Raw genomic sequence first — 57,671 nt, 5'->3', positions numbered from 1 at the left:
ATGGTGCCCGTCGTGCGTCATCGCGCCGCCGAGGATCCGCGCGTATGCCCGGTCGGTCTGCCGGGACAGCACCATCGCGGCCGACGCCTCACCCATGACGAAACCGCGGCTGCCCTCCTGGAACGGCCGGCAGCCGTCGAGCGGTTCCGTGTCGGCCACGGCGACGCCCAACCGGACGAACTGCTCGAGGTTGTCCGGCGTCAGCGACAGGTCGGTCGCGACGAACACGACGTCGTCCACGATCCCGGCGTCCAGCCACGCCTTCGCGGTCAGCATGCCGGCGTTGCCGGACGCGCACATCGCCGACACGTTCATCGCCGGCCCGTGGAAGCCGTACTCCTGCATGAGCGTGGACATCGGCGTCGACGGCATCTGCGCGAGGTAGTCGCGCATCTGCTTCGGCGGCCCGCTGCGGTAGAAGTTCCGCCACAGGTCCACCTCGCCGAGTACGACCGCGTGCAGCAGGCCGACCTGTCGGCCGGGGCGCCAGCCGCGCTCGCGCGCATCGGTGATGGCGGCGCGCGCGGCGGCCCGCATGGCTCGCGCGAAGCGGCTGCGGCCGTCGGCCCCTTCGCCGCCGTCCGGCACTCGCGCCACCCAGGCGAGCTCGTTTCCATCGAGGCCGTAACCCGGGGTCAGGGTGGCGGCCGGCTTCCCGGAGACCAGGCCGTCCCAGAACGGCCCGGTACCCCAGCCGTAGCCGGTCACCGTACCCACGCCGCAGATGTCGATTCCGCGCAAAACCATCGTCCGTCCTTTGCCTGTCGCGTCGCCCGCCGCATCCGAACGGGCCCGCGGCACTCATCGGGGTCAGGGCGGTCGAGCTGACAGCCGCATGTCGGCGGGGTGGCGCGGACTCGTGTTGCGCGCGGCCACAGGGGCCGGTTCCGCCCCGTGGTGGAGAGGGAGATAAGGGAGGGCGTGCACCCAGTCCCGCACGGTCGCCGCCGGCAGTCGCATTCGCCGGGCGATGCGCCGGTACCCGATGCCACGCGACCGGGCCGCGAGTACGTTCGCGACCACCCGGGCCGCGTACGCCCGGCGCGGCAGCATCCACTCGGGCAGCAGCACATGGGTGGTACCGCAGGAGCCGCACCGCGCCCGCCGCGGCTGTACCGTACGCTGCGCTGCCGTACCCATCCGGATGGTGCGCGGCCGGGCCCGCCCCCACGGCCGCAACGCCTCGCCGCAGCGCGGACATGCGAGGGTACCGGCGTGCAGTGCTCGGTCTACCGCCGCCCCGTTGCCGCTCACTGCCCGCATGGCGTCCCCGGTGTCCGGTTTCCCGCAGCACCCTTGCATCTCAGCATCGAGTCGGCCACGCCGATGATGTAACCGCAAGCGTGGGGACAAGGCGGGCGGATCGGACAGCATGAGAACGGACCTCGTGGACCTGGACTGGCTCACCCGTAGCGGTGGCCGGGAGGACGTCGTCGAGCTGGCTCTGTCGGCGAGCTCGATGGTGATGTGGCGGTTGGCGCTGTCCGACGGAACGCTGAGGTGGAGTCCGGGCTTCGCGGAGGTTCTGGGCATGCCCGGTGCCGACGACACCGCGCTCGGTGCGCGGCTGCGCGAACTGCTGGCGCCGATGATCACCGCGGCGAACACCGCGATCGTGTGGCAGGACCTCGAGTTGGAGCAGCCGTCGGTCGCGTCGGACGGCGCCCCCCGCTGGGTTTACTTCCGCGCCCGGGTCGTCGGCGAGGGCAGCCAGCGGGCGATGGTCGGCATCGCGACCGACGTTACCGACCGGCACGAGTCCCGGCAGGCGCTGGCCGACCTGGCGGAGCGGTACCGGGCACTGGTCGAGCTCGGCCCGGACGCGATCGCGGTACACCAGGACGGGCTCGTGGTGTACGCCAACCCGGCCACCCTGCGGTACATGGGTGCCACGTCGAGCACCGACCTGATCGGCCGGCGTATCTCCGACTTCGTGCATCCCGACTCGGTACCGGAAATGATGGGCCGACTTGCCACGCTCGACGCCCTCGGCGCGGCGTCCGAGCCGGCTGAGGCGAAGATGGTCCGGTTGGACGACAGCGTCTTTCCGGCCGAGTCGGTCTCGGTGCGGACCCTGTGGGAGGGCCGGCCGGCGTTCCAGGTGATCCTGCGCGACATCAGCGCGCAGAAGGCGAGCGAGGCGGCACTGCGCCAAGCCGAGCAGCACTACACGACTGTGGTGTCCGCGCTGGAGGAAGGCGTACTCGTGGTCGGCGCGACCGGGCTCGTCGAGTCGGTCAACCCCGCGGCGGAACAGATCCTCGGGGTAACTGCGGCGGACGTGGCCGGCTCGGAGCTATGCAACTCGGCGTTGATGGGACCGGTGGGTCAGACGCGCCGCACGGGGCGCTCCCAGAACGGTCGGGCGGTGCGAGTACGGCGCCCGGACGGGCGACAGGTCTGGATCTCGCTGAGCTGTCACCCGCTGAACGCGGAGACCGGCGCGCCCTACGCGACAGTGGCCTCGTTCACCGACATCACCGAGCAGCGCGCGATCGGGCAGCGGCTGGCCTACGAGGCCAGCCACGACCCGCTGACGGGTCTGGCGAACCGGGCGCTGGTCATGCAGCGGATCACCGCCGTTCGGGGTACCACGCGTACCGCAGTCCTCTTCGTGGACCTCGACAAGTTCAAGGTCATCAACGACTCGCTCGGCCACGCCATCGGCGACAAGGTTCTGCAGGTGGCCGGCGAGCGGCTGCGCCGGGCGGTGCGCGGTACCGACCTGGTTAGTCGGCTGGGCGGCGACGAATTCGCCATCATGGCCGCCGACGTGACCGGGCCGGACCAGGTGCGTAGCTTGGCCGAGCGAGTGGGGGCGGTGCTGCGCGAACCGGTCGTGATCGACGGCCGCCAGCTACACATCGACGCGAGCGTCGGCATCGTCCTCGCCGAACCGGCCGACTTGCGCACCGCCGAGCAACTACTGCGCGACGCTGACCTGGCGATGTACCAGGCGAAGACACGCGGGCGCGGTCGGCATGAGTTCTTCGACGTGGCGCTGCGGGAGCGGATGCAGCGCCGGCTCGGCCTTGAGCAGGACCTGCGGGCGGCGACCGACAACGGCGAGCTCTGGGTGGCGTACCAGCCGGTCGTTCAGCTGCCCACCGCCCGCATGGTGGGCGTCGAGGCGCTGCTGCGCTGGAACCACCCGGTGCACGGCCCGATCTCGCCCGTCGAGTTCATCCCGCTCGCCGAGGAGAGCGGCTTGATTCTCGAGATCGGCCCGCACACGCTGTGGGAGACCAGCCACGAGGTGGCCCGGCGCCGCGCGGTAACCCACCCGGACCTGCACGTGGCGGTCAACTTGTCCCCGGCGCAGCTGGACGACCCGGAGCTCACCTCGACGGTGCGGGCGGCGCTGGACAGCAGCGGGCTACCGGCGAGCGCGCTCTGCCTGGAGATCACCGAGAGCATGCTGATGCGCGATCAAGCCGCGGCCACCCAGCGGCTCAACGCCCTGCGCGAGCTCGGCGTCCGGCTAGCCATTGACGACTTCGGAACCGGGTACTCCTCGTTCGCCCAGCTTCGTCGGCTGCCGCTGGACACGCTGAAGATCGACCGGTCGTTCGTCAACGGCCTCGGCGAAAGCCGTGACGCCGACGCCATCGTGCGCAGCATCATCGCCATGGCGCACGCGGTCGATCTCACCGTCGTCGCCGAGGGCGTGGAGACCGAGCAGCAGCTCGAGGTACTCCAGCAGTTCGGCTGCGACCTGGCTCAGGGCTTCTATTTCGGCCGTCCCACGGTGCAGCCGGGTACCTTCCCGGCCTGAGATTTCGTGTCACGGCCACCAATCCGTCCAGCGCCATTGGTCGATGTTCTGTGACGTGCTCCCGGCAGGGGCACAAACTTGCGCCATAGGCGGCGGTCGCGTCCCGCGGCCACTTGAAGGGCGCCGAAAGCGTCCCCGTGGACAGCGTCAGAGGGCACACAGCAGCTCCCTGGCCGCGATCACCGTGTGCTTGTCTTGAGTGTTGGGCTCGGACACGTTAACCCCTACCAAAGTCATTCACGTTTCGTGAACGGCTTCGGTGGGGGTTTGTCGTTGGTCCCCTGGCGAGAGAACATCCGGAGCCGGCTCTGCAAGCTTGGGCGAATTCTCAGCGGCAGCGGTGCCAAGGCTGATGCTGACGGCGGCGCAAAGGACGTTCATCCCACGCTGGCGCAGCTGTTCAGCGAGGGTCTCAGAGTGAGTTCCCCCGGTTTGGCGGCTTCCCAAAGAACACCGTCGCCGTCGAGCACCCAGGCGGGCGCTGACAAATCCTGCGCCAAGGATGCAAGGAGCTCCGCAAAAAACGTCTCCCAACGACACTCGATCCAGCAAGCGACCGCCGTCTCCATGTCGGGCGGAGTTCCTCTCCCTTTCACCTCGTAAGGGCCTTGGCGCCACTTCCCATCGTAGGCTGGGTTCAAATTGTTGAAGGTGGAGAAAGACGTCCGTTTTCATCCTCTAGCTGAGTCACTCCGTCTTGAGTGGAAACCGCTCCTCTTCTCACCAGCGCAGTCCTTACGTCTTCGGCGAGGCGTGGACCACTCGAGATCAAAAATGCCCCTTTCATCCCATCTCCCCTACCATCGCCACGAGTTCATCGGGAGTTCGAGCGATTGCAATGCCCTGCCTGGCCGCGTTTCGCCAAGCGGCATCCGTCATGTCCGGTGCGTAGCCGATCACTCTTCTGCCGGTCGAGGCCGCAGTTGCCTCGATTTGGCCGGTGACACCCTTCGATTTGCCCTCTTTGATCTGAAATACCATGTTGCCGAGGTCAATGTCAGCCTCTCCGCTCCGTCCGTTGGCCATGCGTTTCACGTCGACAACGCGGCCCGGTATGGCTCGATCAATCGCGTTCGCAGCATCCGCGGGACTGGACGAACAACGGTGTAACCCTCTGATCGACACGCACCTCGGTCGCAGCGGGACCCATCGCCGGTGAACTGCACAGATACCTGCGCCGGCGCAACGCCAAGGGTCGCCACCCCCACGCCCTGCCCGCACCACGCCGCGAACGACCCCGCGTCCGCAGGCAACGCCAGTACCGCTGGACGGCCCGCGCCCAGGCTGCCTGACCAGTCAGACCCGGTGGACGGTCATGGCCGGTGAACGGTCATGGCCGACGCAGGCCGACGAGAAAATCTCAAGAAAAGCTCATGAAAGCCCTCATGACCCTGAGTTGCAGGACGACTACAAAGCGCAACACCGAAACAACCGAGGAGTTCTCATGGTCACTCGTGTCATCCAAAGCCTGGCCAACCCGGGCCCCCACGACGACGAGGGTGCCACTGCGGTGGAGTACGGCCTGATGGTGGCCCTCATCGCGGTCGTCATCATCGGCGCCGTGATCCTGCTCGGCGACAACCTCAGCGCCATGTTCGGCGGCGTGGCCGACCAGGTGCAGGCGCCGACGCCGTGAGCCGGGAGGGACGTGGCCGGCCCACCCTGCCGGCCACGCCCGCCCCCGGCGACCAGGGAGCGGCCGCGGTCGAGTTGGCCCTGGTGCTTCCCCTGCTGCTGCTCGTGCTCTTCGGCGTCATCGACTTCGGCCGCGCACTCAACGCCCAGATCACGCTGACCGAGGCGGCCCGCGAGGGCGCCCGGGCCACCGCCCTGGGACTCGACGGCCGCGCCCGGGTGCAGGCGGCGGCCGGCCCGGTCACGGTCGACTCCTTGCAGATCAGCGTGTGCGTCGACGACCTCGGCGCCGACGCCGTGGTCCGGGTGTCGCACGCCTTCCGCCCGGTGACCCCCGTGGGTTCCCTGATGAGCTTCTTCGGCGGCCGGTCCGACGGATCCTTCACCATCGTCGCGCGAGGAGTCATGCCATGCGTCGGATGACCGGGCACCCTCCGGGCCACGGCGACGACGGCGCGGTCGCCGCGATCGTCGCGGTGCTGCTCGGCGTCGGCGTCCTGCTGGGCGTGGGCGCGATCGTCGTCGACGTCGGCCGGCTCTACGCCGAACGCGAGCAGCTGCAGAGCGGCGCGGATGCGGCGGCGTGGGCGGTCGGCGAGGCCTGCGCCACTTCGCCCGCGCAGTGCGCCGCCCAGATGACCACCGCACGCCGGTACGCGGACGGCAACGCCGCCGATGCGGCGGCGACCGTGACCGCCATCTGCGGTACCGGCCCCGGCCTGCCCGGATGCCCCGCCCCGGCGGACAACCGGACCGGCTGCCTGGGAACTGTTCCGCAGGCGGTCCCGTACGCCGAGGTCCGGGTCGAGACCCGGCTGCCCGACGGTACGACCGCACTGCCGCCGGTGTTCGCCGGTGCGCTCAGCGGCGGGCACGACGGCACCACCGTCGGCGCCTGCGCGCGCGTCGCCTGGGGGCCGCCCCGGACGACGGAGGGCTTCGCCGTGACGTTCTCGCTCTGCGAGTGGCGCGAGCTCACCGACAACGGGACGACGTTCTGGCCGGCGCCGTCGATGGGCGTACCGCCGCAGACGGCCGAGCGGGTCGTCCGGCTCAAGGACGACCGCGGGCTCAGCACCTGCCCGGCCGGCCCGTCCGGCTGGGACCGGCCGGGCGGCTTCGGCTGGCTCGACGACCCGTCCGGCTCGTGCGCGGTCACCGTCGAGGCGGACGGCACGTTCAGCGGCGACACCGGCAACTCGGTGTCGCAGCCGTGCAAGGACGCGATGCGCGAAACCGTGCAGGCGCGCGACGTCATCCTGATACCCATCTACGACACCGTCCGGTCGCAAGGCTCCGGGACGACCTACCACCTGAGCGGCTTCGCCTCCTTCGTCCTCACCGGTTACGAGCTCTCGGGCTTCTCCGCGCCCTCCTGGCTCACCGGCCGCCGGCTGTGCGGCGGCCCCGAACGGTGCCTCTACGGCTATTTCGTTCGCGGCCTGGTCCCCACGACCGGCGCGGAGATCGGCGGCCCCGACCTGGGCACGGCGATCGTCAATCTCGTCGGCTGACACAGGGAGAACAGACATGAGACGGCGGCTTCTCGCGGTGCTGGTGGCGGCCGTCCTGGCGGGCGCCGGCTGCCTGGCGGTGGTCGCGTACGTGCGCGGCGCCGACCAGCGCGCCCTGGCCGGCCGGGAGGCGGTCTGGGTGCTCGTCACCAAACAGCTCATCCCGGCGGGCACCAGCGCGGCGGCCGTGCGCGACGGCGGGTACGTCGAACGCGTCGCCATGCCGGCCGCCACCGTGCCGGCCAACGCTCTCGGGGAGCTGGACGAGCAACTCGGCGGCCTCGTGCTGACCGCCGACGTGGCTGCGAGCCGGCTGCTGCTGCGCGGCATGTTCGCCGAGCCCAGCGAGGTGACCGGCGGCCTCGCCGTACCGGACGGCAAGCTCGCCGTCAGCGTGCAGGTGACCGCCGCCGCCCGGGTCGCCGGATACGTCCGTCCCGGCTCGCGGGTCGCCGTCTTCACCACCTTCACGATGCGCGAGGGCCGCGGCCGGGTGCCCGCAGGCGACGGGCTCAGCAGCGGTCACGACTACAACCAGGCCACCCGCCTGCTGTTGCCGCGCGTCGAGGTGATCGCGGTCGGCGAGCGAGGCGTGGCCGGTGCGGTGACCGCCCGCGACGGCGCCCCGGACGCGACGGCGACCACGGCCTCCTCCGGCGCCAAGGCGGCCGCCGTCATGCTCGTCACCGTCGCCGTGACCCAGGCCGAGGCGGAGAAGCTGCTGCACGTCTCGCTGACCGGTGTGCTGTCGCTCGCGCTGCTGGACGACACCGCCACCGTGGAGCCCGACGAGGGCGTCGACAACAACTCCCTCTTCCCCTGATCGGCGCGTGTGATGACGACGAGCATCTACTGTGAACCGGGCTCCTCCGACGGGTTCCCCGGTACGGCCGAGCCGGCGTACGCCGTACCGGAGACGGCGCTGCTGCCGGCGCTGCTGGCCGACCACCCGGAGGCACAGCTGGTGGTGCTGGGTCCCGGCGTCCCCCTCGCCGAGGCAGTCCTGTTCACCAACCGCCAGCGCGTGGAGCGGCCCGCGCTCGGTGTCGTGCTGCTGCGCGACACCGTCGAGGTGGACATGCTCGCCGAGGCGATGCGGGCGGGCATCCGCGAGGTCGTCGCGGCCGGGGACACCGCCGCCGTGGACGCCGCGTGCGCCCGGTCGCTGGAGCTCTCACGCCGGCTCAACCCGGCGCCGCCCGCCGCCGGCGCCCAGGTGATCACGGTGTTCGCCGGCAAGGGCGGCGTCGGCAAGAGCACGGTCGCCACCAACCTGGCCGTGACCCTGGCCGGCGGCGGGCGGCGCCGGGTCTGCCTCGTCGACCTCGACCTGCAGTTCGGCGACGTGGGCATCATGCTGCAGCTCCCACCGGACCGCGGCCTCGCGGACGCCGTCGCCATGGCCGGCCGGCTGGACGAGGACGGGGTCCGGTCGCTGATCACGCCGTACCGCTCGGGGATCGACGCGCTGCTGGCCCCGGCCGGGCCCGCCGAGGGCGACCAAGTGGGCCGCGAGCTGGTCACCGAGCTGCTCGGCGTGCTCCAGCCGATGTACGACTACATCGTCGTGGACACCCCGCCGTACGTCAGCGACCAGGTGCTGGCCGCGCTGGACCGCACCGACTGGTTCGCCCTCGTCGTGACGCCCGACCTGCCCGCCCTCAAGAGCGCCCGGCTGACCCTCACCACCTTCGAGATGCTGCAGTACCCGGCGGAACGCCGCCTCGTCGTGCTGAACCGGGCGGACTCCGAGGTCGGCCTCACCGCAGCGGATGTCGAGAAGGCGCTGGGGCAACCGGCCGCGGTGCTGATGCCGTCCTCACGGGACGTGCCGCTGTCCGTCAACCGGGGCGTCCCGCTCGCCGTCGAGCGGCCCGCACACCCGGTGGCCCGGGCGATGGCCGAGCTCGCGGCCCGCTGCGGCGCCCGCGACGACGACCCGGTGCGCCGCCCGCTGGCCCGGTTGTTCGGCCGGAGGCGCTGAGATGGGCCTCAGCGAACACCTCTCGCAGCGCCAGCGACCCGCCGAACCGGCCCGGTCCGAGCTCACCCCGGCACGGGCCGCCGCCGGCCGTCCGGCGCCCGATCCCCTCGCCGACGTGCGGCAGCGCATCCAGCGCCGGCTCGCCGAACTGCTCGGCCCCAAGCTGTACGACGACATGGGCGCCGCCGACGAGCTGGAACTGCAGGTACGCCGTACCGTCGCGGAACTCCTCGCCGCTGAGGAGACCCCGTTGACCAGCGCCGACCGGGCCCGGATCACCGGCGAGGTGACCGACGAGATTCTCGGGCACGGGCCGATCGAGCCGCTGCTGCGCGACCCGAGCGTCAACGAGGTGATGGTGAACGGCCCGCACCGGATCTACGTCGAGCGCGGCGGGCGCCTGGAGCCCACCGGCGCCGAGTTCGCCGACGAGGCCCACCTGCGCCGGGTCATCGACCGCATCGTCTCGCGGGTGGGTCGACGGGTCGACGAGGCCAGTCCGATGGTCGACGCGCGCCTGCCCGACGGCAGCCGGGTGAACGCGGTCGTGCCGCCGATCGCCCTCGACGGCTCCTCGCTGACGATCCGCAAGTTCTCCCGGGACCCGTTCTCCGTCGACGACCTCATCGCCTTCGGCACGCTCACCCGGCAGACGGCCGACCTGCTGCGGGCGTGCGTACGCGGGCATCTCAACGTCGTCGTCAGCGGAGGCACCGGCTCCGGCAAGACCACGACGCTCAACGTGCTGTCCGGGTTCGTGCCCGCCGAGGAGCGGATCGTCACCGTCGAGGACGCCGCGGAGCTGCAGCTGCACCAGGAACACGTCGTACGCCTCGAATCCCGGCCACCCAACGTGGAGGGCCGCGGCGCCGTGACGACCCGGGACCTGGTCCGCAACGCGCTGCGGATGCGGCCGGACCGCATCGTCGTCGGCGAGGTCCGCGACGGCGCCGCGCTGGACATGCTCCAGGCCATGAACACCGGTCACGACGGGTCGCTGACCACGCTGCACGCCAACACCCCCCGCGACGCACTGGCCCGGCTCGAGACGATGGTCCTGATGGCCGGCATGGACCTGCCGGTACGCGCGATCCGCGAGCAGGTCGCCTCGGCGGTGCACCTGATCATCCAGGTCAGCCGACTGCAGGACGGCAGCCGCCGGATCACCCATGTCACCGAGGTGGTCGGCATGGAGTCCGGCACCGTCACCCTGCAGGACCTGTTCCTGTTCGATATGAAGGCCGGCACCGACGCCGCCGGGCGGTTCCGGGGCAGACTGCAGCCCACCGGTCTGCGGCCGCGGTTCCTCGAGCACCTGGCCGTGCACGGGGTCACGGTCCCGGTCGAGGTCTTCCAGGCCGGTCCACGATGATCCGGCGCCTGATCACCGCCGGCGCCCTGGTGGCGCTGAGCGTGCTGCCGGCGTACGGGGCTGCCGCGGCACCGGCCGTCGCGCCGGGCATCGTGGTCACGGGCTTGCAGCCGTCGCCGGGCGCGGTGGAATTCTTCGTCGCCGGGCGGCATCTGCCCGCGGGAACCACGCTCGCCGGTGCGCCCGTGGCGGTCACGGCGAACGGTGTCACGCTGGCGGCGCAGAGCCGTACGGTCGCCAGAACGTCCGGAAAGGTGCCTGCGCGCGCAGTCGTGCTGGTGCTCGACACCAGCGGGTCCATGTCCGGTGCCCGCTTGGCCGCCGCCCGCGCGGCGGCGCTCGACTACGCCGCGGCCGCACCCGCGGACATCCGGCTGGGAGTCGTCACGGTCTCCGACGACGCCGCCGTGGCCTTGGCACCCACCACCGACCGGACAGCGTTCCGCGTGACGATCTCACGACTCGCCGCCAAGGGCAGGACCGCCCTGTACGACGGCATCAGCGCCGCCCAGAAGCTGCTCGAGCCCGAGGACCTGCTCGAGCGCCGCATCGTCGTGCTGTCCGACGGCGCCGACACCTCCTCGAAGCTGAGCGCCGACCGGCTGCTGAGCGCCACGGCCCGGGCCGACGCCACAGTGGACGCGGTGGCTTTCGGCGCCGAGGTGGACCGGCAGCGTCTCGCGGATCTCGCCGGGGCTTCGGGTGGCCGGGTCCTGACCGTCGGCGACGCCTCGTCGCTGCGCGCGTCCTTCCGCGACATGGCCGGAGACCTGTCGGCGCCGACGGTGGTGCGCGCCGCCGTCCCCGCCGCGCTGGCCGGGCGGTCTGCTGTGCTGCGCGTACAGGTGCGGCTCGGGGGTCTGGTTCTCAACGCCGACGCGCCGGTCACCTTCCGCGCCGACCCGGCGGCGGGATCCGGTCCCCTGCCGGTGCTGCCTGCCGGGTCCCCGGCGCCGGGACCGGGACCCACGCTGGCCGTGGTGGCCGTCGCGATCTTCGGTGCGGCGCTGCTGGCCCTGCGTCCCTTCTCCGGCCGTGACAGAATCCGGCGCCGCCTGCGGGAGCTCGACCGGTTCGCGGGCGACCGCGGCGCACCGGCCGAGGACACCGCCGGCGGCAACGGGCTGATCCGGGCCGTCATCGAGGTGTCGGAGCGGGCCGTGCGCGAGCCGGACCGGCGGCAACTGCTCGAACTGATGCTCGACCGCGCCGGTAGCTCGCTGCGCCCGGCGGAGTGGCAACTGATCCGCGCGGGCTGTGCGGCGGGTGGTGCGGTGGTCCTGCCGATGATGCTGCCGTGGTGGGCCGGCGTACCGGGTGGGCTGCTGGCCGGCTGGTGGGGAGCCGGGCTGCACCTGCGGCTGCGCGCCACCCGGCGCTCCCGGTCGTTCGCCAACCAACTGCCGGACGCCCTGCAGCTGCTGGTCGGCTCCCTGCGCTCGGGATTCTCGCTGCCGCAGTCGCTGGACGCGCTGGTCCGCGACGGCGGCGAACCGATCGCCGGCGAGCTGGGCCGGGCGCTGGCGGAGACCCGGCTCGGCGGCGACCTGGAGGAGGCGCTCGAGCGCGTCGCCGAGCGCAACGCCAGCCAGGACCTGTCGTGGCTGGTCATGGCGATCCGCATCCAGCGCGAGGTCGGCGGCAGCCTCTCCGAGGTGCTCGAGACGGCGGTCGGCACGATGCGGGAGCGGGCCCGCCTGCACCGGCACGTACGCGCCCTGTCGGCGGAGGGACGGCTGTCGGCGCTGATCCTCTTCGGCATGCCGCTGGTGCTCGGTGCCTGGATGTTCGTCTTCCGGCGGGAATACCTGCGCCCCCTCTACACCGAGCCGCTGGGCCTGCTGATGCTCGGCACCTCGGTGGTCGGTGTCGTCCTCGGCGGCCTCTGGCTACGCAAGCTCGTCAAGGTGGAGGTGTAGCGTGCCGCCCTCGATCCTGCTGGGCCTCGGGCTCGTCGCCCTGACCGGCGCCGTCCTCGTGCTGGCGCTGGCGTTCGCCACGGCACCTGCCGGCGCCGCCGTGGCCCGGCTGCTCGACGCGGTGCCCCGGCCGGAGCCGGCGAGCTTCGTGGCACCCCGCGACCGGCCGTTCGCCGAACGGCTCGGGGCGCCGCTCGGGCGGCAGCTGGGCCGGCTGGGCACGGTGCTGACCCCGTCCGCCGTCGTGGGCCGCCTGCAGCGGCACCTCGACTACGCCGGTAATCCGCCGTCCCTGCCGCTGCAACGGGTGGTGCCGCTCAAGGGCGTCACGCTGGTGGCAGGTTTGCTGGTCGGAGCGGGCTTCGGCGCGTTGCTGGGGGCGGCGGGCGGCGCGGTCGTCGGTGGCGCGGTGGGGGCGGCCGCCGGGTTCCACGGCCCCGACCTGCTGATCTACAACATGGCGCTGAAGCGGCAGCAGGAGTTGCTGCTGTCCATGCCGGACGTCCTCGACACGCTGGTCATCAGCGTCGAGGCCGGCCTCGCCTTCGATGCCGCGATGGCGCAGGTCGCCCAGCACGGCCGCACGCCGATGGCGCGCGAGCTGTTGCGCGTCCTGCAGGAGATGCAGCTCGGCGTCGGGCGGGCGGCGGCGCTGCGCGCACTCGCCGCCCGGACCACCGTCCCAGAGCTCCGCACGTTCGTCACGGCGGTGGTGCAGGCCGGCGAGCTGGGTATCCCGATCGCCGGGGTGCTGCGCGAGCACGCCGCCGAGATGCGGGTACGGCGCCGCCAGCGGGCCGAGGAGATCGCGCAGAAGGTGCCGATCAAGATCCTTTTCCCGGTGCTGTTCTGCCTGTTCCCCGCCTTGTTTGTGGTGATCCTCGGCCCCGGCGTGCTGCAGATGATCCACGCTTTCGCTCGTTGATGTCCCCCTCGGAAAGGACAGGTATGGCCAAGGTGCTGGTGGTCGACGACGACCCGGCGATCCGGCAGTTGCTCAGCGACGTGCTCGAACTGGACGGTCACGAGGTGCACGTCGCCGCGGACGGCGTCGACGGCGTCCGGACGTTTGCGAGCCTGCGGCCGGACTTCGTGGTGCTGGACATCATGATGCCGCGACTGGACGGGTACGACGTACTGCACACCATCCGAGTCCAGGAGGCCTCCGAAGTCCCGGTCCTCCTGCTGACCGCCGCGCCGGGCTGTGCCGCGCGCGGCCGGGAGATCGGGGCGAGCTACTACCTCGCCAAGCCGTTCACCGCGGACGAGGTGCTGTTCCTCATCGACGGCGTCCTCGGGCACGAGACCCCGATGGCCGACGTCCGCGCAGCCGTCGACGTGGCACGCGGACGCGGCTACTCCGGTACGGTTGAAAGCGAGCGATGAGCATGTGCGACAGTCATCCGAGCTGGCGCAATGCAGCGTCGGCGGTTTCCTCGCGGGCGTTGTGATCGGCGTGGCGGCAATCTCCTCGGCAATGCGCCTGTGAGACCGAAGCGGGGGCACACGATGGAGGGTCACGGGGACGCAGGTGGTTCTCAGGAGCGCGCCGTTGCGGCGCGGGTGCCAACCGCCGGAACGGTGACAGATGATCCCCCGAACAGGAAGCGCGGCTCTTGCTCCGCCCCCTTCGCCCACGGAGGTCGAGCCCGCCCGTCATCTGCGATGCGGGCGGGCTCGATCGAGTACCAGCGACTGCACCGGCCCGCCCGCTTCGCGGGCCAAGCTTCGCTGACCCACGCCCCAGCCTGCGGCCACTCGTACGGGTTACCGTGTGTCCGAGCATGCGCAACCACTAGACTGGAATCACGTCGATTTCGAATACCGGCGTCGATGGGCTATTGGTGTGTGTCGATCCTCGGACACCGATTTTCCGCAGTGGTGCGCAGTTCCCGGTGTGCGTGTTCAGAGACTTCTGGGCACGCACTTTTGTTTCTGTGCCTGTGGTCGCCCCGCTCGGGGCGGCGGGGAGGGTCGTGATGTCCACTCCCCTGATCCCGGTGACGCCGCTGGTTCCCGCGGTGGTCCCGGCCTCGCCGGCGGCCGGCCGCAGATCAGGGGCGTACACACCCTGTACATCAGGGGCGCCGTCGGTAAGCTTCCGCGCGTGGCGCCCGGAGCGGAAAGATCCACAGTGGGCTTCGACTTCCGACTGCTCGGCCCGCTGTGCGTGTCGCGCGACGGCGTCCAGGTCCCGCTGCTCTCGATCAAGCAGCGACTGTTGCTGGCCGGGCTTCTGTTGCGGCCCAACGAGGTCGTCCGCGCCGGTGAACTCCTCTCCGTCCTGTGGTCCGGCGAGCCGCCTGCCTCCGCCGCGGCGAACCTGCGCACCTACGTTCGCGGGCTCCGGCAGGTCCTGTCCCCCGGCGTGGGCGAGCCGGAGCGGATGCCCACCGTCCCCGGCGGCTACCTGTTGCGGGTCGAGCCGGGCGAACGGGACCTGGACCGGTTCGACACCGCGGTGGCCCGCGGCCGGGCGGCCCTGGCCGGCGGCGCGCCCGAGCGGGCGGCGCTGGAGCTGGCCGAAGCGACCGGCATGTGGCGGGGCGCGCCGCTGTCCGGCCTGCCGCTGAGCCCGGCGCTGGAGGGACGGGTCCGGCAGCTGGAGGAGAGGCGGCTCCTGGCCGAGGAGGATCTGGCCGCGGCGGCGCTGGCGGCCGGCATGCCGCACGCCGACGTGATCCAGCGGCTGCGCGCCCTCGTGGAGCGCCACCCGCTGCGGCAGCGGGCCTGGGGCCAGCTGATGACCGCTCTGTACCGCACCGGCGACGTGTCCGGCGCACTGGACGCCTTCCACCAGGCCCGGCAGGCGCTGGCCGAGCAGACCGGGCTCGACCCGGGGCCGGAGCTGCTCCGTCTGCACGACGACATCCTGCACCACCGCGCCGGGGTGGAGAGCAAGCCCGCGCAACAGCACCGGCCCGCGCAGCTGCCGCTCGCCGCCTCCGGGTTCGTCGGACGCGGGACGGAGCTGGCACGGCTCGACGCCCTGCTGGACGCCGACCGGCCCACCACCGTGGTGATCTCGGCGATCAACGGCACCGCCGGCGTCGGCAAGACTGCGCTGGCCCTGCAGTGGGCGCACCGGGTGGCCGGCCGGTTCCACGACGGTCAGCTCTACCTGAACCTGCGCGGCTACGACGACGAGGACGCGGTCGGCGCCGCGGAGGCGCTGCACGGCTTCCTGGAGGCGCTCGGCGTACCCGACGGACGGATGCCGGCCACCACCGACGCCCGGGTCGGGCTGTACCGCAGCCTGCTCGCCGGGCGCCGGATGCTGATCGTGCTCGACAACGCGCGCGACTCCCAGCAGGTCCGGCCGCTGCTGCCGGGCACCGGCCACTGCACCGTGGTGATCACCAGCCGGGACCAGCTCAGCGGGCTCGTCACGGCCGAGCGGGCCCGGCCGCTCACCCTGGACGTCCTGACCGGCGAGGAATCGAGGGAGCTGCTCGCGGCCTGGCTCGGCGCCGAGCGCATCGCCGGCGAGCCGGAGGCCGTTGCGGCCGTCATCGAGGCGGCGGGGCGGCTCCCCCTCGCCCTGTCCATCGTCGCGGCCCGGATCGCGGCCAAACCGGCGTTCCCGCTCGCCGCCATCGCCGCCGAGCTCGGGCCGCGCGAGGCCCGCCTGGACGCTCTGGCCGACGGCGACGTGCGGCGGGTCTTCTCGTGGTCGTACCGGGCGCTGAGCAGGCCCGCCGCCCGCCTGTTCCGGCTGCTCGGCCTGCACCCGGGTCCCGACTTCACCGCCCCGGTCGCCGCCGCGCTGACCGGCTACGACCCGGCCGCCGTACGCTCGTCGCTGCACGAGCTCACCCGGCTGCACCTGGCGACCGAGCACCAGCCCGGCCGGTACGTGCTGCACGACCTGCTGCGCAGCTATGCCGCCGAGCTGGTCCATGCCGTGGAGTCGCAGGACGCGCAACGCGAGTCCCTGCACCGCCTCTACGACTACTACCTGCACAGCGCCTTCCCGGCCGCCCGGCTCCTGCAACCACAGTGGGCGCCGGTCACCCCCGCGCCACAGTTGCCGGTCAGCTTCGCCGAGCCGGTGCCCGACCGGGACGCGGCGCTCGACTGGTTCACCGCCGAACGTGGCGTGCTGATCGGGATCGTCCGGCAGGCGGCGGCGACCGGGTTCGAGAGGTACGCCTGGCAGCTGGCCTGGGCCGTGACGGCGTTCCTGGCCCCCCGGGGCCTGTGGCAGGACCAGTTCACGGCCCAGCAGATCGCGGTCGCCGCCGCCGAGCGGGCCGACGACCTCAGCGGTCAGGCCATGGCGAACCGCCTGCTGGCCCGGGCGGCCATCCGGCTCGGCAGCCACGACGACGCCCGGGACCGGCTGGCGGCGGCTCTGCGGCTGTACGAGCGCATCGGGGACCTCACCGGCCAGGCCCAGACCCTGCACAGCCGCACCGAGCTCGCGTACGAAAGCGGCCGGCCGCAGGAGGCGCTGGACTTCGGGCGGCAGGCCCTGCGGCTGCACCGGCTGGCCGGCACCGCCGCGGGCGAGGGACGGACGCTGAACGCGATCGGGTACATCCACGCCACCGTCGGCGACCACGAGCTCGCGATCGCGAGCTGCACGGAGGCCCTGACCATCCAGCAGAAGATCGACGACCGCAACGGCCAGGCTGCGACGCTGGACAGCCTCGGCTTCGTCCACCAGCGACTCGGCGATCACGGCCGGGCCGCCGAGCTCTTCGAGCGGTCCATCCAGCTGTTCCGGGAGTCCGCCGACCGCTACCACGAGGCGGAGACGCTGATCCGCCTGGGCGACGTCCGGGCCGCGATGCGCGACCAGCACGCCGCGGCCGCGGCGTGGCGCCGGGCCGTGCTGATCTACGACGCCCTGGGCGATCCGGCGGCCGACAAGGCCCGGCAGCGGCTGGAGCGGCTCGACGGCGAACACTGCGCCTAGCCGCCCGCCCTTCTCCGTATCAGGCAATATGCCGTCCGCTAATTCCGCTGCGCGCCGGAGATCGGCGTCTCTTGTTTCTCGCCGTGAGAACGACTTTCTTTTCTCCTCATGAGAACAACGGCGTTGTGCTTCCGATGTACGGCGCATATACGCGGCGATTGATAAGGTCCGGTCCAGCCCTGGATCGAGGGGGCGGCAATTCCCTACCGGCCGTTCCCGTGACGCACCCTCCGAAAGGCAGACAACGTGGACGTGCGAGGGACCCCGCCGGGCGGCGCACGGCTCTTGCGCTCAGCCGCAGAGGAGCCCGGTGGGGCCGTCGCCGGGCAGGGTGGCGAGCCAGACCGCCGTGTCCACGGGGGACGACGGCACCCCCGAGCCGCCCGCGTCAGGGCCCGGGCAGATCGAGTTGACGAGGATGCCGCCGGAGCCCAGGTCCTCGCTGAGGACAGTGGTGAGCGCGTCGACCCCGCTACGGGTCAGCCCGCTGCCCGCCGCGGTGAAGCCGGGCGAGCCGAAGTCGCCCGTGCTGACCGTGACGACGCGGCCGTACCCGGCCGTACGCATCAGCGGCGCGACTCCGTGGGCCAGCCGCCGGATCCCGCGCAGATTCGCCGTCAGCTCGTCGCGGACCGCGGCGCGAGGGACCGCCGCGGGATCCGCGTACCGCGCCGTGAGGTGGCACAGCAGCACGTCACAGCGACCCAGCCGGGCTGCGACCCACGCGGTCAGCTGCGCGACGTCGCCCGCGTCGGTCACCTCGAGGCGGCGTACGGCCACCCGGTCGGCCAGGTCCCCGAACCCGTCGACCACCCGCCTGCCCCGCTCCACCGACCGGCACCCCGCCACCACGCGCATGCCCAGCGCGGACAGGCGCCGGACGAGCTGCGCACCCACGCCGACGTCGGCGCCGCTGACCAGGGCGACGCGACCGGACTCCGGCAGTGCTCCGGCGGACACCTTGATCTCCCTCGCCCTCCGATCGCGTACGCGGCACGAACCGGGCTGCCCCGGGGCTCCATCGTGAGCCTGCGGGCCGGACCCGGGCACGTCCCGCGATGCGGGTACGCGAGGGATCTTGAATGCTCCGGAAAGGCATCACCTGTTACGCCACTTCTGTCCCTTATCGGCGGCCCGGGTGCCCCTTTCGGTGTACCCGATCTTCACGGCTTGCGTCCCCCGAAGCTGGGACCTGTATCCGAAAGCACCACTGCGCTTCTATAGAACGTGATCATCGATCGATAACGGCGAATCAAGCTTTGTCACCCACGTTGCAGCGTGATTTCCGGGGGAACGCATGATACGAATTGACCTGGTCGTCAGCTCACCGATCTTTCTCCTGGGTCTGGTCGAGACCCTGAACAGCGCCGGAATCAAGATCGTCGCTATGCGGACGACGCCGGACGAGGACCCGTACTGGCTCGCCGACGCCGTCATCCTCGACGTCGACGCGCTCACGCCCGCCGAGGAACTGGATCAGATCGCGTCGGCCGCCCGCAACACGGCCGTCCTCGTCCTCGGCAACGACTCCGGCGCCGATTCGGCGTACCGGCAGGCCGGCGCGGCGGGGGTGGTCAGCAAGCGGACACCGGCCACGGGGCTCATCGCCGCCGTCCGCGCGGTCGCCGCCGGCCTCAGCGTCGGCGGCGACCCGGCCGGCGCGCCGCCCGCGGCGGAACGTGCCGAGGCGGCCACCCAGCACCTGTCCGAACGGGAGGAGCAGGTGTTGCGGCAGATCTCGTGCGGGCTGACCCATGGTCAGATCGCCACCCGGCTCGGCATCAGCCCGCACACGGTGGACACGTACGTCAAACGGATCCGCGCGAAGCTCGGCGCCGGCAACAAGGCCGAGCTGACCCGCGCCGCACTGCTCGGCGGCATGGTCGGCGACACCCAGGCCCCCGGCGGCCGGCGCAGTTCGGCGTCGGTGGACCCCGCGGCCTGAGCGCGGACGAGAGGAGAGCGACGTGATCGACTTCGCGACCGCCCCCGGCGGCCACCGCCTGGCCGCCGGGGAACGGGACCGGGCCCTGGACATACCGGGGTTCGGTCAGGTCTTCACCGATCACATGGTGACGATGCGCTGGAGCGAGCACAGCGGCTGGCACGACGGCCGGCTCGAACCGTACGGGCCGTTCACGCTGCCCCCGTCCACCTCGGTATTCCACTACGGACAGGCCGTCTTCGAAGGCATGAAGGCGTATCGGCAGGCCGGCGGCTCCCTCGCGCTGTTCCGCCCGGAGGCGAACGCCGAACGGTTCAACCGGTCGGCGCGGCGGCTCGCGATGCCCGGCCTGCCGCCCGAGGTCTTCGTGCGGGCCGTCGAGCTGCTCGTGACGCAGGACCGGAACTGGGTGCCGCAGGGCGAGGGCAGGAGCCTCTACCTGCGCCCCTTCATGATCGCTACGCAGCCGGGCCTGGGCTTCACCCACCCGTCGAGCAGCTACCTGTTCTGCGTGATCGCCTCGCCCGCGACGCCGTACTTCGGTCCGGCGGGGCCGCGGGCGCTGACGGTGTGGCTCTGCGAGGACTACGTGCGGGCCGCCCCGGGAGGCACCGGCGAGGCCAAGGCGGCGGGCAACTACGCCGCCGCGTTCGCCGCCGGCCGGCAGGCGGTCGCGCACGGGTGCGACCAGGTGGTGTGGCTCGACGCCGCCGAGCGCGCCCGGGTCGAGGAGATGGGCGGGATGAACCTGTTCTTCGTGTACGGCGGCGAGCGCCCGCGCCTCCTGACCCCGGAGCTGACCGGCGCGCTGCTGCCCGGGATCACCCGCGACTCGCTGCTGACCCTGGCCGGCGACCTCGGCATGGACGCCGGGGAGGGCCGGATCACCGCCGCGCAGTGGCGCGAGGAGTGCGAGGCGGCCCGGCTGACCGAGACCTTCGCCTGCGGCACGGCGGCGGTGATCGCCCCGGTCGGCACCGTACGGTCGGCGTCCGGCGGCTGGCAGGTCGGCGACGGCAACCCCGGCCCGGTGATGCGCCGGCTGCGCACGGAACTGCTGGACATCCAGTACGGGCGGGTACCCGACCCGCACCGGTGGATGCACAAGGTCGACTGACCGAGGGAGCCTCCATGCGCCTCAGCGAACGGACACTCGGCCAGGCCGACTCGCCGATCACCGCCGCGTACGACCTGCTGGAGCTGCGCGGGCCGGGCGGCGGTGACCTGCTCGACCTCGCGCAGGCGGCACCGCTGTACCCGCCCGCGCCGCAGGTGACCGAGCACGTCCTGCGGGTGGCCCGCGACCCCGGCGGCGGCCGGTACACCGACGTGCCGGGGCTGCCCCAGCTCCGCGGCGCCTTCGCGGCCGAGCTCAGCCGCGACTACGAGGGCGTCGTCGGACCCGGCAACGTGGTCGTCACGGCCGGGTGCAACCAGGCGTTCAGCCTGGTCGCGTCGGCGCTGGCCGGCCCGGGCGACGAGATCGTGGTGGCGCTGCCGTTCTACTTCAACCACGACATGTGGCTGCGGCTCAACGGCGTACGCCCGGTGTATCTCGAACCGGGGCCGGACCTGATGCCGCTGGCCGCCGACGCCGAGCCGCTGATCACCCCGAGGACCCGCGCGATCCTGTTGGTGACGCCGGGCAACCCGACCGGCGCCACGCTCGGGCCGGACAGCATCGCCGCCTTCGCCGCGCTGGCCGGGCGGCACGGCATCGCGCTGATCCTCGACGAGACGTACCGGTCGTTCCGCGACACCGGCGCACCGGCGCACCGGCTGTTCGGCGAGCCGGACTGGGACCGTACGGTGGTCAGCCTGCACTCGTTCTCGAAGGAGCTGGCCATCCCCGGCTACCGGGTCGGCGCGGTCGTCGCCTCGCCCGCCCTCAACCGGGAGGTCTGCAAGCTGCTCGACTGCGTCGCCATCTGCGCGCCACGGATCGGTCAGGAGGCCGCGTGGGCCGGGCTGACCCGGGCGCGGCAGTGGCGGCACGAGCGGGCAGCGGAGATCGCCGGGCACCGGGCCCGGTTCGCCGAGGTGATGGCCGCCCGTCCCGGCGGCTACGAGCTGCTCAGCCTGGGCGGCTACTTCGCCTGGCTGCGGCATCCGTTCCCGGGACGGTCCACGATGGAGGTCGTCCGCGACCTGGTGGTGCGGCAGGACACGCTGGTCATGCCGGGCAGCGCCTTTCTGCCCGACGACCGGGGCACGCTGCGGGTGAGCGTCAGCAACCTGGGCCACGGCATGATCGAACGGTTCGCCGACCGGCTCAGTAGATGATCCGGTCGTCCGCCGCGGGCCGCCACGCGCGCGAGCCCCGCAGGTTGCGGGTGATGTTGAGCCGCTTCAGCCAGCGGTCGCTGCCGTCGTACCGGGCCCGGAACGACTTGCGGCCGTGCACGGCCCGGAAGTTGTCGATGAAGGCACAGTCGCCGGGCTTGAGGCGTACGTCCCGCAGCTTGGCCTCGATCTGGTCGCAGAGACCCTGGAACGCGGCCGACGAGCGTTCGGACCACCCGTCGAGCTTCATGTGGTACGGATCCAGCGTCAAATACGGGTCGGTGCGGTCGCCGAAGAGCACGGGCCGCTTGACGGGCTCGTCGTTCCAGGACCGGATCAGGTCGAAGCTGCGCCGGCGCAGGCGGTCGACGACGGGATCGCCGGTGGACTCCGAGGCGTTCTCCGGCCGGTGCGAGTTGTCCGGCATCTGGGTGAACTCCGGCTCGAACAGGGCGTCCACATCGAGCGCCGACCAGTCCAGGTCGCCGGCGTCGCAGACCACGGTCGCCACCGCGTCCGGGTTCTTGAGGCACATCAGGGCCACGTAGTCGCCCCGGCACGGGTGGAACGCGTCCTCGGTGTGCCAGGACAGGTGCTGCAGGCTGTTGGAGCCGATCTCGTAGTGCTCGTGCCCCTTGATCGGCAGCACGTCATGCATGATCCGGCCGTCCTGCTGGGTGGCCCAGCCGAACACGTCGCCCAGCGCGGACGCGCACAGCAGGAAGAAGATCTCCTGCGGGAGCGCGGGCGAGCCGAACTGGCTGCCGCGCCAGTGCGCCGGGGTCGGGCCCAGCCGTTCCGCGTCGACCTCGAGCCCGGAGATCAGGCACAGCGCGGACGGCTCCCCGAGGCGGTACGCCTCCAGGAACTCGAGCAGGTGCCCGGGCAACCGCCGCGCGAGCACCGGCGCCCGCCGGAGCAGATCGGCGTCCTCGATGGAGGCGTACTCCGCCGCCAGCTCCCGCAGCATCGGGTTCAGCACGGCGTTGTCGGCCGAGGTCAACGTCATCTGATGCACAAGCCGGAGTCTAGGAGCGGTGCCCCGCCGGGCATCGGTCCCCAGTTGAGGGGACGGGTGACCGGCCGCCGGCGACCTTACGTTGTGCTTCGGACGCACCCATCGAGCCCGCGGGACCTCTCTATGACCGAGCTTGCGAACCTGACCACGATGGAAGTCGACGCGCTCTCCGACCTCGAAGGTGGACTGAACCTGACCGACGGCCACGCCCGGCTGGACCTCTCCGCGGAACAGGTCGCCATCGTGGCCCGGATCCCGGAGATGTTCACGGCCGCGACCCGTTCCCCCTTCCCGGCGATCGAGACGGCGGCGCACCGGGCGTTCCTGGACGCGATCGGACAGCATTCCGCGCCGGTCGGCAGCGGCCGGATCCTGAGCTGCTACTCGTCGACGCTGGCGACGGACATCGTGGCGCGCGCCCTGCCGGCCGGCGCCACGATCGCCGTGCTGCATCCGACCTTCGACAACATCGCCGACCTCTTCACCACCCGCGGGCTGCGCCTGGTGCCGCTGACCGAGGAGGCGATGCTGGACCGCGCGTGGCCCGGGCCGCCGGTCAGCGCCGTCGTGCTGACCCACCCCAACAACCCGACCGGGCTGGTGACACCGGAGGGCCACCTGCGCTCGCTGGCGGAGCACGCCGTACGCCACGGGCAGACGGTCATCATCGACGCCAGCTTCCGGGGGCAGGTCCGCGAGGCGCAGTACGACACGTACGCGGTGCTCGACGCGGCCGGCGCGGACTGGATCACGATCGAGGACACCGGCAAGCTCTGGCCGACGCACGAGCTGAAGATCGGGCTGCTGGCGTACAGCGAGCGGACCCGGCTGCCGATCGAGCGGGCGTTCTCCGAGTCGCTGCTCGCCGCGTCGCCGGTGGTGCTGCAGCTGGTGGAGGCGCTGGCCCGGGACTGGGTGAACGGCGGCTACGAGCGGGCCCGCGACCTGGTGGAACGCAACCGCGACACGGTACGCGCGGCGATCGAGCCGATCGGGCTGTGCCTGGCCGACCCCGGCTCGCGGATCAGCGTGGCGCGGATCGGCCTGCCGCAGGACGGCCCGGACTCCTCGCTGCTCTACAAGGACATGCTCGAACGCGGCGTCCACGTGCTGCCGTGCGCGCCGTTCCACTGGGCGGCACCCGAGGACGGCCTGCGGTTCGTCCGCCTGTCGCTGGCTCGGCCGTACGACACCGTGCGGCGTGCGGCGACGACGCTCGCGGAGGCGTACCGGGAGCTGTCCGCGACCGTCTGAGCCCGGAGGAGGGTGTACGAGATGAGTGGCGCCGCCCCGGCCGTCCCCACCGCGGACGCGGACGTGATCGGCTACGACCCGTTCGACTACCGGATCCACGAGGACCCGTACCCGGTCTACCGGTGGATGCGGGACCACGCCCCGGTCTACCGCAACGAGGAACGGGACTTCTGGGCGCTGTCGCGGCACGCCGACGTGCAGGCCGCGCTGCGCGACCCGGCCCGCTTCTCGAACCGCTACGGCATCTCGCTGGAGCCGGAGCTGTGGGGGCCGCACGCCCCGAAGACCAGCTTCTTCCTGGCGATGGACCCGCCCGATCACGGCGTACACCGGGCCCTGGTCTCGGGGGTCTTCACCCCCCGCCGGGTCGCCGCCATGGAACCGCGGGTCCGTGAGCTCGCCCGGGAACGGCTGGAGCCGCTGCGCGACGCCAGGCGCTTCGATTTCGCCGCGGACTACGCCGCCGCGCTGCCCAACGACGTGCTGTGCGAGATGCTCGGCATCCCCTGCGACGACTGGGACCAGATCCGGGCGGACACCGACCTGATGAACCAGCGGGCGGACGGCTCCGACGAGCGCGGGCCCAACGCGGTGGCGGCGGCGCTGCGGCTGGGCGACTACCTCGTCGCCCTGGTGGGAGACCTGCGCCGGCGCCCCGGCGACGACCTGACGTCGACGATGATCGCTGCGGAGGTCGGCGGGGAACGGCTGAGCGACGCGCAGATCGTGGGCTTCCTGTTCGTGATGATCGGGGCCGGCAACGAGTCGACCGGCAAGACCATCGGCAACGCCTGGTACCACGGCTGGCTGCGGCCGGACGTGGGCCGCCGAGGGCTGGACGGCCGCGCCCAGGACTGGGCCGCCGAGACGCTGCGCTACGACTCGGCGAGCCAGATGGTCGCCCGGCGGGTCACCGAGGACACCGTCGTGCACGGCGTACGCCTGCCGGCCGGCGCCCGGGTGGCCGTGCTGCCCGCCTCGGCGAACCGCGACGAGCGGGCGTTCCCCGACCCGGACCGCTACGACCTCGACCGCGACAAGCGCCGGATGATCAGCTACGGGTACGGGCCGCACCACTGCCTCGGCGCGGCGCTGGCCGGCCTGCAGATGCGGGTGGCGCTCGACGAGATCGGGGCGCTGGTGTCCGGCTACGAGATAGACCTGGACCGGGTCCGGAGGGTCCACTCGCCGCACCAGCGCGGGTTCGCGTCGCTACCGTGCGACGTGACACCGCGCGCGAAGCCCCGGGCCTGACATGGCGGCGGACGGGCTGCGAGCCTACCTGATCGTCTGGACCGGGCAATTCGTGTCGCTGCTCGGCTCCAGCCTGTCCGGCTTCGCCCTCGGCGTGTACGTCTACCAGCTGACCGGCTCCGCGACCCAGCTCGGTGCCGTCTTCGCCCTCGGTCTGCTCCCCTCGGTGCTCGCGCTGCCGTTCGCCGGCGCGCTGGTCGACCGGTGGGGGTCGCGGCGGGCGCTGCTGAGCGCCGGCACGGGCAACATGGCCGTCACCGCCGTTCTCGCCGCGCTGCTGGTCACGGACACGTTCGCGGTGTGGCACGTCTACCTCGTCGTCACCGCGTTCTCGCTGCTCGGCGCGCTGTCCCTGCCCGCGTTCTCCGCACTGGCCCCGGCGCTCGTGCCGCAGCGACATCTGGGGCGGACCAACGGGCTGCGCATCCTGGCGTTCGCGTTCGCCGAGGTGCTCTCGCCGCTGGCGGCGGGCGTCCTGCTGCTCGCCGTCGGGATCGAGGGGCTGGTACTGCTCGACGTGGTGTCCTTCGGCGTCGCCGTGGTGACCCTGCTGCTGGTCCGGCTGCCGCACATCCGTCCCGCACCGGAGGACGCCGGCCGGCCGCCGGCGCTGCTCGCCGAGTTCCGGCAGGGCTGGCGCTACGTCGCCGCCCGCCGGGGACTGCTCGCGCTGCTGGGTTTCCTGGCCGCGGTGAGCTTCGCCGGCGGCTTCATCGATCTGCTGATCCGGCCGCTGGTCCTGGCCTTCGCCTCGCCCGAGGCGCTCGGCACGGTGATGACCTGCGGCGGGGCCGGGATGCTCGTCGCCGGCGGGGCGATGAGCCTCTGGGGCGGCCCCCGCCGGCGGGTGCCGGCCTTGCTGGCGGCGTCGCCGGTGCTGGTGGCCGCCACGTTCCTCGGCTCAGCCCGCCCGGAGATCGTGCCGGTGAGCATCGCCGCGTTCCTGTTCATGGGGGCGATGGGCGTGATCCTCGCGCTCGACCAGGGGATCTGGCAGAGCAAGGTGGAGCAGCACATGATGGGCCGGGCCATGGCGGTGCACCACATCGTCGCGGCGGTCCCGCAGATCGTCGCGTACGGCCTGGCGGGGGTCGCCGCCGACCGCGTCTTCGAGCCGCTCCTGGCGCGCGCCCCCGGGCTGAGCGCCCTCGTGGGCCACGGGACCGGCCGAGGCGCTGCGCTGCTGCTGATGGCGACGGGCGTCCTGATCGCGGTCTCGGCGGTCGTGGCGGCGCTCCATCCGCGGCTGCGCCGGCTCGAGGACGACCTACCGGACATCGTGCGCCCCGAGCCCGGCGAGGCCGAGGCCCGGGCCGCCGCCGCAGGGGCGTGACCGGCATGGACACTGCGAAGGGAGCACCGGTGGGCACCGGCGACGTCGAGGACATCTACGAACTCTCACCGCTGCAGCAGGGCCTGCTGCTGCACAGCATGCACGACGGCGCCTCCGACATGTACCTGAGCCAGCACACGTACACGCTGGAGGGGCCGCTCGACACCGGGGCCCTGGTGGACAGCTGGCAGGGCGTCCTGGACGCGCACGCCGTGCTGCGCACGTCGTTCCACTGGGAAGGGCTGGACAAGCCGCTTCAGGTGGTCCACCGCCGGGTGCAGCTTCCGGTACGCCGCTACGACTGGTCCGGCCTCGACGAGCCCGGGCAGCAGGAACAGTTGGAGAAGCTGTACGCCGAGGACCGCGCCGAAGGCCTCACAGTGACGGCCGCCCCGCTGATGCGCCTGCACCTCATCCGGCTCGGTGAGCGCCGGCACCGGCTGGTGTGGACGTACCACCACGTGCTGATGGACGGGTGGTCGGTGCCGCTGTTCCTCGACGAGCTCATGGCCCGGTACCGCACGCTGACGTTCGGCTTCCCGCCGCCGCGGCCGGTGCCGGCGTACCGCGACTACATCGGCTGGTTGCAGCGCCAGGATCTGCGGGAGGCGTACGACTTCTGGTCGGCGGCCCTCGCCGGGGTGCGGCCCACGCCGGTGGCGCACCCGGGAGAGGCCGGTGCTGGCACCGGCGCCGTCGACCGGCGCCAGGTCGTGCTGCCGCCGGCGCTCAGCGACGGGCTGCGCGAGACGGCGGCCCGTCATCGGGTCACGGTGAGCACCGTGGTGCAGGCCCTGTGGGCCGTCGTGCTCCGGGCCCGGACCGGCGCGGCGGAGCCGGTGTTCGGCTGCGTCACCTCCGGCCGCCCGCCGGAGCTGCCGCACGTCGAGCGGATGGTCGGCCTGTTCGCCAACACGCTGCCAGTGCGGGTCACCGTCCCCGGCGAGGGCGGGCTCGGCGACTGGCTGAGGGAGCTTCAGGATGCGTACGCGCGGATGCGCCGTTACGAGTTCACCCCGCTCGCCGACATCAAGAAGCGCGCCGGCCTCCCCGGGCAGCAGCTGTTCGACAGCCTGCTGGTGCTGGAGAACTACTCGCTCACCGTCGGCGACGGCGGCGAGGACACCCGCCCGGACGCGCTGACGTTCCGGGTCGACTCGCTGTACGACAAGATCGACGTCCCGCTGACCCTGACCGTGGCACCGCCGCCGGTCTCGGAGCTGCACCTGATCGTCCACCACGACCGCTTCGAGCCGGGCTTCATCGACGACCTGCTCGAGAGCCTCCAGGTCACGCTCGCCGCGCTCGTCACCGCGGAGACCGTCGCCGAGGTCGTGGCGGCGGCCGGACCCTCCACGCCGCGGCGGGCCGAGCCGGCCGTCGCGCCGCGGCCCGCCCCGCCGGCCACGTTCACCGCGCCGGCCACCCCGGCGGAGGAGCGGATCGCCGCGGCCTTCCGGGAGATCCTGGGCCTGGCCGAGGTCGACGTCACCACGAGCTTCTTCGAGCTGGGCGGCGACTCGCTGGAGGCGGTGCGCACGGCCGGCCGGATCGAGGGTGCCACGGTCGGGCTGCTCACCGCCCACCCCAGCGTGCGGGAACTGGCCGACGCCCTCGCCCCCGCGCCGGGACCCGCCTCGATCGACGACGAGATCGCCCACCTGGAACGGCTGCTGGCGGCGAAGCGGGCCGCACGTGACGGCCTCGCCGGGCCCGGACCGGTGGTCCCGGTGGCCCGCGAGGAGACCATGCCCTGCACCCACCAGCAGGAAGGGCTGTGGTTCCTGCACAAGCTCGACCCCGCGTCGACCGTCTACCACGTCCCGTACGTGCAGCGACTGCGCGGCCCGCTGGACGTGCCGGCGCTGGAACGGGCGATCGCCGCGCTGGTGGTGCGGCACGAGGCGCTGCGGACCCGGTTCGTGGAGCGCGAGGGCCGGCCCCGGCAGGTCATCGACCCGCCGCCGGCGTCGCTGCCGCTGCCGGTGGCCGAGATCGCCGCCGGCGAGGTACGGCGGTGGGCGGCCGCCGAGGCGCACCGGCCGTTCGACCTGGGCACCGCTCCCCTGTTCCGGGCGGCGCTGGCCCGGCTCGGACCCGGCGACCACGTGCTGGTGATGGTGGCGCACCACATCGTGGCCGACGGCTGGTCCGCCGGCATCCTCGCGCGGGAACTCGCCGTGCTCTACACCGGCGGCGACCTACCCCCGCTGCGGATCCAGGCGGCCGACCACGCCGTCTGGCAGCGCGGCTGGCTCGACGGCGCCGAGCTGGAACGCCAGCTGGGCTACTGGCGTACCGCCCTGGCGGACCTGAGCACCGTCGACCTGCCCGCCGACCGGCCCCGGCCCGAGCTGCCCACCGGCGCGGGGGCGAGCCTGCACCGCCGCCTGCCCGGGGACCTGTCCGGCGCCGCCGCCGCGTACGCGCGTACCCATCGGGTCTCGTTCCTGGCGGTCCTGCAGGCCGCGTTCCTCACCGTGCTGCGCCGCCACACCGGCCAGGACGACCTGACCACCGGGTCGGTCTTCTCCGGCCGGACCCGGCCCGAGATCGAACCCGTCGTGGGCTTCTTCGCCAACACCCTCGTGGTGCGCACCGACGCCGGCGGCCGGCCCACCTTCGCCGAACTGGTCGAGCGGTGCCACGCGTCGGTGCTGGCCGCCACCGAACGCCAGGACGTGCCGTTCGGTTTCGTCGTCGACGCGGTCCGGCCGGAACGGGTCGCCGGGCGCAACCCGCTGTTCCAGATCAGCCTCATCCTCCAGCGGGACACCGCCGGCGGCGAGCTGCGCCTCGGCGACATCACCGCCGAACCCGTGCCGATCGACGACCACTACGCGCGCTTCGACCTGCTGCTCAACCTCCAGGACTCCGGCGGGCACCTCGACCTCTCCTGCGAGTACTCGACCGAGCTGTACGACGCCGACCGGGTGGAACGGCTCCTGGACCACTTCACGGCCGCACTCGGCCGGGGCGTGGCCGCGCCCGCCACACCCGCCGACGCGATCGACATCCTGCCGGACGGCGAACGCGCCCGGGTGCTGCGCGGTCGGGACCGGACGGCGCGGGCGTACGTGCTCGACGACCTCCTGCGGCCGCTGCCGATCGGCGTACCCGGCCGGTTGTTCCTCGCCGGGCCGGCACCGGACGGCCGGGAGGAGCGGCCCGACCCGTACGCGCAGCAGCCGGGCGCCACCATGTACGACTCCGGTGAGACGGCCCGCCTGCGCGCCGACGGCGTCCTCGAACGTGTCGAACAGGCCGGCGCCGCCGCCCAGCCGCAACCCGGCGGGTACGTGGCGCCGCGGACCGCCTCGGAGCGCTGGCTCGCCGAACAGTGGCAGGACCTGCTCGGCGCCGAGCGGGTCGGTGCCACCGACCGGTTCTTCGCGCTCGGCGCCAACTCCCTGCACGCCACGCAGCTGCTCGCCCGCATCCGCGAGGAGCTGCACGTCCAGCTCGAAGCCCGGCACGTGTTCACCAGCCAGGTGCTGGAACAACTGGCCGCCCGGCTCGACGAGGCCGAACCGGTCAGCGGCGAGGACGCCATCGTGCCGGTGCCGCGCGGCGCCGCCCTGCCGTGCACGCACCAGCAGGAGGGCCTGTGGTTCATGTCCAAGCTGGACCCGTCGTCGGCGGTGTACCACCTGTCGTCCGCGCTGCGGTTGCGCGGCCGGCTGGACGTACCCGCGCTGGAGCGGGCGGTGACCGCGCTGGCCGGGCGGCACGAGGCGCTGCGGACCGGCTTCGCCGAGCGTGACGGGCTGCCGTTCCAGGCCATCGCCGACGCACCCGCCCACGTCACCGTGCCGGTCACCGAGCTGTCCGAGGACGGGGTCACGGCGTGGGTCGAGCAGGTCGTGTACCCGCCGTTCGACCTGACCGCCGGGTCGCTGTTCCGCGCCGCCGTCGGCCGTACCGCCCCCGGCGAGCACGTGCTGGTGCTGGTCGTGCACCACATCGTCGCCGACGGGCTGTCGCTGCGGTTCCTCGCCGAAGAGCTGTCCGAGCTGTACGCGGCCGCGACCGAGGGCCGGGAGCCGCACCTCGCCCCGCTCGGCGTCCAGCCCGCCGATCACGCCGTCTGGCAGCGGGCCCGGCTCGACGACGCCGAGCTGCGACGGCGGGCCGCGTACTGGCGCGAAGCCCTGGCCGGAGTGGCCACGGTGGACTTTCCGAGCGACCGTCCCCGCCCCGCGCGGCCCACCGGGGCCGGTGCCACGCTCACCCGGCAGGTGGGTGCGGAGGTGGCCGCGGCGGCCCGCGCGTACGCCCGCGAGCACGAGGTGTCGCTGCTGGCGGTGATGCAGGCCGCGCTGCTGACCGTGCTGCACCGTTACACCGGCCAGGAGGACCTCACGGTCGGGTCGATCTTCTCCGGGCGTACCCGCGGCGAGATCGAGAACGTGGTCGGCTTCTTCGTCAACTCGCTGGTGCTGCGGACCGACGTCGGCGGCGATCCGGAGTTCGGTGAGCTGGTCCGGCGCTGCCACGCCACCGTCCTGGCCGCCACGGCGCAGCAGGATCTGCCGTTCGGGCTGGTCGTCGACGCGGTGCAGCCCGAGCGGGTGCCCGGGCGCAACCCGCTGTTCCAGATCTGCCTCACCCTGCAACCGAGCAACCTGCGGGCCGACCTCACCATCGGCGACCTGGCCGCCGAGCCGGTCGAGCTCGCCGGCGGGTACGCCCGCTTCGATCTCGACATCGCGGTGGTGGACAGCCCCGGCCGGCTCGACCTCGCCGTCGAGTACGCCGTGGACCTGTTCGACGCCGGCCGCATCGAGCGGCTGTTGGACCACTACGTCGCCGCGCTCACCCACGCGCTCGCCGAGCCCGGCAGCCCGATCGGCGACGTCGACATCATGTCCGACGCGGAACGCCACCAGGTGCTGCACCTCTTCAACCCGGCCCCCGCCCTCCACGGAAGAGAGCTGCCATGACGACGGACGTCACCGCCGCCGAGGAACCCGCCGCCCCGGCTCCGGCCCCGCCTGCCCGCAAGCGCCCGGCGCCGCGGCGCAGCCGCCGGTGGGCCACCGCCGGGGTGATCCTCATCGGGCTGCTGAGCGCCACGTCCATCTATCTGATCTGGGTCTACTTCAATGCCGGCGACCCTGACACGGCCCGCTACTCGATGGACGAGCAGTTCTGGTTCTACCCCGTGGTGATGGTGCACATGGTCGGCTCGTGCACCGCCCTGGGCACCGGCGCGCTGCAGATCTGGCCGTGGCTGCGCCGGCGCAGGCCCCGCGTGCACCGGATCTGCGGGCAGCTGTACGTGTGGGCCGGCGTGTACCCGGCCGTGGTGACCTCGGCGATCCTGCTCACGTTCTGGCCCGAGCCGCTGCTGAACGAGTCGAGCGACATCCTGACCACCGTCCTGTGGTTCGTCAGCACCGCCACCGGCTACACGCTCGGCCGGCGCGGCCAGTACGCCGACCACCGCCGCTGGATGCTGCGCAGCTTCGCCCTGACCGGCTCCTTCACCATGTCGATGATCCTGATCCTGCCCATCTCGGCCATCTTCGAGGCGGCCCTGTACTCGCACTTCGACGGCAACCGCGAGCTGATGATCCAGGCGGCGGCGGGCGTCCAGGTGTGGCTGAGCTGGATTCTTCCGCTGCTGGCGGTCGAGTGGTGGCTGGACTACGAGCGCCTGCGCGCGGCGAAGCGCCGGCGCGCGGCGGTCGGTACGCCCCGGGATCGCGCCGCCGCCGATATCTGATACCCGGGAACGTGCGAGCCCCCCGGGATCTCCGGGGGGCTCGCCCGCTGTGCGGGTCAGATCCGGGCGACGTCCTCGCGGGTGACGTCCGGCAGCCGCAGCTCCACGCCGGTCAGCGCGCGGTGGCGGCTCGCCCGCCACACGACGACCGCGATCAGCGCCCCCGCCGCCGTGATGAGGATCGCGAACGCGCGGCCCGCGCCGCCGCCGAAGACCGTCGCCACGGTGGGCGAACGCACCTCGTACTCCCCGATCACCGGCATGAGCAGGTCGCCGGAGAGACCGGCCGAGATGTTGCCCAACATGAGCGTCGCCGCATAGAAGACGTTCTTCAGCGCCATCACGCGGCCTTGCAACCGCGGCTCCACCTTGGTGTGGAAGACCGTCTGGAGGTTGCCCACGATGATCGACGTGCTGCCCAGGAAGACGAACGCCGCCACGGCCAGCAGGGCGACGCTGGGCCGCAGCGACCCGGCGACCATGGCGGCCGCGAGCACCAGGGTGTAGCCGAAGATGCCGGCGACGCGGCGCCGCGGCCCACCCCAGACGGTCATGGCGGCGCCGTAGACGGTCATGCCGGCGAATCCGGCGACGAGGACGGTCAGCAGCGCGTCGTCGCGGCCGATCGCGATGACCGTCTGCGGCAGCAGGACCTCGCAGAAGCCGATCGCGAAGGCCACCACCCCGGAGAAGGCCACCAGGGCGGGCAGCCCGGCACGCGCCCGCAGGTGGTCCCAGCCCTGGCGGAACTCGGCCAGCAGCTGCGCCGGACCGGCAGCCCCGGCGTTGCCCCCGGGCCGGGCCGACGGGATCCGGCAGGCGCGCACGGCGAGCACGGTGAGGGCCATGGTCACGGTCACCAGCGCCGCGACGGCGGTGATGCCGATCGCCTTGACCAGCCAGACCGCCGCGTACGGCAGGAGCACCGCGCCGAAGCCGTTGACGGTCATCCGCATGCCGTTGGCCCGGCCGAAGTGGCGTTTCGGCACCAGCATCGGCACCGACGCCTCGAAGGCGGGCAGGAGCAGGCCCTTGACCAACGGCACGGTCGTCACGATCAGCACGCCCAGCCACAGGGCCGGGGTCCGCATGAACGGCACCAGCACCAGCGTCGCCGCGGCCAGCACCGTCCCGGCGGAGTTGCTCACGATCAGCGCCCGGCGTACGCCCCACCGGTCGATGAGCGAGCCGGAGAACGGTGAGGAGACCAGCAGGACGACGAACGGGAGGGCGTACACGAAACCGAGAACGACCAGGGAGTAGGTCTGGTAGACGTAGTATGCCGCCGCGAAGTTCAGCAGCGTCACCGCGCACAGCGCGACGAATTGCACGACCGAGACAACGACGAACGTGCGGACGCCGTCGGCCGCGATCCCGCTGCGGCCCGCCTGGGCGAATGTCATGGGCGATTCCTTCCGTGGGTGCGTTGGCCGCCGACCGGCCCCGGCACCGGCCCGGTCAGCCGCCCGTGCCGGTCTCCTCGTGCAGGTCGGCCAGGTGCCGCAGGGAGGCGAGCACCTCGTCGTGGGGGACGCCGAAGTCGATGAGGCAGGCGATCTCGTCGACGCCCAGGTCCCGCAGCGAGCCGGCCGTGGCGACGCCGTCCGCCACGGTGCCGAAGAGCCCGCTGGAGGTGAAGTAGCGGTCGAAGGCGTGCGCGACGAGGAAGTCCTTGTCGCGGTCGGGGAGCCGGTCGACGTCGAAACCGGCCGGGAGCACGGCGGACGCGGTACGGGCGATCAGATCCATGGAGCTGCGCAGGTACGCGCTGAACGGCTCCCGGACCTGGTCGCGTACGCGGTCCCGGCCGGCGCCGAGCATCGTGTGCAGCATGAGGGTGACGTGGGCGCGGGTCGCGTCGCCGTGCACCGCGGCGAACTCCTCCCGGTACGCGGCGATGTTGCGGCCCAGCGCCGCGCGGTCCTGTCCCAGCAGGTGGGTCAGCACCCCGGCGCCGAGCCGCCCTGCCGCGCGGAACGTGTCCGTCGATCCCGCGCTGGTGATCCACACGGGCAGCTCCGGCTGGACCGGCGCCGGGAAGATCCGCAGCGCCGGCTTGCCGCCCGCGCCGTCGGGGAACTCGACCTCCTCGCCGCGCCACAGCCGGCGTACGGTCGCGATCGTGTCCACCATGGCGCTGCGCCGGTCCGCGTACGTCTCGGGCCGCAGGGCGAAGTCCCGGGCGTGCCAGCCGGAGGCGAACGAGACCCCTGCCCGGCCGTGCGACAGGTTGTCGACGACCGACCATTCCTCGGCGATGCGCAGCGGATGGTGCAGCGGCGCCACCACGCTGCCGGCCCGGACCGCGACCCGCTCGGTCACCGCGGCGACGGCCGCGCCGGTGACCGCGGGATTCGGGTAGAGCCCGCCGAACGGGTGGAAGTGCCGTTCCGGCGTCCACACCGCCGTGAGGCCGTGCGTGTCGGCGAACCGCGCGCTCTCCAGCAGCAGCCGGTAGCCGTCGGCCGCGGCGCTGTCGGCGAAGAAGAACAGGCTGATGTCCACGGTCGTCCCCCTAGAGCCGGCTCAGCAGGTGGTCGAGCTGCCCCTGGTCGACGCGGGCCAGCGGGAAGTCCGACGGGGTGTAGGCGGAGGTGATCCGCGCGCCGAGTCCGGCGAGGGCGCGTACCTCGTCGAGGAAGCGCGCGGCCAGACCCGCGACGGTCTCCCGGTGGTGCCGCGCCGGGCTGTAACCCCACTGCACGACCAGGTCGGTGCCGCTGACGCCGGCCCGCACCTCGATCGGGTACGCCCGCAGCGCCCGCGGGCTCGCGTCCCCGCCCAGCGGTCCGGGCGCGCTCCCCCGGTACGCGAAGCCGAGCCACGCCCCCGATTCCAGGTCCTGGGCCGGCCAGCCGATGCCACCGTCCGGCACCGCGCGCAGCGACTCCTTCACGGCCTTGAGGGACGCCTCCGGTGACGCCGCGCCGGGTAGTGCGACGGGGTGCGTACACCGGAACGGCCCGACCGTGCGGGAGAGGTCGACCTCTTCGGAGAGCGGCTCGCGGCCGTCGCGTTCGACCTCGACCACGTGGCGCGCGGCGCCGGTCCAGCCGGTGAGGGTCCGGGCCAGCGCGGTCAGCAGCACCTCGGCGGGCCGGGCGCCGAGCGGCCCGGACGCGGCCGTCATCAGCGCCTCGGTCTCGTCGGCGTTCAGCGACACCGTGACCGTCCGCGCGGCCGCCTCGGTGTCGGCCGAGGGCTCGGCGGTGAGGTCGGACGGCAGTGCCCCGGCCGGCTCCCCGAGCACCTGCGACCAGTACGCCCGCTGGGACCGTACCGCCTCGGACCGGACGTGGGCGGAGATGCGGCGGGCCCAGGACTGCCACGAGGTGGTCTTGGCCGGGAGCTTCACCTCGCGCCCGGCGGCGAGCTGGGCGAGCGCGGTGCCCAGGTCCTCGGCGATGATGCCGAGCGACACCGGGTCGGCGACCAGCCGGTGCGCCACGAGCGCCACCCGGCCGGGGCGGAACAGGGCGACCCGGAACACCGGGCCGGTGGCCAGGTCGAGACCGCGCCGCAGCTCCGCGAGCGCCGCCTCCTCCGGCTCGCCCGGGTCGTACGCCCGCAGCGGCGTCGCGTCCCCGCGCGGTGCGATCCGGGCGCGGGTGCGGTCCCCGGCGAGCAGGATGCGCTGGCGCAGCCCGTCGTGGTGGGCGAGCAGGCGCTCCACCACCTCGCCGAGCCCGGTTTCGTCGACCGGCGCCGGCAGCTCCAGCACCGCGGACACGGTGTGGTGGTGCGGGTCCGCGGCGCCGGCGGTGCAGAACGCCCGCTGCGCCGGGGTGAGCGGTACCGGCCCGGTGACGTCACCCTGCTCGGCGTCGACGACCGTACCGGCGGTGGCCACCTCGGCCAGCGTGGCGATCGTCGGGTTGGCGAACAGGTCGTACGGCGACAGCACGATGCCGGCCTCGCGGGCCCGGGCGACGACCTGGATGGCCAGGATGGAATCGCCGCCGAGCTCGAAGAAGTTGTCGTGCAGCCCGACCGGGCCGGTCCCGACGACGGCGGCCACGACCTCGGCGAGCTGTCGTTGCAGGGGCGTGCGCGGCGCGACGTGGTCCTCGTCGCCGCCGGGTCGCGGCCCCTCCGGCGCGGGCAGCCGCCCACGGTCCACCTTGCCGTTGGCGTTCAGCGGCAGCGCCTCCAGCTCTACGAACGCGGACGGCACCAGGTAGGGCGGCAGTTCCCGTTCCAGGTAGCGGCGCAGCCCACCGGCCCCGGTCGCCGCGCCGGGTGCAGGCACGACGTACGCCACGAGACGCCGGTCGCCGGGCGCGGGCTCGTACAGCGCGACGAACGCCTCGGCCACCGCGTCGTGCCGGGTGAGCGTCGACTCGATCTCGGTGGGCTCGACCCGGAAGCCGCGGATCTTGATCTGGGTGTCCACCCGGGACAGGAACTCCAGGTTGCCGTCGGGGCGGCGGCGGACCAGGTCCCCGGTGCGGTAGAGGCGCTCACCGGGCCGGCCCGGATCGGGGTCGGCGACGAAGCGCGCCGCGGTGAGCGCCGGGCGGGCGAGGTAGCCGCGGGCCACGCTGACGCCGCCGATGTAGAGCTCGCCGACGCCGCCGAGCGGCACGGGACGCAGCCGGTGGTCGAGGACGCGCAGCGCGGCCGAGGGCAGCGGGGTGCCGATCGGGAAGTTGGGCCAGTCGCGTACCGGTCCGGCCGGGTCCATCCAGAAGAAGGTCGAGCTGACCGTGGTCTCGGTGAGGCCGTACACGTGCATGAGCGGCACCCCGGTCCGCCGCCACAACGCCAGCCGGCCCGGCAGCACCCGCTCCCCGCCGATGATCACCAGGCGCAGGCACTCCGGCAGGCTCCGGTCGCGGCGGTCGAGCTCGCGGACCCACTCGTGCCAGTACGCCGTGGGCAGCTCCATGACGGTGAGCCGGTCGCGTTCCACGAGGTCGACCAGGTCGAGCTCGCCGGAGACGAGGTGCCCGTCCGGGACGACCACGGTGCCGCCGGCCAGCCAGGTGGGGAACAGCTCCTCGGCCAGCACGTCGAAGCCGGGCGAGGCGAACTGCAGGAACCGGTCCCCAGCGCCCAGGCCGAGCCGGTCCGCGACGTCGCGGGCGAACGTCGCCAGCGAGCCGTGCTCGATCATCGCGCCCTTGGGGCGGCCGGTCGAGCCGGAGGTGTAGACCACGTACGCGAGCGACGCGGGACCGGGCGGCCCCGGCGGGCAGGTGGCGGGCAGGTCCGAGGTGTCGAGGTCGTCCAGGAGCACGACGTGGCCGGGCAGCGCGACGCCGGCGGCGGTGAGGGCCGCGGCCGGGCCCGCTTCGGTGATCAGGACCGGCGCCCCGGCGTCGGCCAGCATGTACGCGATCCGCTCCGGCGGGTACACCGGGTCGAGCGGCAGGTACCCCCCGCCGGCCTTGAGCACGGCGAGGACGGACACGGGCAGGCGTACCGAACGGTCGACCAGGATGCCGACCGGCGTCTCCGGCCCCACGCCCCGGGTGCGCAGGTGGTGGGCCAGCCGGTTGGCGCGCTCGTCCAGTTCGCCGTAGCCGAGCCGGGTCCCGCCGTGGATGACCGCGGGGGCGTACGGGGCCTCGGCGGCGCGGCGCTGGAAAACCTCCAGGAAGCCCTCCCCCGCCGGTCTCCCCGGGCGCGACGCCGGGGCGGTGCCGGTGAGCCGCACCTGACTCACCGTCGTCCGCGGCTCGGAGATCAGCTGGTGCAGCACCCGTTCGAACTGCTCGGCGAAGAGCACGATCGTCTCGCGGTCGAACATGTCGGTCTGGTAGACCCACTGGATCCGGATCCGCTCGCCGCCGGGGTCGACGTCGAGGGTGAGCGGGGCGGCCGACAGGCTCACCTCGATCGGCTCCTGGCTGATCCGCAGGCCGGGCACCTCCAGGGTGCTCCCAGGCGCCCGGACGTCGATCCACACGTGCGTCATGGAGGTCTGCAACGCCTCCCGGCCCAGGCCCAGCTCCTCGATGAGCCGCTCGATCGGCAGATCCTGGTGCTCGTACGCGGTCAGCACCGTGCGTTTCGCCTGGTCCAGGACCTGCTGCAGGGTGTGGTCGCCGGCCAGGCGCATCCGCAGCGGCAGCGCGGAGATGAAGCAGCCGATCAGCCGTTCGAGCTGGACCCGTCCGCGGCCCGAGACGATCTCGCCGATCACCAGGTCGTCGCGGCCCAGGTAGCGCGAGAGCAGCACGGACACGGCGGCGAGCAGCACGACGGGCAGCGACGCCTTCTCCCGCTCGATGCACCGGCGGACGCCCTCGGTGAGCCCGGCGGGCAGCTCGGCGACGTGGGCGGCGCCGGCGAAGGTGGGCCGGGCCGGGAACGGCCGGTCGCCGGGCAGGGTCAGCGGCTCGTCCACCCCGTCGAGGGTCCGCCGCCAGTACGCGACCTCGTCGGCCATCCGCTTCTCGCCGAACTCCCGCTGCCAGGCGGCGAAGTCGGCGTACTGGATCTCCGGCGGCGGCAGGCCGGATCCACCGCCGGTGCTGTGCATGACGTACAGGGCCGCGAACTCCTGCACGAGGATGGCCACCGAGAGCAGGTCGGCCGCGGAGTGGTCGGTGGTGATCAGCACCACGTGTTCCTCGGCGGCCATGCGCAGGACCGTGACCCGCAACCGTTGCGGCTGCGTACGCTCGAACGGCCCGCCCACCTCGGCCTTCCACCGCCGCAGCACCTCGGCACGCTGCTCGTCCGGCATACGGCCGGACAGGTCGACGACCGGGGTCGGCACCGGCGTGGTCGGATGGACCACCTGCACGCGGGTGCCGTCGTCCTGCAGCTCGACGGTCGAGCGCAGCACCTCGTGCCGATCGACGACCTCGGTGAGGACCCGGCCGAGCAGTGCGACGTCGAGGCGGCCCTCGACCCGGAACGCGCCGGGGATGTTGTTGGCCTGCCGGAACTGGGTGATCGCCCACTCCCGCTCCTGCTGGAAGGCCAGCGGTGCGGGCCGGGACCGGTCGCGGGGCAGGATCCGCTCGGCGTCCGCGGGGCGGTTCGCCGCAGCCCGCTCGGCGAGCTTGCGCTCCAGCGCGGCCCGTTGCTGCGGCGTCAACGCCGCGATCCGGCTCTGCAGGTCAGCCATGGGGCACCACCGTCTCCGCGTCTTCACGCAGCACTTGTTCCAGGCACGACAGGCCGGCGGTCAGCTCGGCGCTGGTGCCGCCGAAGCCGAGCCGGGCGTACTGGTGGTAGGCGTCGCCGAAGCAGGACCCGGGCACCAGCAGCACCCGGTGGCGTTCGGCCAGCCGCCGGCAGGAAAGGGTGACGTCGCGCTGGTGCGGGAACCGCAGGAACGCGCTCACGCCGCCGTCGGGCGGGGTGAACCGCACCAGGCCGGGCAGACGGTCCGCCCAGCCGGTGAGCACCCGCAGGTTGCCGAGGGCGTGCTCGCGTTGCCGGGCGACGATCCGGTCGGCGTTGCGGACGGCCTGCTCGGCGAGGAATTCCAGCACCGGTGAGACGTACAGCGCGATGTAGTCGCGCAGCAGGGCCATCCGGGCGAGCAGCTCCGGCGGCGCCAGGCACCAGCCGACCCGCAGGCCCGCCAGGCCGTAGCTCTTGGAGAAGGTGCCCCAGGCGATGCACCGGTCGTACCAGCGGGCCGGCAGCGGCAGCGGGTCGCTCGCATACGTCAGCTCGCCGAACGCGTGGTCCCAGACCAGCCAGGCGCCCGCCTCCGCGGCGATCTCGACCAGTTCGCGCTGCTGCTCGGCGGTGATGGAGACCCCGGTCGGGTTGTGCGGGAAGTTCACCACGATCATCCGGGGGCGGGAGCGGGCCAGCCGGCGCAGCTCCGCCAGGTCCACGGCGAAGCCCTCGTCGTGGTTCAGGCGCCAGCGGGTGATCCGGCAGCCGCGCCAGGCGGCGACGTCGTACAGCTGCTGGTACGCCGGGTCCAGCACGATCACCTCGTCGCCGGGCGCCACGGCCAGGTGCATGACCAGGTAGATCGCCTCGCTGGAGCCGTGGGTGACCATCATCCGGCCGGTGTCCCCGCCGGCCCAGCGGTCGGCGAGGGCGGCCCGCAGCCGGGCACCGCCGTAGCTCTCGCTGTCGTGGAAGACCATGCTGCCCAGCTCGGACAGGTCGAACCCGCACAACGACTGGAACTCGGCCATGCTCAGGTCTCGGACGCCGCTGCTGCCGATGTCGTGGTCGACCTTGTGGTAGTAGTCGCGCATCCAGGCTTCGAGCCGAGCGATCGAGATGTCCACAGAGGAGACGCTAGGAGCCGGCGCGCTCACGGTGACGTCACGTGAAGCCGGGACAGGGTGTCCAGCAGCTCCGGCGGCGCCTCGGCGAAGCGCAGATGGGGGCCGTCGAACACGGTGAAGGTGGTGTCGCCGCAGGCCGGCCAGCCGGTCATCAGGCCGGGCCCGACCTCGGTGTCGCCGCTCCACCCGATCGCGGTGATCGGGCAGGCGACCCGCACCGGCTCCGGGACCACGTAACGGCGGGCCAGTTCCACGTCGCCGCGCAGCACCCGGAGGTAGAGCGCCACCAGATCCGGGTACGGCGTGTTGCCCTGCGCGCGGACCGTCTCCTCGAGCTCGCGGGTCAGGTCCGCGTCGGTCATGTCCAGCATCCGGCCGTAGGGGCCGTCCTGCGGGGCCACCTGCGACGAGACGAACAGCCGGGCCGCCGGTGGGCCGCCGACGGCCTCGATGCGGGCGGTCGCCTCGTACGCGACGTGCGCCGACCAGCAGTGGCCGAAGAAGGCGTACGGCACGTCGAGGTAGGGCGCGAGGGCGAACGCGAGGTCGCGGACCAGGAGCGCGAAGCTCTCCGGCATCGCCTCGCCGAAGCGGGTCATCCGGCCGGGCAGCTCGACCGGGAGGAACTCCACCCCGTCGCGCTGCGCCGGCCAGGCCGCGTAGACCCCGGATCCGTAGCCGGCCTGGGGGATGCAGAACACCCGTCCCGCGGCCACGCGGGACGGCTCGCGCGGCAGCCACACCGTCACGGCACGGCCTCGGGGCTGGCGGCCGGCAGCCGCGGCTCGCGATCGCGGCGGACCAGGCGCTCGGGGTAGACGAACGGCAGCAGGATGCCCGCCATGGCCGTGGTGACCAGCGCCATGACCACCATGAGCGAGTACATCCCGGTGTCCAGCACCCCGAGCTGCAGGCCGACGGTGAGCACGATGAGCTCGGTCAGCCCGCGGGTGTTCATGAGGATCGCCAGCACGGCGGAGTGCCGCGCCCGGATGCCGTTGAGCCGCGCGCCGGTGTACGCGCCGACGCACTTGCCGCCGATGGCCACCAGCAGGATGAGGGCCAGTTCCCCGATCAGCCGGCCGTCGAGCGACGACAGGTTCACCTTGATACCGGCCACGACGAAGAACACCGGCAGCAGCAGGACCGCGCAGGCCGTCCGCATCCACGTGACGACCCGCTCGCTCAGCAGGGGCCCGTCGCCGCGCGGCACGACCGCCCCGAACAGGAACGCGCCGAAGATGAGGTGCAGACCCATCAGCTCGGTGGCGTACGCCGAGGCCCACAGCCCGGCCCCGACGGCGAGCGGCCCGGCGATCCGCACGGCGCGCCCGGCGCGGGTCACCCGCCGCGCCGCCCGGGCCAGCAAGGGCCGGACCGCGAGCAGCAGGACGAGGGCGAAGGGGACGACGAGCAGGACCTGCCACGGGACGCTGCCGGCACCGGCGAGGGCGGCCACGACCGCGAGCAGCGTCCAGGCCAGCACGTCGTCCACGGACGCGCAGGCCAGGGCCAGGCCGCCGATGGGCGTCCGCAGCAGGCCCTTGTCGGTGAGGATCCGGGCCAGCACCGGGAACGCCGTGATCGACATCGCGGTGCCGAGGAACAGCACGAAGGCGAGCCGGTTCCCGGCGGGGTGGTTGCCCAGCAGGTACCACGCCAGCACCGCGCCGAGCGCGAACGGCAGGGCGATCGCGCTCAGCGACACGCTCGCCGCGATGCGGCCCTGCCCGCGTAGCAGGTCACGGTCCAGTTCCCGGCCCACCAGGAACATGAACAGGACGACACCGACGTTGGCGACGGTCGCCAGGGTGGGACGGATCTCGGCGGGGAAGACCGCACGGGTCAGAGCGCCGCCGAACAGGGTCGGCCCGAGCAGGATGCCGCCGAGGATCTCCCCGATCACCGCGGGCTGACCGAGCCGGCGGGCCAGCAGCCCGAAGGCCCGCGCCACGACGACGATCACGACCAGCGCCAGCAACAGCGGCGGGACGACCTCCCAGCGCGCCGTCACCGGCTGCCCAGTCGCTCGAGGGGAAGCTCATGGTCGCCGGCGCGGGGGACCGCGGTGCCGAGCACCCGTACGTGGTCCGGTGCGTCCTGCACCTCCAGCCGGCCGCCGCGCGGGGACATCTGCAGCGCGCTGAACCGGCTCCGGCCGAGGCGCCCGGCCCAGTACGGCGCCAGTTTGGCGTGCGCCGTGACGCACACCTCGTCCTCGTCCAGGCCGAGCGACGGGAAGAACGTGCGCGACACGAAGTCGTCCCCGCCGGTGCCCGGCGCCGTCACGATGTGCCCGCGGAACGGCAGGCGGGCCAGCGCCGGAAAGTCGGGGCGGACGGCGGCGACGGCCTCGGCGGAGGCCACCTCGATCACGACGTCGTCGGGGGACACCGCGCACGCGACGGCCGGCGTGCCGAGCGCCTCGACCACCTCGGGCGGCGGTTCGGCGGCGGTGAGCGCCGGCCGGGGCAGGGTCAGCGCGATGAGGTCGCCGGACCGCTCGGCGGTGATGACCCCGTGGGCGGAGACGAACCGCAGCCGCGGCCGGTCCGCGTCCGCGGGCTGGGCGAAGAGGTGGCGCGCGCCGGCGATGGTGGCATGGCCGCAGAGGTTGACCTCGGCATACGGCGTGAACCAGCGAACCCGGTACTGCCCGTCCCCGTCCGGCGTCAGGAAGGCCGTGGTGGGTACGCCGATCCGGTACGCCGTTGCCTGCAGCAGCTCGTCGCCGGGGAGGTCCGGCCCGACCACCACCGCGGCCGGGTTGCCGCCGAAGCGGCCGTCCTTGAAGGCGTCGACGATGTGGTAGCGCATCAGGACCGCTCCAGGGTGTAGTAGCGGTGCAGGTCGAGGGCCCGGGGCAGCACCTGCGGGTCGGGGGACTCCCGGGCGACGGCGAGCATCGTGTCCCAGACGAAGTTCTCCCCGGCGTCGTAGCGGAAGAACTTCTTGATGACGATGGCGAAGACGTCGAGGAAGGTGTCGGCGGTGAGCACCTCCGCCAGCTGCCGCAGCGCGGCCCGTTCCGCGTCGGGCAGCGGTGGACGCGCGACCACCCGGTCGGCCGGCATGTCCTGCCCGGTCGGCGGCAGCTGGATCAGCGGCGCGTCGTCGCCGGTGTCGATGAAGTCGAAGATGAGGTGGACCCGGGGTTCCTTGCTGAGCACCGCGACCGAGTGCAACTGCGCGGCGTCGAGGAACCAGATGTCGCCGCGCTTCATCCGGTACACCGTGTTGTCCTCGCTGAAGAAGCAGTTCTCGTTGGTGGCCAGGACGAGGTGCACCCGGTGGGCGTTGCGGGCGTTGTCCGGCAGGTCCTTGAGCTCCAGCAGGTCGCGGTGCGGGATGAACACCGTGTCCGCGACCGGTGCCAGCCGGACGAAGTTGAGCCGGCTCAGGTCGGCCGTACTCGTGATCAGCGACCGCAGGTACGGCAACTCCTCGCCGTACGGGGTGAACGCCGCCTTCTCGCCGTACGGGTAGCCGGTGATCACACCGTCGCCGGCGTGCCCGCCGACGGCCCACAGCATGTAGTTCTTCCACGGCGCGCCGATGAGGTAGTCGCTGTACGCCTCGGAGTACGGCAGCGATGCGACGTGCTCGAGGTCCTTCGCGAGGGCGTCGTCGTCGAGCCGGATGGTGGTCACGTATCGGGTGCGCATCGGGTCGCGCCGTCCTCTCCGTAGAGCCGCCCGGGCAGCGGCCTGCCTCCTGCGGCGACGCTAGGTTCCGGCGGCTGCGGCCGGGCAGTCCCCGGAACGAGCGACCCCCGGCGGCCGGACCCGGCCGATGTCCGCCGAACCGGGGACAGGCAGCCGCGGCGGCCCGTCGGTTGACTGGGCCCTGTGCGCAGCCCACTGACGGACAACGGAGGCGAGACGTCGATGGCGGAAGAATGCGTCGGCCCGGTCGCGACCCCGGACGGCCTCATGCGGAGCCTGCACGATCTGGCCGGGGCCGTCGGCACCGACGGCCTCGCCGCGCTCGCAGTCTGCGCCTGGGTGCTGGCCCCGCGGCTGTCGCGCGACGGCGCCACCACCGCGGTCCGGCTGATCCAGGGCCCGCGGGAGATCGTCACACCGACGGCGCCGCCACCGGCCGGCAGCTTCCGCGCCGCGCTGCGCCGGGCCGCCGAGCTCACCGTCGTCACCGGCCCGGATCCCCGCCGGGAGCAGCCGGTCGAGGCCACGATCCTGGTGTCGCAGGACGGCCGCCGCCTGTACGCGGAGAACATGACCAGCTCCGCCGACACGCCCACCGCCCTGTGCTGGGCCCGGTCCTTCGTGGAGCTGCTCACCCGTCTCACCGGCGAGCCGGACGCGCCGATGCACCGGCATCCGCTCATCGGCGACGCGGAGCGGGAGCGGATTCTGCACGGGCTGAACGCGTACCAGCGGCCCGAGGTGCGGCACCGGACGATGACCGAGCCGTTCGAGGAGCAGGTGCGGCGCTCACCCGGGGCGATCGCGCTGCTGGACGAGGAGGGGGTCACCCTCACCTACCGTGAGCTGAACGAGCGCGCGAACCGGCTGGCGCACTTCCTTCGGGCACAAGGCGCGGGGGCGGGCACCCGGGTCGGCATCTGCATGGAACGCGGCATCGAGCAGATCGTCGCGATCTACGCCGCGGCGAAGGCCGGTGCCGCGTACGTGCCGTTGGACGCCGAGCTGCCCGACGCGCGGCTCGCGTACATCGCCGAGGACGCCGCGCCGCGCCTGGTGCTCACCGATCCGGCCTGCCGCGCACGCGTCCCGGCGGGCGGGTGGCGGATCGTGGACACCGGCCGGGAACCCGCCCCGTGGGCCGGTCACCCGGCGACCGACCCCGCCGTCGACAGCAGCGCCGAGGACCTCGTCCACATCCTTTACACGTCGGGGACGACGGGCCGCCCGAAGGGGGTCGCTTACCCGCGCAGCGCCGCCTTGGCGAACATCGCCTGGAATCAGCGCCACTACCCGTTCGGCCCCGGCGACTCCGCGGTGTTCAAGACCTCCCCCGGCTTCGACGTCTCCATCTGGGAGATCTTCTGGCCGCTGTACCACGGCGCCCGCCTGGTCGTCTGCCGTCCGGGGGCGCACCGCGACCTGCGGCACCTCGCCGCGCTGGTCGGCGAGCACCGGGTCACCACGATCTTCCTGTCGCCCACGGTGATGGCGCCCTTCCTGGAGCACGTGTCGGCACGGCGGACCGGCTCGCTGAAGTGGGCCTGGTGCGGCGGGGAACCGATGACCCGGCGGATCTGGCGGACGTTCTACGACCGGCTGCCGGAGTCGGCCCTCATCAACTGCTACGGGCCGACCGAGGGCAACAACGTCACCGACCTGGTCCTCGCGCCCGTCCCGGAGGCGACCGTGCCGCTCGGCCGGCCGGCCGCCAATTTCCGGATCACCCTGCTCGACGAGAACCTGGGCCTGGTGCCGGTCGGGATGCCCGGCGAGGTGTACCTGGGCGGGGAGGTGGGGCTCGCGCACGCGTACTGGCGCAAGCCTGGACTGAGCGCCGAACGGTTCGTCGCGGATCCGTACGGACCGCCGGGCGCGCGCATGTACCGTACCGGCGACCTGTGCCGGTACCGGCCCGACGGCGTCCTGGAGCACCTCGGCCGGATCGACCGGCAGGTCAAGATCCGCGGCCTGCGCATCGAGCCGGGCGAGATCGAGTCGGTGCTGACGGCCCATCCGGCGGTCGCGGACTGCGCGGTCGTCGCGCACGGAACCCCGGCCCGCCTGCTCGCCTTCGTGGTGGGCGCCGAGGGGCCACCCGACACCGGCGCCGTAGCGGAGCACGCGGCCGCGCACCTGCCCGCGCACATGTGCCCGGAGAGCCTGGTCGTGGTGCCCCGCATCCCGTACACGGTGAACGGCAAGGTCGACCAGGTCTCCCTCGTGGACACCTGGCGGCGCGAAGGCGGCGGGAAGCGCGAGATCGTGCCGCCCGCCGACGAGCTGGAGGCCGCGGTCGTCGACATCTACCGCCGCGTCCTGCAGGCCGGGGAGGTCAGTGTCGACGACACCTTCGCGCAGCTCGGCGGCCACTCCGTACTCGCCTTCAAGGTGCTCGACGAGTGCGCGGCGACGCTGGGCAGCCGGCCCGATCCGGCCCGCGTCCTGGGCGGCACCGTCTCGGAGGTGGCGGCGTCGATCCGCGCCGGGCGCCGGGGCCTCGACCGGGCGGGCGACCGGGCCCGGCGCGCCTCGTGAGGCGGGCGCCCGGCGCGGCCACCACGGACCTGGTGGGGGTCGGCTTCGGCCCGGCGAACCTCGCGCTGGCGATCGCCCTGGCCGAGTACGTCCCACCGGCCGGCGGGACCGCGGCACCCCGCGCGCGCTTCTTCGAGAAGCAGTCCGGGTTCGGCTGGCACCGGGGCATGCTGATCGACGGCGCCACCATGCAGGTGTCCTTCCTCAAGGACCTGGTGACCCCGCGCGACCCCACCAGCCCGCTGAGCTTCCTGTCCTACCTGCACGCCAACGGCCGGACGGCGGAGTTCATCAACCGCAAGTCGTTCTTCCCGTACCGCACCGAGTTCCACGCCTACCTGGAATGGGCGGCCGCGCGGGTCGCCGCCGACGTGTCCTACGGCAGCGAGGTGGTGGGGCTGCGCGCGGCCGGCGACGGGAACCTCGTCGACGTGGTGGTCCGGCACGGGGGGTCCCTGCTGACCCAGCGCACCCGCAACGTCGTCCTCGCCACCGGCCTGGAGCCGCACCTGCCGGACGGGGTCCGCACCGGCGAGCGGGTATGGCACAGCTCCGAGTTCCTGCACCGGGTCGGCGCGATCGCGGCCGGGCAGCCCCGCCGCTTCGTCGTGGTCGGCGCCGGGCAGAGCGCCGCCGAGGCCGTCGGTCACCTGCACGAGCGTTTCCCGTACGCCCAGGTACACGCCGTCCACCTGCGCTACGGATACAGCGTCGCCGACAACAGCGCGTTCGCGAACCAGATCTTCGACCCGGCGGCGGTGGACCACTTCTTCGCCGCGCCGCCCGGAGTCAAGGACATGCTGGCCCGCTACCACGCGAACACGAACTACTCAGTGGTGGACACCGATCTCATTCAGGACCTGTACGACCGCTCGTACCGCGAGGGCCTCACCGGCGACCGGCGCCTGCACATGCACGGCGCGTCCCGGCTGCGCGGTCACCATCCCGGCCCCGACTCCGTACGCGTCGCCGTCGAGTTCCTGCCGACCGGCGAGGTCACCACCCTCACCGCCGACGCCGTCGTCTTCGCGACCGGTTATCGCCCGGCCGATCCGGCCACTCTGCTGGGCGAGCTGGGCGCGCTGTGCCACCGCGACGAGCACGGCCGGCTGCTCGTGGACCGGCAGTACCGGGTGTGCACCGGCGACGCCCTGCGGGCCGGCATCTACCTGCAGGGCCCGACCGAGCACAGCCACGGCATCTCCTCGACCCTGCTGTCCAACGTGGCCGTACGCGCCGGCGAGATCGTCGCCGCCCTGACCTCGCAGCACCGACGAGAGGAGCCGGGGCCGTGTTCGTACCCAGCCGATATGACGCCCGGGACGCGCAATGGCATCGCCGCATCGTCGCCGGGCATCCCCTGGCCACGTTCGTGACCAACGGGGAGCCGGTCCCCTGGGCCACCCGGCTGCCCGCGCTGGTCGCCCCGGGCGAGCCCGAGGCGGGGCCGCTGCCCGGCGTCGAGCTCGTCGGCCACCTGAACCGGGCCAACCCGCACTGGCGGTCGCTGACCGACGGCACCGCGGCGCGGCTGATGTTCGACGGGCCCGGCGGCTTCGTCACCCCGGCCGTGTACCACGCCGATCCCGCCGCCCCCACCTGGAACTTCGCGTCGGTGCACGTGTGCGGCCGGATCCGGCTGGTGCACGACCCGGAGCAGACCCTGGCGATCGTGCGGTGGACCGCGGAACGGCTGGAGGAGCGGTTCGGCGCGGGCTGGGACTGCACCTCCTCCCTCGGCTACTTCCGCGCCATCCTGCCCGCCGTCGGCGCGTTCCGGCTGACCGTCGAGTCGGTGGAGGCGATGTTCAAGCTCAGCCAGGAGAAGGACGCGGCGACCCGGGACTCGGTGATCGCCCGCTACGAGGCCGATCCCGCGTCCGGGCCGCTGGCCCGGCTCATGCGTGAGTACGGCACCCAGACCACGTCGACCAGAGGAAGGTGCCCGTCATGACCATGGTGTCGCTGTGGGGTGGTGAGCCCGTCCCGGGCTGCCTGTTCGGCTCCCTGACGGAGGCGGATCCGGACCGGGTCGCGCTTGTCGACGGCGAGCTGCTGCTCACGTACGCGGGGCTCCTCGCCTGGGCCCGGCGGATCGCCGACCTGCTGGACGAGCACGGGGTCCGCGCCGGGGACATGGTCGCGGTGACCGGGCCGCGCGGGGCCGCCACCACCGCCGCCATGCTCGGCATCACCTACCTCGGCGCGGTGTACGTCCCGCTCGATCCGGAGTACCCGCGGCGACGCCTGACGTACATGCTCGACGACAGCGGGGCGCAGGTGCTGCTGCACACCGGGGCAGTGCCGCAGCTCGGTGGCACGGCCCGCCTGCTCGCGATCCCCGGCCCGTACGACGGTGCGGCGCCGGGCGACCGCAAGCCCGTCGACTGCCGGCCGGACCTCGGTTTCTACGCCATCTACACGTCCGGCTCCACGGGCTGGCCGAAGGGTGTCGTGATCCCGCACAGCTGCCTGGACGCCATGGTGTCGTGGCAGGCCGGCCACTCGCCCCAGCCGGATCTGCGCACCGCGCAGTTCGCGCCGCTCAACTTCGACGTCTCCTTCCAGGAGATTCTCGGGACGCTGCGGGGCGGGGGCACGGTCGTCTACGTGCCGGAGGAGCTGCGCCGCCACCCGGCCGGCCTGCTCAGCTGGCTCGTGGCGAACCGGATCGAGCGGCTCTTCCTGCCGTACATGGCTTTGCAGATGCTCGCCATCGCGGTGACGACGGCGGCGGACGTGAGCGGGGTGGCGCTGCGCGAGGTGAACGTCGCCGGCGAGCAGCTCGTCGTCACCGGGGACATCCGGACCATGTTCCGGCGGCTGCCGGCGGCCCGGCTGGTCAACCATTACGGGCAGAGCGAGTCCGCGATGGTCACGTCGCACGTCCTGCCCGCGGACGTGGACGCCTGGCCCGCGATCCCGCCGATCGGCGTCCCGCTGCCCGGCTGCGAGGTGCTCGTCGACCCGCCGGATCCCGCCGAGCCGGAGGTGGGCGAGCTGCTCGTGGCCGGCCTGCCGGTGTCGCTGGGCTACCTGCACCGGCCCGAGCTCAACGCCGACCGCTTCCGCACGGTGCCGCCGACCCCGAGGGGGCACACGACGGTCTTCCGCACCGGCGACCTGGTACGCGCCGCCGGCGGCACGGTCACGTTCCTGTCCCGGGTGGACAGTCAGGTGAAGATCCGCGGCGTCCGCATCGACCTGGCCGAGGTCGACGCGCACCTGCTGGGCCGGCCCGGGGTGAAGGCGGCCGCCTGCGTGAGCGTCCCGACCCCGTCGGGGACCCGCAAACTGCGCGCGGCGGTGACCGCTCACGACGACGGCCCGCCCCCGGACGTGTACACCCTGCGGCAGTACCTGCGCGAGGTGCTGCCGGAGGCGTCGGTGCCGGCGTCGATCACCGTGCTGCCCGAGCTGCCGCGTACCCCGAGCGGGAAGATCGACCGGGACGCCGTCGCCGGGCTCGTCACCGCGGCGCTGGGTGTCCGTCCTGGATTTGCGTGACGTTCCCCGGATCACCGCGCTGGCTACCGTCGGCGCATGAATCCTTTCGACGACCCGGACGGCACCTTCCTCGTTCTCGTCAACGACGAGGACCAGCACTCGCTCTGGCCGGCCGCGCTGGCCGTACCGGCCGGATGGACCGTCGCGCACGGCCCCGGCGGCCGGCAGGAGTGCTTCGACTACGTCGAGGCCCACTGGACCGACATCCGTCCGCGCAGCGCCCGCCGGGAAACCACCGCGGCGAGCTGACGCACCGGCCGGCACCGAATGAGGACCTGGGGTGGATCGATGGGCCTTCTGCACGACGTCACCGCCGGGCACGACCCGCACCGGGTGGCCGTCCGGTTCCGCGACGGCGCGCTGACCTACGGCGAGCTCGACCGCGCGGCGAACGGGCTCGCGCACAAGCTGCGCGCGGACGGGATCGGCGGCGGCGACGTGGTGGGGGTCCTGCTCGACCGCGGGCCCCTGCTGCCGGTCGCCCGGCTGGCGGTGCTCAAGGCGGGTGCCGCGTGGACCCCCCTCGACCCGCAGCACCCGCCGGCCCGGCTGGCGCAGCAGATCGGCGACGCGGCCGCCCCGCTCGTGCTGACCAGCGCGGCCCTGGCCGGGCTCGTGCCGCCGGGCGTACGGCACCGGGAACTGGACGGGGTGGCCGGCATCGGGGCGGACACCGCGCCGGAGGTGGACGTCCGGCCGGCGGACCCGGCGTACCTGATCTACACGTCCGGCTCGACCGGCACCCCCAAGGGCGTCCTCGTCCCGCACGCCGCCGCGTCCGCGTACTGCCGCAACGCCGTGGCGATGGCGGCCCTGACGCCGGACGACCGGGTGGCCCAGGTGGCGAACCCGGCCTTCGACATGACGGTGTTCGACGGCTTCGCCACCCTGCTGGCCGGGGCCACGACGGTGGTGGTGCCCCGGGAGACGCTCACCGACCCGGCGGCGTTCACCGCGTTGCTGCGCGACGAGCGGATCACCTTCGCCTACCTGCCCCCGGCCGTCCTGGCGCTGCTGGACCCCGCGGACCTGGCCGGCAGCGACCTGCGCGGGCTCGACATCGGTGGCGAGGGCCTCAGCGCCGACCTGGTGAACCGGTGGGCCCGGCCGGGCCTGGCGCTGCACAACTCGTACGGCCCCACCGAGACCACCGTGGTGGTGACCGACCACGTCTGCGCGGCCGGGCCGGCCACCGCGCCGCCGATCGGACGGGCCCTGCCCCGGCACCGGGTCTACGTCCTCGACGCGCGGCTGCGGCCCGCGCCGATCGGCATACCCGGGCAGCTGTACGTGGCCGGCGCCGGCGTCGCGTACGGCTACCTGCGCCGGCCCGGCGTCACCGCGCAACGGTTCCTGCCCGACCCCTACGGCCGGGCCGGCAGCCGCATGTACGCCACCGGGGACCTGGCCCGCTGGCGCGCCGACGGGCTCGTGGAGTTCCTCGGCCGCACCGACCGCCAGGTGAAACTGCGCGGCCAGCGCATCGAGCTGGGCGAGATCGAGCACGCCCTGCTGGCCGAGCCCGGCATCCGCCAGTGCGCGGTGGTCCCGCACGGCGGGGAACTGGCCGCGTACCTGGTCGGCGACACCGAGCCGGGGCAGGCGCGCAAACACCTCGCCGCGCTGCTGCCGCCGTACATGATCCCCGCTGCCTGGACCGTGCTGCCGGAACTGCCGCTGACGCCGAACGGCAAGGTCGACCTGGCCCGGCTGCCGGAGCCGCAGCGCACCCCCCGGGCCGCGTACGTGGCCCCGGACGGCCGGACCGAACGGTGGCTCGCCGACACCTGGCAGGAACTGCTCGGCGGTGACCGGGTCGGCGCGGGCGACACCCTGTTCGCGCTCGGCGCCAACTCGTTGCACACCACCCAGCTCGTGGCCCGCGTCCGGGACCGCTTCGGCGTGGCGCTGCACCCGCGGCACCTGTACGCCGACCCGACGCTCGCCGAGCTGGCGGCGCGGATCGACGACCTGCGCGACGACACCGGGGAGGGCCGGGACATCGACGTCACCGACGACGAGCTGGACGAGGAGATCGCGGCGCTCCGGCGGGCCCTGGCCGAGAAACAGGCGGCCCGCGACCGGCGGGCGCGCCCGCACCGGCCCGGTACCCGCGACGGCGTGCTGCCCTGCTCCCTGCAACAGGAGGGGCTGTGGTTCGTCCAGCGGCTCCAGCCGTCCTCGCCCGTGTACCACATCGGGTACGGGCTGCGGCTGCGCGGCGTACCCGACCGGGCGGCCCTCGATGAGGCGCTGCGAGCGCTGGTCCGGCGGCACGAGGCGCTGCGGACCCGGTTCGTCGAGGTGGACGGCGTGCCCCGGCAGGTCGTCGATCCGCCGCCGGACGACCGGCTCGCGGTCACCGACGTGGCGCCCGCCGACGTCGAACGCTGGGTGTCCGGCCACGTGAGCCGGCCGATGGACCTGGCCGCCGGGCCGCTGTTCCGCGCCGCCCTGGCCCGGGTCGCGCCGGACGAACACGTGCTCATGCTGGTCGTGCACCACATCGTCGCCGACGGCTGGTCGGTCGGGATCCTCGCCGCCGAGCTGTCGCACCTGTACGACGCCGCGGTCGCCGGGACCGTACCGCGGCTGCCGGAGCTGACGATGCAGCCCGCCGATCACGCGGCCTGGCAGCGGGATCGGCTCGCCGGCCCGGAGCGGGACCGGCAGCTGGCCTACTGGCGTGAGCACCTCGCCGGGCTGGCGACCGTCGACCTCCCCGCCGACCGGCACCGGCCCGCCGAGCCGACGGGTGCGGGCGCGGTCGTCGCGCGGGACCTGCCTGAGGAGCTGTCCGACGCGGCGCGCAGCTTCGCGCGTACGCATCATGTCTCGTTCCTGGCGGTCTTCCAGGCCGCGCTGCTCACCGTGCTGCACCGCTACACCGGCCAGAGCGACCTGCCCATCGGGTCGATCTTCTCCGGGCGCACCCGCACCGAGCTGGAACCCGTGGTCGGCTTCCTCACCAACACGGTCGTCCTGCGCACCGACGCCGGCGGGAACCCCGAGTTCGCCGGGCTGGTCCGGCGTTGCCACGACACCGTCGTCGACGCGACCGTTCACCAGGACGTGCCGTTCGGCGTGGTCGTCGACGCGCTGCAACCCGAGCGGGTCGCGGGCCGCAATCCGCTGTTCCAGATCAGCCTGACGCTGCAGCCGGGCCGCGGCGGTGGCGGCGCCGGCGGGCTGACGCTCGGCGGGATCGGCGCGGAGGTCATCGCCACCGGCGTCGGGCACGCCCGGTTCGACCTGGGCATCGAGCTGAACGAGTCCCCCGACGGCCGGATCGGGCTGTCGATGGAGTACTCCACCGAACTGTTCGACGCCGACCGCATCGAGCGGCTCGCCGGGCACTACCTGACCGTGCTCGCCGCGGGCCTGGCCGCACCCGGTACGCCCATCGCCGAGCTGGACCTGATCCCGGCGGCCGAACGCCGCCGCGTGCTGCACGGCTGGAACCCGCCGCGGATCCGGCGCGCCCCGGGCCTGCTGCACGACGTCCTCGCGGGCCACGACCCGGACCGCGTCGCCGTCAGCTTCGGTGCCGACCGGCTGACCTACGGGGAGCTGGACCGGCGCGCGAACCGGCTGGCCCACGCGCTGACCGGGACGGGGATCGGCACCGGCGACGTCGTCGGCCTGCTCCTCGACCGTGGACCGCACCTGGTCGTCGCGCAGTTCGCCGTGCTCAAGGCGGGCGCCGCCTGGATGCCGCTCGACCCGCAGCATCCCCCGGCCCGGCTGGCGGCCCAGCTCGACGACGCGGGCGCCCCGCTGGTGCTGACCACCACCGCCCTCGCCCTGCCCGGCACCCGGCACTGGTGCCTCGACGAGCGCGAGTTCACCGGGCCCGACACCCCGCCGGCGACCGTCGTGCGGCCGGAGGATCCCGCGTACCTGCTCTACACCTCGGGCTCGACCGGCACCCCCAAAGGTGTCCTCGTCCCGCACGGCAGCGCGTACGCGTACTGCCGCAACGCCGTCGAGCTGTTCGGGACCGGGCCGGCCGACCGGGTCGCGCAGATCTCCAACCCCGCCTTCGACGCGGGCATCTTCGACCTGTTCGCGACCCTGCTCGGCGGGGCCACGATGATCGGGGCGGCCCGGGAGACCGTCGCCGACCCGGAGGCGCTCACCGCCCTGCTGTGCGAGCAGCGGGTGACGCTGGCGTACCTGCCGCCGGCCATCCTCGGCGTGCTCGACCCGGCCCGGCTGGCCGGCAGCGCCCTGCGTGCGGCGTTCAGTGCCGCCGAGGCGCTCCCCGCCGACCTGGCCCGGCGCTGGAGCCGGCCCGGTCTGGCCCTGCACAACTCGTACGGCCCCACCGAGACCACCGTGGTCGTCTCGGACCATCTGCTGCCGCCGGTCGCCCCGGACACCGCACCGCCGATCGGCAGGGCGCTGCCCGGCCACCGCATGTACGTCCTCGACGGACGGTTGCAGCCCGCGCCGATCGGCGTACCCGGGCAGCTGTACCTGGCCGGCACCGGCGTCGCGCACGGGTACCTGCGCCGTCCCGGCCTGACCGCGAGCCGGTTCGTCGCCGACCCGTACGGCGAGCCGGGCGAGCGCATGTACGCCTCCGGCGACCTCGCCCGCTGGCGCGCCGACGGCCAGATCGAGTTCCTCGGCCGCACCGACCGGCAGGTGAAGCTCCGTGGCCAGCGCATCGAGCCGGGCGAGATCGAGCACGCGCTCGTGCGGCACCCGGCGGTGCGGCAGGCCGTGGTGACCGTGCACCGCGGCACCACGCTCGCCGCCTACCTGGTCGGCGACCCCGATCTCGCCGACGTCCGCGAGCACCTCACGCGCCGTCTGCCCACGTACATGATCCCCACCGCGTGGGTGCTGCTGCCCGCGCTGCCGCTCACCCCGAACGGCAAGCTGGACCTCGCCGCCCTGCCCGACCCGGTCCCGGCCGCCGCCCCGGCCTTCGTCGCGCCGCGGACGCCGACCGAACGCTGGCTCGCCGGCGTCTGGGAGGACCTGCTCGGCACCGCGCCGATCGGCGCCGGTGCCGACTTCTTCGGCCTCGGCGGCAACTCGCTGCAGGTCGGCCGGCTCATCGCCCGGGTACGCGAGCACCTCGGCATCGACCTGCCGCCGCAGCACCTGTTCGCCTCGCCCGTCCTCGAGGAGCTCGCGGCCCGGCTGGACCGCCCGGCACCGCGGACCGCCGCGACGGACGGGACCGGCCTGGTCGCGCTGCGCACCGGCGGGGACCGGCCCCCGCTGTTCCTGGTCCACCCCGCCGGCGGCTCGGTGGTGCGCTACGTCCGGCTCGCATCGCTGCTCGGGGACGACCGTCCGGTGTACGCGCTGGAGTCCGGCGCCGTGGCCGGCAGCATCGCCGAGCGCGCCGCGCGGTACGCCGGCCTGGTCCGCCGGCAGCAGCCGCGGGGGCCGTACCACCTCGCGGGCTGGTCGCTCGGCGGGGTGATCGCGCAGGAGATGGCCCGTCAGCTCGGCGACGCGGTGCTCATCGCCGTCGACTCGGGGTTCCCGCCGGACCCGGCGCCGGTCACCGAGGCGGACGTGCTGGCCGCCTTCGTCCGCGACCTGGCCGACACGGCGGGCGTGGCCGGGCCCGCCATCGACCTCACCGCCGTCGCACCCGCCGACCACGAGGACATCGTCCTGGCGACGCTGGAGGACGCCGGGGTGTCCACCGCGGACCTCCGCGACGAGCTGCGCACCCGGTTCCGGGCGTACGCCGCCGACGTGCGGGCGTTCCACGAGCACCGCCCCGGCGGGTTCGCGGGCCGGGCGGTGCTGATCCGCGCCGCCGAGTCGAGCCCGGCCGACTTCACGATGTGGAAGGAGCTCTGTCCCGGGCTGGAGGAACTCACCTCCCCCGGCGACCACTTCACGATGGTGCAGCCGCCGCACGTCGAGGCGCTGGCCGCCATGATCCGCCGGTGCCTCGGGCACCGCGCAGAAGCGGAGCGCTGAGACGATGCGCCTGTTGCACGAGGCGCCGGCGGGGCAGGACGCGAGCCGCTGCGCCGTACGGTTCCGGGGACCGCGCCCCGGCGAGCTGTCCTACGGCGAGCTGGAGGCGCGGTCCAACCGGCTCGCCCATGCCCTCATCGACGCCGGGATCGGCGCGGGCACCGTGGTCGGCCTGCTGCTCGACCGCGGGCTGCACCTTCCGGTCGCCCAGCTGGCCGTGATGAAGGCCGGCGCCGCCTGGACGCCCCTGGACCCGCAGCACCCGTCCGCGCGCCTGGCGTTGCAGCTGCGCGACGCCGCGGTCCCGCTCGTGCTGGCGAGTGCCGACCTGGCCGGCGCGCTGCCGCCGGAGATGCCCCGCTGGATCCTCGGCGAGCGGGAACCGTCCGGCCCGGAGACCGCCCCGGACGTGACGGTGGACCCCCGGGACCCGGCGTACCTGCTCTATACCTCCGGATCCACCGGTACGCCCAAAGGTGTCCTGGTCCCCCACGAGGCGGCCGCCTCCTTCTGCCGTACGGCGGTGGACCTGTTCGCCCTCACCCCCGCCGACCGTGTCGCGCAGGTCTCCAACCCGGCGTTCGACACCCACATCTTCGACAGCTTCGCCACCCTGCTCGCCGGCGCCACGATGATCAGCGCCCCGCGCGGGAGCGTCACCGATCCGGCCGCCCTGACCGCCCTGCTGACCGGGGAAGGCGTCACCGTCTCGTACCTGCCGCCGGCGCTGCTGGCCCTGCTCGACCCGCGCGACCTGACCGGCAGCCCGCTGCGCGCCCTGATGATCGCCGGTTCGGCCCTCGGCGCGGACCTGGTCAACCGCTGGTCACGGCCCGGCCTGGCGCTGCACAACTCGTACGGCCCCACCGAGACCACCGTGGTGGTCACCGACTACCTGTGCCCCGCCGGGCCGCTGACCGCGCCGCCACCGATCGGCGCCGCCCTGCCGCACCACCGCGCGTACATCCTCGACCGGCGGCTGCGGCCGGTGCCGGTCGGCGTGCCCGGACAGCTGTTCATCTCGGGCACCGGCGTCGCGTACGGCTACCTCGGCCGGCCCGGCCTCACCGCCGAACGGTTCCTGGCCGACCCGTACAGCGACCCGGGCCGGCTCATGTACGCCACCGGCGACCTGACGCGCTGGCGCCCGGACGGGGTCATCGAGTTCCTCGGCCGCATCGACCGCCAGGTGAAGCTGCGGGGACTGCGCATCGAACTCGGCGAGGTCGAGCACGTCATCGGCCGCCATCCCGGGGTACGCCAGTGCGCGGTGACGGTGCACGAGGGGGCGCGGCTGGTGGCGTACCTCGTGGGCGATGCCCGGCCGGCGGCGGTCCGCGGGTCTCTGGCCGAGCGGCTTCCGGCGTACATGATCCCGACCGCGTGGCACGTGCTGCCGGAGCTGCCGCTGACCTCCAACGGCAAGCTGGACACCGCCCGACTGCCCGAGCCGGAGTTCGGCGCGCGGGCGTACGTGGCGCCGCGCACGGAGACGGAACGCTGGCTCGCCGGCACCTGGCAGGACCTGCTCGGCGCCGGACGGATCGGCGCCGGCGACACCCTGTTCGGGCTCGGCGCCAATTCGCTGCACACCACCCAGCTCATCGCCCGCGTCAGCGAACGCTTCGGCGTCGCCCTGCACCCCCGTGACCTGTACGCCGACCCCACGCTCGCCCAGCTCGCGGAGCAGCTCGACCGGACCGCCGACGACGCGCTCACCGAGCGGATACCGGTGGTCGCGCGCGACGGCGCCCTGCCGTGCACGGTCCAGCAGGAGGGGCTCTGGTTCGTGCAGCGGCTCGACCCGTCATCGCCGGTGTACCACCTCGGCTTCGGGTTGCGCCTGCGCGGCGACCTG

At 73.3% G+C, this 57,671-nt stretch carries 39 protein-coding genes (2 of these 39 running past the window's edge); 26 read left to right on the top strand and 13 right to left on the bottom strand.

The window, feature by feature from the left end; translation table 11 throughout:
* A protein-coding gene (locus AB0K03_RS23125) for a beta-ketoacyl synthase N-terminal-like domain-containing protein (RefSeq protein ID WP_364688056.1) crosses the window boundary here: on the bottom strand, positions 1-747 show its 5' portion. It extends 411 nt beyond the left edge of the window; 747 of the gene's 1,158 nt are visible here — the first part of the coding sequence; its start codon is at positions 745-747; its stop codon lies beyond the left edge, outside the window.
* A 63-nt stretch (positions 748-810) separates the two neighbouring features.
* Positions 811-1,263: a DUF6431 domain-containing protein gene (locus AB0K03_RS23120; RefSeq protein ID WP_364688054.1), complete on the bottom strand. Its 453-nt coding sequence runs from the start codon at positions 1,261-1,263 to the stop codon at positions 811-813.
* Between the two features lie 109 nt (positions 1,264-1,372).
* Here AB0K03_RS23120 and AB0K03_RS23115 point away from each other — a divergent pair, with 109 nt between their 5' ends.
* On the top strand, positions 1,373-3,775 hold the full coding sequence (locus tag AB0K03_RS23115; protein WP_364688052.1) for an EAL domain-containing protein: 2,403 nt from the start codon (positions 1,373-1,375) through the stop codon (positions 3,773-3,775).
* A gap of 783 nt (positions 3,776-4,558) precedes the next feature.
* Here AB0K03_RS23115 and AB0K03_RS23110 read toward each other — a convergent pair.
* Entirely contained in the window at positions 4,559-4,801 is a 243-nt protein-coding gene (locus AB0K03_RS23110; protein WP_364688050.1) for a hypothetical protein, read from the bottom strand.
* A 418-nt stretch (positions 4,802-5,219) separates the two neighbouring features.
* Here AB0K03_RS23110 and AB0K03_RS23105 point away from each other — a divergent pair, with 418 nt between their 5' ends.
* From AB0K03_RS23105 to AB0K03_RS23060, 10 genes are all read left to right on the top strand, one after another.
* Positions 5,220-5,411, top strand: a complete 192-nt coding sequence (locus AB0K03_RS23105; RefSeq protein ID WP_364688048.1) for a Flp family type IVb pilin — start codon at positions 5,220-5,222, stop codon at positions 5,409-5,411.
* A complete protein-coding gene (locus AB0K03_RS23100) occupies positions 5,408-5,833 on the top strand; it encodes a TadE/TadG family type IV pilus assembly protein (RefSeq protein ID WP_364688046.1) in 426 nt (141 codons plus the stop codon). Before AB0K03_RS23105 ends, AB0K03_RS23100 begins: the two co-directional genes overlap by 4 nt.
* Positions 5,821-6,924, top strand: a complete 1,104-nt coding sequence (locus tag AB0K03_RS23095) for a Tad domain-containing protein (protein WP_364688044.1) — start codon at positions 5,821-5,823, stop codon at positions 6,922-6,924. The genes AB0K03_RS23100 and AB0K03_RS23095 overlap by 13 nt, the downstream gene beginning before the upstream one ends.
* A gap of 16 nt (positions 6,925-6,940) precedes the next feature.
* A complete protein-coding gene (gene cpaB / locus AB0K03_RS23090; RefSeq protein ID WP_364688042.1) occupies positions 6,941-7,747 on the top strand; it encodes a Flp pilus assembly protein CpaB in 807 nt (268 codons plus the stop codon).
* A gap of 12 nt (positions 7,748-7,759) precedes the next feature.
* A complete protein-coding gene (locus tag AB0K03_RS23085; protein WP_364688040.1) occupies positions 7,760-8,908 on the top strand; it encodes a P-loop NTPase in 1,149 nt (382 codons plus the stop codon).
* A gap of 1 nt (position 8,909) precedes the next feature.
* Positions 8,910-10,280: a CpaF family protein gene (locus AB0K03_RS23080; RefSeq protein WP_364688038.1), complete on the top strand. Its 1,371-nt coding sequence runs from the start codon at positions 8,910-8,912 to the stop codon at positions 10,278-10,280.
* On the top strand, positions 10,277-12,199 hold the full coding sequence (locus AB0K03_RS23075; RefSeq protein WP_364688036.1) for a VWA domain-containing protein: 1,923 nt from the start codon (positions 10,277-10,279) through the stop codon (positions 12,197-12,199). Before AB0K03_RS23080 ends, AB0K03_RS23075 begins: the two co-directional genes overlap by 4 nt.
* 1 nt (position 12,200) lies before the next feature.
* Positions 12,201-13,124, top strand: a complete 924-nt coding sequence (locus tag AB0K03_RS23070; RefSeq protein WP_364688034.1) for a type II secretion system F family protein — start codon at positions 12,201-12,203, stop codon at positions 13,122-13,124.
* A 23-nt stretch (positions 13,125-13,147) separates the two neighbouring features.
* Complete coding sequence (locus AB0K03_RS23065) at positions 13,148-13,585, top strand: response regulator (RefSeq protein WP_364688032.1); 438 nt, start codon at positions 13,148-13,150, stop codon at positions 13,583-13,585.
* A gap of 721 nt (positions 13,586-14,306) precedes the next feature.
* A complete protein-coding gene (locus AB0K03_RS23060; RefSeq protein ID WP_364688029.1) occupies positions 14,307-17,120 on the top strand; it encodes a BTAD domain-containing putative transcriptional regulator in 2,814 nt (937 codons plus the stop codon).
* A 291-nt stretch (positions 17,121-17,411) separates the two neighbouring features.
* On the opposite strand, the gene AB0K03_RS23055 is transcribed toward AB0K03_RS23060, so the two are convergent.
* Complete coding sequence (locus tag AB0K03_RS23055; RefSeq protein WP_364688025.1) at positions 17,412-18,080, bottom strand: SDR family NAD(P)-dependent oxidoreductase; 669 nt, start codon at positions 18,078-18,080, stop codon at positions 17,412-17,414.
* Positions 18,081-18,417: 337 nt separating this feature from the next.
* Between AB0K03_RS23055 and AB0K03_RS23050 the strand changes: the two genes are divergently transcribed.
* Genes AB0K03_RS23050 through AB0K03_RS23040 form a run of 3 tightly spaced genes read left to right on the top strand, consistent with a single transcriptional unit; the run spans position 18,418 to position 21,348 of the window.
* A complete protein-coding gene (locus AB0K03_RS23050) occupies positions 18,418-19,065 on the top strand; it encodes a response regulator transcription factor (RefSeq protein WP_364688023.1) in 648 nt (215 codons plus the stop codon).
* 22 nt (positions 19,066-19,087) lie between these two features.
* Positions 19,088-20,182 carry a branched-chain amino acid aminotransferase gene (locus AB0K03_RS23045; RefSeq protein WP_364688021.1) on the top strand — a complete coding sequence of 365 codons (1,095 nt, stop codon included), beginning with the start codon at positions 19,088-19,090 and terminating at the stop codon, positions 20,180-20,182.
* Between the two features lie 14 nt (positions 20,183-20,196).
* Positions 20,197-21,348 carry an aminotransferase gene (locus AB0K03_RS23040; protein ID WP_364688019.1) on the top strand — a complete coding sequence of 384 codons (1,152 nt, stop codon included), beginning with the start codon at positions 20,197-20,199 and terminating at the stop codon, positions 21,346-21,348.
* Here the strand turns inward: AB0K03_RS23040 and vioC are convergent.
* Positions 21,338-22,357: an arginine beta-hydroxylase, Fe(II)/alpha-ketoglutarate-dependent gene (gene vioC / locus AB0K03_RS23035; RefSeq protein ID WP_364688017.1), complete on the bottom strand. Its 1,020-nt coding sequence runs from the start codon at positions 22,355-22,357 to the stop codon at positions 21,338-21,340. The two genes, AB0K03_RS23040 and vioC, sit on opposite strands and share 11 nt — an antisense overlap.
* Before the next feature lie 132 nt (positions 22,358-22,489).
* Here vioC and AB0K03_RS23030 point away from each other — a divergent pair, with 132 nt between their 5' ends.
* From AB0K03_RS23030 to AB0K03_RS23010, 5 genes are read left to right on the top strand one after another with little or no spacing between them, the layout of a single operon-like run.
* Positions 22,490-23,620 (top strand): aminotransferase class I/II-fold pyridoxal phosphate-dependent enzyme, encoded by a 1,131-nt coding sequence (locus AB0K03_RS23030; RefSeq protein WP_364688015.1) that lies wholly within the window; start codon positions 22,490-22,492, stop codon positions 23,618-23,620.
* Between the two features lie 21 nt (positions 23,621-23,641).
* Positions 23,642-24,874 (top strand): cytochrome P450, encoded by a 1,233-nt coding sequence (locus tag AB0K03_RS23025; RefSeq protein ID WP_364688013.1) that lies wholly within the window; start codon positions 23,642-23,644, stop codon positions 24,872-24,874.
* Between the two features lies 1 nt (position 24,875).
* The gene (locus AB0K03_RS23020; protein WP_364688011.1) at positions 24,876-26,207 is read left to right on the top strand and encodes an MFS transporter; all 1,332 of its coding nucleotides are present in this window, start codon (positions 24,876-24,878) and stop codon (positions 26,205-26,207) included.
* Between the two features lie 5 nt (positions 26,208-26,212).
* The gene (locus AB0K03_RS23015; protein ID WP_364688009.1) at positions 26,213-31,150 is read left to right on the top strand and encodes a condensation domain-containing protein; all 4,938 of its coding nucleotides are present in this window, start codon (positions 26,213-26,215) and stop codon (positions 31,148-31,150) included.
* Positions 31,147-31,935, top strand: a complete 789-nt coding sequence (locus AB0K03_RS23010; RefSeq protein ID WP_364688007.1) for a DUF2306 domain-containing protein — start codon at positions 31,147-31,149, stop codon at positions 31,933-31,935. Before AB0K03_RS23015 ends, AB0K03_RS23010 begins: the two co-directional genes overlap by 4 nt.
* A 56-nt stretch (positions 31,936-31,991) precedes the next feature.
* On the opposite strand, the gene AB0K03_RS23005 is transcribed toward AB0K03_RS23010, so the two are convergent.
* Genes AB0K03_RS23005 through AB0K03_RS22970 form a run of 8 tightly spaced genes read right to left on the bottom strand, consistent with a single transcriptional unit; the run spans position 31,992 to position 43,813 of the window.
* Positions 31,992-33,338, bottom strand: a complete 1,347-nt coding sequence (locus tag AB0K03_RS23005) for an MFS transporter (RefSeq protein ID WP_364688005.1) — start codon at positions 33,336-33,338, stop codon at positions 31,992-31,994.
* A gap of 55 nt (positions 33,339-33,393) precedes the next feature.
* A complete protein-coding gene (locus AB0K03_RS23000; protein WP_364688003.1) occupies positions 33,394-34,440 on the bottom strand; it encodes a MupA/Atu3671 family FMN-dependent luciferase-like monooxygenase in 1,047 nt (348 codons plus the stop codon).
* Between the two features lie 10 nt (positions 34,441-34,450).
* Positions 34,451-39,016: an amino acid adenylation domain-containing protein gene (locus tag AB0K03_RS22995; protein WP_364688001.1), complete on the bottom strand. Its 4,566-nt coding sequence runs from the start codon at positions 39,014-39,016 to the stop codon at positions 34,451-34,453.
* Positions 39,009-40,148, bottom strand: coding sequence for a capreomycidine synthase (gene vioD, locus AB0K03_RS22990; RefSeq protein ID WP_364687999.1), 1,140 nt, complete (start codon positions 40,146-40,148; stop codon positions 39,009-39,011). The genes AB0K03_RS22995 and vioD overlap by 8 nt, the downstream gene beginning before the upstream one ends.
* Positions 40,149-40,174: 26 nt before the next feature.
* Positions 40,175-40,897 (bottom strand): thioesterase domain-containing protein, encoded by a 723-nt coding sequence (locus AB0K03_RS22985; protein WP_364687997.1) that lies wholly within the window; start codon positions 40,895-40,897, stop codon positions 40,175-40,177.
* On the bottom strand, positions 40,894-42,162 hold the full coding sequence (locus AB0K03_RS22980) for a cation:proton antiporter (protein ID WP_364687995.1): 1,269 nt from the start codon (positions 42,160-42,162) through the stop codon (positions 40,894-40,896). The genes AB0K03_RS22985 and AB0K03_RS22980 overlap by 4 nt, the downstream gene beginning before the upstream one ends.
* Positions 42,159-42,965, bottom strand: coding sequence for a PhzF family phenazine biosynthesis protein (locus AB0K03_RS22975; protein WP_364687993.1), 807 nt, complete (start codon positions 42,963-42,965; stop codon positions 42,159-42,161). Before AB0K03_RS22975 ends, AB0K03_RS22980 begins: the two co-directional genes overlap by 4 nt.
* Positions 42,965-43,813 carry an aspartyl/asparaginyl beta-hydroxylase domain-containing protein gene (locus tag AB0K03_RS22970; protein WP_364687991.1) on the bottom strand — a complete coding sequence of 283 codons (849 nt, stop codon included), beginning with the start codon at positions 43,811-43,813 and terminating at the stop codon, positions 42,965-42,967. The genes AB0K03_RS22975 and AB0K03_RS22970 overlap by 1 nt, the downstream gene beginning before the upstream one ends.
* A gap of 222 nt (positions 43,814-44,035) precedes the next feature.
* On the opposite strand from AB0K03_RS22970, the gene AB0K03_RS22965 reads away from it, so the two are divergent.
* The 7 genes in view from AB0K03_RS22965 to AB0K03_RS22935 are tightly spaced (at most 39 nt apart) and all read left to right on the top strand, a layout consistent with a single transcriptional unit that may run on beyond the window.
* Positions 44,036-46,351, top strand: a complete 2,316-nt coding sequence (locus AB0K03_RS22965; RefSeq protein ID WP_364687989.1) for a non-ribosomal peptide synthetase — start codon at positions 44,036-44,038, stop codon at positions 46,349-46,351.
* Positions 46,348-47,727: a SidA/IucD/PvdA family monooxygenase gene (locus AB0K03_RS22960; protein ID WP_364687987.1), complete on the top strand. Its 1,380-nt coding sequence runs from the start codon at positions 46,348-46,350 to the stop codon at positions 47,725-47,727. The genes AB0K03_RS22965 and AB0K03_RS22960 overlap by 4 nt, the downstream gene beginning before the upstream one ends.
* A complete protein-coding gene (locus AB0K03_RS22955; protein ID WP_364687985.1) occupies positions 47,643-48,305 on the top strand; it encodes an FMN-binding negative transcriptional regulator in 663 nt (220 codons plus the stop codon). Before AB0K03_RS22960 ends, AB0K03_RS22955 begins: the two co-directional genes overlap by 85 nt.
* On the top strand, positions 48,302-49,858 hold the full coding sequence (locus AB0K03_RS22950; RefSeq protein ID WP_364687983.1) for an AMP-binding protein: 1,557 nt from the start codon (positions 48,302-48,304) through the stop codon (positions 49,856-49,858). Before AB0K03_RS22955 ends, AB0K03_RS22950 begins: the two co-directional genes overlap by 4 nt.
* A gap of 36 nt (positions 49,859-49,894) precedes the next feature.
* A complete protein-coding gene (locus AB0K03_RS22945; protein WP_364687981.1) occupies positions 49,895-50,107 on the top strand; it encodes an MbtH family protein in 213 nt (70 codons plus the stop codon).
* Positions 50,108-50,146: 39 nt separating this feature from the next.
* On the top strand, positions 50,147-55,813 hold the full coding sequence (locus AB0K03_RS22940; protein ID WP_364687979.1) for an amino acid adenylation domain-containing protein: 5,667 nt from the start codon (positions 50,147-50,149) through the stop codon (positions 55,811-55,813).
* A gap of 4 nt (positions 55,814-55,817) precedes the next feature.
* A protein-coding gene (locus AB0K03_RS22935) for an amino acid adenylation domain-containing protein (RefSeq protein ID WP_364687977.1) crosses the window boundary here: on the top strand, positions 55,818-57,671 show its 5' portion. It continues 1,989 nt past the right edge of the window; the window shows 1,854 of its 3,843 coding nt (coding positions 1-1,854); it begins with the start codon at positions 55,818-55,820; the stop codon falls past the right edge of the window.

The organism is Actinoplanes sp. NPDC049316, assembly GCF_040677315.1.
In the GTDB taxonomy this organism is placed as follows: domain Bacteria; phylum Actinomycetota; class Actinomycetes; order Mycobacteriales; family Micromonosporaceae; genus Actinoplanes.
The sequence above is the reverse complement of the archived record's forward strand: the minus strand, read 5'-3'. Positions and strand labels throughout refer to the sequence as shown.

Excerpts from the sequence above, each read along its gene's own strand:
- AB0K03_RS23005 (WP_364688005.1), bottom strand. The coding sequence starts at position 33,338 with ATGACATTCGCCCAGGCGGGCCGCAGCGGGATCGCGGCCGACGGCGTC.
- AB0K03_RS23085 (WP_364688040.1), top strand. The coding sequence starts at position 7,760 with ATGACGACGAGCATCTACTGTGAACCGGGCTCCTCCGACGGGTTCCCC.
- AB0K03_RS23025 (WP_364688013.1), top strand. The coding sequence starts at position 23,642 with ATGAGTGGCGCCGCCCCGGCCGTCCCCACCGCGGACGCGGACGTGATC.
- AB0K03_RS23065 (WP_364688032.1), top strand. The coding sequence starts at position 13,148 with ATGGCCAAGGTGCTGGTGGTCGACGACGACCCGGCGATCCGGCAGTTG.
- AB0K03_RS22965 (WP_364687989.1), top strand. The coding sequence starts at position 44,036 with ATGGCGGAAGAATGCGTCGGCCCGGTCGCGACCCCGGACGGCCTCATG.
- AB0K03_RS22940 (WP_364687979.1), top strand. The coding sequence starts at position 50,147 with ATGGGCCTTCTGCACGACGTCACCGCCGGGCACGACCCGCACCGGGTG.
- AB0K03_RS23050 (WP_364688023.1), top strand. The coding sequence starts at position 18,418 with ATGATACGAATTGACCTGGTCGTCAGCTCACCGATCTTTCTCCTGGGT.
- AB0K03_RS23030 (WP_364688015.1), top strand. The coding sequence starts at position 22,490 with ATGACCGAGCTTGCGAACCTGACCACGATGGAAGTCGACGCGCTCTCC.
- cpaB (WP_364688042.1), top strand. The coding sequence starts at position 6,941 with ATGAGACGGCGGCTTCTCGCGGTGCTGGTGGCGGCCGTCCTGGCGGGC.
- AB0K03_RS23010 (WP_364688007.1), top strand. The coding sequence starts at position 31,147 with ATGACGACGGACGTCACCGCCGCCGAGGAACCCGCCGCCCCGGCTCCG.
- AB0K03_RS23110 (WP_364688050.1), bottom strand. The coding sequence starts at position 4,801 with ATGGCCAACGGACGGAGCGGAGAGGCTGACATTGACCTCGGCAACATG.
- vioC (WP_364688017.1), bottom strand. The coding sequence starts at position 22,357 with ATGACGTTGACCTCGGCCGACAACGCCGTGCTGAACCCGATGCTGCGG.
- AB0K03_RS22970 (WP_364687991.1), bottom strand. The coding sequence starts at position 43,813 with ATGCGCACCCGATACGTGACCACCATCCGGCTCGACGACGACGCCCTC.
- AB0K03_RS23120 (WP_364688054.1), bottom strand. The coding sequence starts at position 1,263 with ATGCGGGCAGTGAGCGGCAACGGGGCGGCGGTAGACCGAGCACTGCAC.
- AB0K03_RS23105 (WP_364688048.1), top strand. The coding sequence starts at position 5,220 with ATGGTCACTCGTGTCATCCAAAGCCTGGCCAACCCGGGCCCCCACGAC.
- AB0K03_RS22995 (WP_364688001.1), bottom strand. The coding sequence starts at position 39,016 with ATGGCTGACCTGCAGAGCCGGATCGCGGCGTTGACGCCGCAGCAACGG.
- AB0K03_RS23080 (WP_364688038.1), top strand. The coding sequence starts at position 8,910 with ATGGGCCTCAGCGAACACCTCTCGCAGCGCCAGCGACCCGCCGAACCG.
- AB0K03_RS23020 (WP_364688011.1), top strand. The coding sequence starts at position 24,876 with ATGGCGGCGGACGGGCTGCGAGCCTACCTGATCGTCTGGACCGGGCAA.
- AB0K03_RS23095 (WP_364688044.1), top strand. The coding sequence starts at position 5,821 with ATGCGTCGGATGACCGGGCACCCTCCGGGCCACGGCGACGACGGCGCG.
- AB0K03_RS23015 (WP_364688009.1), top strand. The coding sequence starts at position 26,213 with ATGGACACTGCGAAGGGAGCACCGGTGGGCACCGGCGACGTCGAGGAC.
- AB0K03_RS22945 (WP_364687981.1), top strand. The coding sequence starts at position 49,895 with ATGAATCCTTTCGACGACCCGGACGGCACCTTCCTCGTTCTCGTCAAC.
- AB0K03_RS23075 (WP_364688036.1), top strand. The coding sequence starts at position 10,277 with ATGATCCGGCGCCTGATCACCGCCGGCGCCCTGGTGGCGCTGAGCGTG.
- AB0K03_RS23115 (WP_364688052.1), top strand. The coding sequence starts at position 1,373 with ATGAGAACGGACCTCGTGGACCTGGACTGGCTCACCCGTAGCGGTGGC.
- AB0K03_RS22950 (WP_364687983.1), top strand. The coding sequence starts at position 48,302 with ATGACCATGGTGTCGCTGTGGGGTGGTGAGCCCGTCCCGGGCTGCCTG.
- AB0K03_RS22975 (WP_364687993.1), bottom strand. The coding sequence starts at position 42,965 with ATGCGCTACCACATCGTCGACGCCTTCAAGGACGGCCGCTTCGGCGGC.
- AB0K03_RS23040 (WP_364688019.1), top strand. The coding sequence starts at position 20,197 with ATGCGCCTCAGCGAACGGACACTCGGCCAGGCCGACTCGCCGATCACC.